This is a genomic window from Streptomyces sp. NPDC048361, from assembly GCF_040651795.1.
Lineage (GTDB): Bacteria > Actinomycetota > Actinomycetes > Streptomycetales > Streptomycetaceae > Streptomyces.
On the sequence record NZ_JBEZKW010000003.1, the window covers coordinates 57,672 to 113,555 of the forward strand.

The window sequence follows — 55,884 nt, forward strand, 5'->3', positions numbered from 1 at the left end:
TGGACATACGGATCGGGCGCGGATTGCGGCGGCGGGACCTGGCCCTGCTGGGCGGGTGCCGGGGGCATGCCCCCGGAGGGCGCGGCGCCACTGCCGCCGCCCTGCCCACGGTCACCGTCGTACGGCGCGTTCATGGTTACCCCACCTCATCGTCCCCGGCCGACGGCCACGACATAGCTCAATGGTCCACTTTCTCACCCGGGCCGGGTGAGGCCCCGCTTTCCGGACCGGTGTCCGGTGTCGGGTCACTCGGCTGCCCGGGATTGGCGTCCGCCGAACCGTTCGCAGTGCCGGGGCCGCCGTCGCCCTCGGGCTCCTCGCGCGCCGTGGAGCGCTTGCGATGGGTGTACATCCTGATGCCCGCGAGCACCAGGAGCAGGACACCGCCGGCGATGACCAGCATCACCGTCGGAGTGATCTCGGAGACCTGGACGGTGAACTCCATCGGGTCACCGTACGGGGTGCCGTCCTCGGTGTAGAGCCGCGCCGTCACCGGTACGGGGCCGTTGGCGTTGGCGATGGCGGTGAACTTCACCGACTGGCTGCGGTCGCCGTCCACCTTCACCGGCTGTTCGCCGATCGCGGCGCCGTCTTCGCCCAGCTGCAGTCGGGTGGGGCTCTTCGGCTGGATCCGCAGCACCAGGTGGCCGACGCCCTGCACCAGTTTGTTCTGCACGGTGACGGCGATCGTCGCGCTGCGGCCCGACATGGTCGCGGTCGACTTCTGGATCAGATGGACCTGGTTGGCGAGGCCGTCCAGATAGAGCTGGACCCCGGAACGGTACGTTTGCGCGCTCTCCGCTTCGCCGCGCCAGGACGCCGACATCTCCCGGTTGATGGCGTTGCCGAACGGCGTCACCACACGGTCGGGTGCGGCCAGGATCACCTTGAACCTCTCCAGGGTGCCCTGGGTGTCCTGCATGTCCTGGAAGGCGTCGGCCGGCAGCTCCTGCCGGCGCAGCGCGTCGGGGTACAGGCTCGTGCCGGGCACCCGCGTGGTGGCCCCCGGGTCGGGTTTGGCCGTGGCGGCGCCGGACAGGTCGAGCGGCTGGGTCCAGTGCTGCGGGTCGAGCGCGTGCAGCGCGGTGGCCATCGTCTGCGCCTGGCTGACGGTGGGCATGCGCTGGGGGGCGACCACGATGCTGCGTTGCTTCTCGGTGTCCTGGAGCGTGATCGCGAGGGTCTGCGCGAGGAAGTCCTGCACGGAGAGGGTCGAGGCGTCGGCCATCGACAGGTCACCCTGGAACGCGGTGGAGAGCCCGGCGTCGGCCACGATGGCGCTGGCGCCGCCGCCGATCGGTCTGACCGCCGTCGGCGCGTACGGCAGGGAAGCGTCCCTCAGGCTGTCGCTGCGGGCGATCACGTTGTGGGCGCCGGCCGAGGTGGCCACATCGACGATCGACGGGTCGACGGCGCCCTCCACGGGCCAGGCGTAGTCGACCGACGGCGTCACGTGCAGGATCGTGTCGATGGTCTTCTGCGCGACCTCGGTGGCGCTCTGGAGGTGGCCCAGCGAACCGGGGACGTCCCTGCCGTGGTGAGCGAGCGAGGCCAGATCGGGGTCGGCGAAGGGCAGGGCGACGACCTTCTCGCCCTGGACGGCGGCCTCGAGGGCGCTCAGCCACGCCTTCGCCACGTCCTGGCCGGTGCCGTTGACCAGGTTGTCCCCGACCTTGATCTTGTAGTTGCGGGTCATCGCGTCGACGGTGGCCAGCAGGTCGGGGTCGATGACCCATGTCACCGGCAGTTGCTTGCCGAGCGAGACCATCTGGTTCAGCCTGCCGCCGGGCCCGATGTCCCGAGCCAGGGAGTCGTCGGCGAAGACCGGCGTCTGCTGGGCATCCGACCCCGTCTGGGCGGTGAGGTGGGTCGAGGAGATCAGCGGCCACAAGAAAGTGAGCTGGCTCTTCTTCCCCTCGGTGGCGTCGGGCTGCCACGGCAGGAAAGTGTGCTCGATGCCGAGCACCCGGTCGGATTGCCGGCCGGAGGTCTGGCCGGACACGGAGACGCCGAGCGGGTACACCCCGTCCTCTCCGAGGCTCAGCTTGGAGACCGGCACGGAGAGGGTGAAGTCCTGGCTGATCCCGGCGTCCAACCGCGCGAACTTGACCGTGGGACCGTCACTGAGCTCCCCCGCGTCGACCCCCGGCACGTAGCCCTTGCGGCCGGCCGTCTCGTCGATCGCGCTGCGTCCGGAGAGCTTGGATCCCACCCGGAGCCCGACATGAGCGCCGGTGACGGCCTGCTTGCCGGTGTTGGTCACCGTCCCGGAGATCGTCAGCGTGTCGCTCTTGACGGGGGCCTGCGGGGCCATGGAGTCGAGCGAGACGTGCACGCTCTGTCCTGGTGCGGGGTCTGCGGCCGCATGCGCCGGCGCGGTGGCCGTTGCGGACAGGAGGCCGGCGAACAGCGGGGCGCCGACGAGCAGCGCCGCCGTGCGGCGCAGCCACCGGCGGGCAGGAGAGGGGAACGTCCCCTGAGAAACTGCCGCCTCGGCCACGCGCTCGCCCGTCCCTCGATGTCGTCGCTTTCGGTTGCTGCGTCCACGCATGGTAACGATGCGGACTGTGGCGAAGTGCCGCGGTCTGCTCCACATGATCGGAAGAGTGCCGTACGGCCGGGCGGGCGAGCCGGCCGGGGTCCGTCCCGCGCGCGCTGACCGGGTGCCGCCATAAACGGTGACGACCAGGTCGGCCGGGCCACGTACCCTTTTCTGTTGTGCCGAACGCCAATGAAGACAATCCCAGTGCACTGAGCCAGGTGCAGCGCCGCGCGGTGAGCGAACTGCTGCGAGTCGCCCCAGTCGCTGACGATCTCGCCGTCCGATTCGAGGAGGCGGGCTTCTCGCTCGCCCTGGTCGGTGGCTCGGTCCGGGACGCGCTGCTCGGACGGCTCGGCAACGACCTGGACTTCACCACCGATGCCCGCCCCGAGGACGTACTGAAGATCGTGCGGCCCTGGGCGGACGCGGTCTGGGAGGTCGGGATCGCCTTCGGCACGGTCGGCTGCCAGAAGGACGGCTATCTCATCGAGGTGACGACGTACCGCTCCGAGGCGTACGACCGGACCTCACGCAAGCCCGACGTGTCCTACGGCGACTCGATCGAGCAGGATCTCGTGCGCCGCGACTTCACCGTCAACGCCATGGCGGTGGCCCTGCCCGCGAAGGAATTCGTCGACCCGTACGGCGGTCTCGACGACCTGGCCGCACGAGTCCTGCGCACGCCCGGGACGCCTGAGGACTCCTTCTCCGACGATCCGCTGCGGATGATGCGCGCCGCGCGCTTCGCCGCTCAGCTGGACTTCGAGGTGGCTCCCGAGGTCGTCACGGCCATGACGGACATGTCGAGCCGCATCGAGATCGTCTCCGCGGAGCGGGTCCGTGACGAACTGAACAAGCTGCTGCTGTCCGCGCACCCGAAGAAGGGACTGCGCCTCCTCGTCGACACCGGGCTCGCCGACCACGTACTGCCGGAGCTGCCTGCCCTGCGACTGGAGAGTGACGAACACCACCGGCACAAGGACGTCTACGAGCACTCACTGATCGTCTTGGACCAGGCCATCGACCTGGAGCAGGACGGGCCGGATCTGGTACTGCGGCTGGCTGCGCTGCTGCACGACATCGGAAAGCCGAGAACACGACGGTTCGAGTCGGACGGACGGGTCTCCTTCCACCACCACGAAGTGGTCGGCGCGAAGATGACCAAGAAGCGGATGAGTGCGCTGAAGTACTCGAACGACATGATCAAGGACGTCTCGCAGCTCGTGGAGCTGCATTTGCGCTTCCACGGCTATGGCACAGGTGAATGGACCGACTCGGCGGTGCGGCGGTACGTCCGCGACGCGGGGCCACTCCTGGACCGGCTGCACAAGCTCACGCGCTCGGACTGCACCACACGCAACAAGCGCAAGGCGACCGCGCTGTCACGGGCCTACGACGGCCTGGAGGAGCGGATCGCGGAGCTTCAGCAGCAGGAGGAGCTGGACTCGATCCGTCCCGACCTCGACGGCAACCAGATCATGGAAATCCTGGGGGTCGGGCCCGGCCCGGCAATCGGGCAGGCGTACAAGCACCTGCTGGAACTGCGGCTGGAGAACGGCCCCATGGAGCACGGCGCGGCAGTCGCTGCGCTCAAGGAGTGGTGGGCGGCGCAGGCCTGACGTCATGTTTCACGTGAAACATGACGTGCGCGATGCCTGAGCGGGGACGGTGTTTCACGTGAAACACCGCCCCCGCTTGTCGGCGGCCGGCCTGCGGCCCACTCCCTAGGACACGCGCGCCAGCGAAAACCGCGTCATCAGCACAGCCACCCCCGCGTAGATCAGGGACACCGTGAGGACCAGGGGGACCGAGCGGCCGTCCGCGGGGAGCATGAGGGCGGCGACGGCGGCCGCACCGACGAACGCCATGTTGAACAAGACGTCATAGAGGGAGAAGATCCGGCCCCGGAACGCGTCATCCACCGTCGTCTGGATCACCGTGTCCGTGGTGATCTTCGCGCCTTGCGTGACAAGCCCCAGGACGAAGGCGGCGACGACCATCGGGGCGGGGGCGAAGGGCAGGCCGAGCGCCGGTTCGAGGACCGCCGCGGCGCCGGCGCACACCAGGATCCACCGGTAGGGGCCCAGCCGGGCCACCGCCCACGGGGTGACGAGGGCCGCCACGAAGAAGCCGGCTCCCGAGACGCCCACGGCGAGCCCGAGCAGAGCGAGCCCATCGGTCCCCCCGCCCGATCCGTCGGTCCAGGCGTAGCGGCAGAGCATCAGCAGCATCACCGTCAGCGCGCCGTAGCAGAACCGCATCAGCGTCATCGCGGTGAGTACCCGCGCGGCGGACCTGCGCTCGTTCAAGTGCCGTACGCCGTCGGCGAGTCCGCGTGCCGTGGAGCGGAGCACCGCGGAGAGCCCGGGCCGGACCATCGTGGGGTCGGGCCCGAGCAGCCCGGGCGGCAGACGCAGGGAGGCCAGGGACGCGCAGAGGTAGAGGACGGCGCCCAGAACAACGGTCGCGGCATCCGCGTCGATCACGAGACGCAGGGCGAAGGCGAGCCCGCCGCCGGCCGTGGCGGCCAGTGTTCCGGCAGTCGGGGAGAGCGAGTTGGCCATCACGAGCCGCTCGTCGTCGACCACCCGGGGCAAGGAGGCCGAGAGCCCGGCGAGCACAAAGCGGTTGACGGCCGTCACGGCGAGCGCCGAGGCGTAGAAGAGCCAGTCGGGAACGTGTCCGAGGACGAGCAGCGCGGTACAGCCGGCCAGCGCCGTCCGCAGGAGGTTCCCGTAGAGGAAGACCTGCCGGCGGCGCCATCGGTCGAGCAGCACGCCCGCGAAGGGCCCGACAAGCGAGTACGGAAGGAGCAGAACCGCCATGGCGGAGGCGATCGCCCCGGGCGAGGCCTGCTTCTCGGGGGAGAAGACGACGTACGTGGCGAGGGCGACCTGGTAGACGCCGTCCGCCGCTTGGGACAGCAGCCGCACCGCCAGCAGATGCCGGAAGTGCTTCAGGCGCAGGAGCACGCGTAGGTCACGTACGACGGGCATGGAAGCAAGCGTCACATACCCGAAGGTCCCTGTGCGCACCTGGCGCACAGGGACCCTTGGACAGTCCTCAGGGGTGTGAGCTCTAGCGCTCGACCTCGCCCTTGATGAACTTCTCGACGTTGGCGAAGGCCTCGTCGTCGAAGTACTGGACCGGCGGGGACTTCATGAAGTAGCTCGACGCCGAGAGGATCGGTCCGCCGATGCCGCGGTCCTTGGCGATCTTCGCGGCACGCAGGGCGTCGATGATGACACCCGCGGAGTTCGGGGAGTCCCAGACCTCGAGCTTGTACTCGAGGTTCAGCGGAACGTCGCCGAACGCGCGGCCCTCGAGGCGCACGTACGCCCACTTGCGGTCGTCCAGCCAGGCCACGTAGTCCGACGGACCGATGTGGACGTTCTTCTCGCCCATGTCGCGGTCGGGGATCTGCGAGGTGACGGCCTGCGTCTTGGAGATCTTCTTGGACTCCAGGCGGTCGCGCTCCAGCATGTTCTTGAAGTCCATGTTGCCGCCGACGTTGAGCTGCATGGTGCGCTCAAGACGGACACCGCGGTCCTCGAACAGCTTGGCCATCACGCGGTGCGTGATGGTGGCGCCGACCTGCGACTTGATGTCGTCGCCGACGATCGGGACGCCCGCCTCGGTGAACTTGTCCGCCCACTCCTTGGTACCGGCGATGAAGACCGGGAGAGCGTTGACGAACGCGACCTTGGCGTCGATGGCGCACTGCGCGTAGAACTTCGCGGCGTCCTCGGAGCCGACCGGCAGGTAGCAGACCAGAACGTCGACCTGCTTGTCCTTGAGGATCTGGACGACATCGACGGGAGCCTCGGGGGACTCCTCGATGGTCATGCGGTAGTACTTGCCGAGACCGTCCAGGGTGTGGCCGCGCTGGACCGTGACGCCCTTGTTGGGGACGTCGCAGATCTTGATGGTGTTGTTCTCGCTGGCGCCGATGGCGTCCGAGAGGTCGAGGCCGACCTTCTTGGCGTCGACGTCGAACGCGGCGACGAACTCCACGTCACCGACGTGGTAGTCGCCGAACTGGACGTGCATGAGACCCGGGACCTTGGCGGCCGGATCGGCGTCCTTGTAGTACTCGACGCCCTGCACCAGCGAGGCGGCGCAGTTGCCCACGCCGACGATGGCTACGCGAACCGAACCCATTCCGGTTGCTCCCTGTTCGATCTTTTCGAAGTCCTGCGTGCGCAGGCTCTTCAGTTGGCGGTGTCCTCGGACGGATCCGGCCGGGTGCTGTCCCGGTGCCGGGGCAGGCCGCCCGTCTCTCCTGATGTGTGGTCCTGCTGAGCGGAGCCGGTGGCGGGGCCGGATCGCTGATCCCTTCCCGCCCGCTCGCTCTCGATGAGCTCGTTCAGCCAGCGCACTTCGCGCTCCACGGACTCCATGCCGTGGCGCTGCAGCTCAAGCGTGTAGTCGTCCAGGCGCTCGCGCGTGCGGGCCAGGGAGGCGCGCATCTTCTCGAGACGCTCCTCCAGCCGGCTACGGCGCCCTTCCAGCACGCGCATCCGCACCTCTCGCTCCGTCTGGCCGAAGAAGGCGAAACGGGCGGCGAAGTGCTCGTCCTCCCAGGTGTCGGGGCCGGTGTGAGAGAGCAGCTCCTCGAAGTGCTCCTTACCTTCCGCCGTCAACCGGTAGACGATCTTGGCGCGGCGCCCTGCGAGTGAAGCGGCGAGCGCCTCCTCGGGCGCGCTGCCCGGCTCCTCGATCAACCAGCCGTTGGCGACCAGCGTCTTGAGGCAGGGGTAGAGGGTCCCGTAACTGAAGGCCCGGAAGATCCCCAGCGAGGTGTTGAGCCGTTTGCGCAGCTCATAACCGTGCATCGGGGCCTCGCGGAGCAGGCCGAGTACGGCGAATTCGAGGATGCCGGAGCGCCTGCTCATCCTTCGCCTCCTCGGCTGTCGGGGACCTTTATGCCGTGCTGATGTATCGACTCGATACATCAGCACGATAGGGGCGGCGCGGCAGCGGCGGCAAGAGGGGCCATGGTGAACGGCGTCACATCCTGGATTCACAGGTAGCAAGTTGCCTGATTTGGGGTGAACTTCGGCCCTAAGGAGGTTTTGACCGTGCGTAGTCTGTGCGCCATGCAGACCACTGTGTGCCGAGTGACGTCAGGGGGCGTCGGCGTGTTCAGCGCCATCGGCACACGGGATGCAGCGCGACGTTGTCCTTCGCGGGGCGGCCGGGCGCACCGGGGGGACAGGAACTCAGCTGCCGTTTTCAGGCGCTCTCGCCTGCCCGAGGAGTAGTCGTTCGATGAGCGAGCACCGTCGCAAACCGCCGCAGCCCCAAGGCGGTGGGCGTGCCGCGGCCCGGCGCGCCGCGCAGCAGCCCTCCGGCCGCAGGGGGGCAAGGCCGTCGGCCGGTTCCCCGGGCTCGTCGGCCCACTCGCCGTCCGGTTCGTACGGATCGACGTCCGCGCCTCGTGAGGAGGAGCCCGCCTACAGCGGCCGGGCGGAGGCCCGCAGGGCCCAGCGGGGCGGCCGACGGCGGGCCCCGGACGTGGCGGGTCCTCCCAGAGGACCGGGGCGCCGGACTGCTTCCGGCGGCCGGCCGGGCAAGAAGCGGTTCATCGACTATCCGCGCTTCGGCAAGCAGGGGTGGCGCCGCTGGGTTCCGTCCTGGAAACTCGTCAGCGCCTCCTGCGTGGGCTGTTTCGGTCTGCTCGTCGCCTTCATCGGCGCGGCCTACTACATGGTGGCCATCCCTGACGTGGCGCAGGCGGCGAAGGCTCAGAACAACGTCTACTTCTGGGCCGACGGGACGCAGATGGTCGCCACCGGCGGCGAGGTCAACCGCCAGATCATCCCGTATGAGCAGATCCCGCCGGCGATGCGGTACGCCGTCATCTCGGCGGAGAACAAGACCTTTGAGACCGACAGCGGTGTCGACCCACAGGGCATCGCCCGCGCCCTGCTGAACATGGCCAAGGGCGGTCAGACGCAGGGCGGTTCGACCATCACGCAGCAGTATGTGAAGAACGCTCAGCTCAACGACCAGTCGCAGACCATCACCCGCAAGTTCAAAGAGCTCTTCATCTCCATCAAGGTCGGTGCGACCCGGAAGAAGAGCGAAATCATGGCCGGGTACCTGAACACCGCCTACTACGGTCGCGGAGCCTACGGTCTGCAGGCCGCGGCCCGCACGTACTACGGCAAGGACGCCAAGGACCTCGACCCGAGCCAGTGCGCGTTTCTCGCCTCGCTCCTCAAGGGCGCGACCTACTTCGACCCGGCCGGCGCCCCCGAGATCGACCCGGTGGCCACCGCGCAGCAGAACACCAAGAACGCCACCGAACGCTGGACCTGGATCCTCGACCAAGAGGTCAAGGACAAGCACATGCCCCCGGTCGAGCGGGACAAGTACCGGATCTTCCCCATGCCCGACAAGCCGAAGAAGAGCGCCAACCTGAGCGGGCAGATCGGCTACCTCGTCTCCCTCGCCCAGGCGTCCGCGAAGAACAGCAACCCGGACATGAACCTGGCTCAGGGCGGCTACCAGATCTACACGACCTTCGACAAAAAGAAGGTCCAGGAGATGGAGAGCGTGGTCAAGAAGGTCCGGGACAAGAACATCGACCCCAAGAAGCGGCCGGACGTGGACACGTTCGTCCAGTTCGGCGCCGCTTCGGTCAATGTGAAGACCGGGGCCATCGTGGCCATCTACGGCGGTGACGACGCGACCAAGCACTTCACCAACAACGCGGACGAAACCGGCGCGCAGGTCGGCTCGACCTTCAAACCCTTCGTGCTCGCGGCCGGTATGGAGTACGGAAAGCGCGATCCGAACAAGCCTGCCTCGCAGGACGACTCGTCCCGCACGCCCGTCTCGCCGGACAGCATCTACAGCGGCAAGAACAGGCTGAAGATCAAGAACTATGACGGGACCGTCTGGAAGGACGAGAACGGCAAAGAATGGCTGCAGACCAACGACGGAAATGAGTCGTACAACCCGCCGAGCTACGCCATCGACCTGCGGTACGCGATGCAGGAGTCGGTGAACACCCCGTACGTCCAGCTCGGTATGGACGTCGGCACCGACAAGGTGAAGCAGGCCGCCATGGCGGCGGGACTGCGCGACAGCAAGACCAGCATGGCCTCCTCCAGCGTGCCGTCGTTCTCGATCGGTACGTCGTCGCCCAGCGCGATCCGGATGGCCGGCGCCTATGCCACCTTCGCCGCCAGCGGTACCCAGCGCGACCCGTACTCCGTGACCGAGGTGAAGAAGAACGGGCACCCGATCTTCACGCACGAGGACCAGGCGAAGAGTGCCTTCCCCGCGGCCGTGGCCAACAACGTAACGGACGTCCTGAAGACCGTGGTCGACAAGGGCACGGGAACCAACGCCAAGCTCGCCGGGCGCCAGGTGGCGGGCAAGACCGGCACCACCGACGGCAACCGGTCGGCGTGGTTCGTCGGCTACACCCCGCAGTATTCGACCGCCGTCGGCATGTACCGCCTCGACGACAACGAGACCAGTAAAAAGCGCGAGTTCCTGGAGATGTTCGGGACGGGTGGCCAGGAGAAGATCCACGGCGCCTCCTTCCCGTCGACCATCTGGCACGACTACATGCAGCAGGCGCTTGGCGACTCCCCCGCCGTGCCCTTCCCCGCCCCGGAGAAGATCGGCGACAAGGTCTACGGCGGCGGCATGTCGCCCAGCCCCACCCCGGTGCCGACCCCGAGCGTCGCACCCTCGCCCTCCCCGTCCATCAAGCCGTCCCACACCCCGTCGATGTCCCCGTCCCCGAGTCCCAGCAGCTCCTGCAGCAGGTGGGACTGGACCTGCAACGACAACACGGGTGGTACCGATCAAGGACCGACGAATGGCGGGACGGGCGGGGGCCCGAGTCCCACTCCTTCGCCCAGCAGATCCAAGCCGGGTGGCGGAACCGGTGGCGCTGGGCCCGGCGGATGGTTCGGAGGAACCAACGGCGGCTAGATCGGCCGACGGAGGAGCGGGGGTGGTGTTTCACGTGAAACACCACCCCCGTTTCACGTGAAACAGCAGCTGTGTTTCACGTGAAACACGGCTGCTCCCTGTATCCACAGCGGCGTACGGCAGGATGTCGGCATGACGAGCGAGACGAGCCCCCGTGCGTACAAGGACCGGCGCGGAGACTCCGCGGAACCGGTCGTGCGCCCCACGGAACAGGACGAGGTCGCCGCGGCGGGCAGCCAGCTGATCGGTGGCCCGCTCGGCCGATGGGCCAGGCCCGGTCACCGGTGGCTCACACCGGTGAGGATCGTGGTGCTCGTCGCGATCGGGATGTTCGCCCTCGGGATGGCTCAGAAGCTGCCCTGCTACGACTGGGCCTGGTTCCGGGGCGCCAATTCGCAGTACACGCACGCCTGCTACTCGGACATCCCGCACCTGTACTCGCTCCGTGGGTTCTCCGACCATCTGGTGCCGTACTTCGACCGGCTCAACGGCGACATGAACTACCTCGAATACCCGGTGCTGACCGGCCTGTTCATGGAGGTCGCCTCCTGGCTGACACCCGGCGGCGGCGACATGCAGCACCGCGAGCAGATGTACTGGATGGCGAACGCGGGGATGCTGATGGTCTGCACGGCCGTCATCGCTGTCTGTGTCGCACGCACCCACCGTCGTCGCCCCTGGGACGCCCTCCTGGTAGCCCTGGCCCCCGCATTCGCGCTCACGGCCACCATCAACTGGGACCTCTTCGCCGTTGCCCTCACTGCGGCCGCCCTGCTGATGTGGTCGCGCAGCCGGCCGCTCGCCTTCGGCATCCTGATCGGCCTGGCGACCGCCGCGAAGCTCTACCCCGTACTGATCCTCGGCCCGCTGCTCGTCCTGTGCTGGCGAGCCGGGAAATGGCGGGAGTTCGGCGCCGCGGCACTGGGAGCCGCCGGTGCCTGGCTGATCGTCAACCTGCCGGTGATGATGCTCGCGCCCGAGGGGTGGAAGAAGTTCTACACCTTCAGCCAGGAGCGGTCCGTCGACTTCGGGTCGTTCTGGCTGATCATTTCGCAGCGTACGGGCAAGGGCCTGGACACGGGCCTGGTGAACACGCTGGCTCTGCTCCTCATGGTGCTCGCCTGCGTCGGGATCACAGTGCTCACGCTCACCGCGCCACGCCGACCGCGCTTCGCGCAGCTGGCCTTCCTGGTCGTAGCCGCGTTCATCATCACCAACAAGGTCTACTCACCGCAGTACGTCTTGTGGCTGATCCCGCTGGCCGCGCTCGCCAGGCCACGCTGGCGGGACTTCCTCATCTGGCAGGCCGGCGAGGTGGCGTACTTCCTGGGTATCTGGCTGTACCTCGCCTACACGATGAGCGGGGAGAAGCATCAGGGCCTGCCGCCCGAGGGCTACCAACTGGCCATCGCAGCACACCTGTTGACCACGCTCTATCTCTGTGCCGTCGTGGTGCGCGACATCATGATGCCGGACCGGGACGTCGTACGGCGTGACGGCTCGGACGATCCGTCGGGTGGCGTCCTCGACCGGGCCGAGGACGTCTTCGTGCTGGGTCAGGCGGCGCATCCCCCACGCCACGCGGCCCTGCTCGACGCGGGGCCGCGGGTCGAGTGGGGCGTACGAACCCCCGCATCCTAGGGAGCCGTTGACAGGACTCGGGCCCCTGAGCGACGGCGGCTGTCGTCGCTCAGGGGCCCGAAGCGTGTCGTGCCCGGCGCAGGCCTAGCGCTCGACGAGACGGTCGAACTGCGTGGTCGTGTGGCGCAGATGGGCCACCAACTCGTCGCCCACGTGCGGCTCCTGCGAATCCGACGGCACGAAAAGGATCGACACCTGCATGTGCGGCGGCTCGGCGAACCAGCGCTGCTTGCCCGCCCAGACGAAGGGCGACAGGTTGCGGTTGACGGTGGCGAGTCCGGCGCGGGCGACGCCCTTGGCCCGCGGCATCACACCGTGCAGGGCCTTCGGGGCCTCAAGACCCACTCCGTGCGAGGTGCCGCCGGCGACGACGACGAGCCAGCCGTCGGAGGCCACCTTCTGCTGGCGGTAGCCGAACCGGTCGCCCTTGGTGACCCGGGTGACATCGAGGACGGAGCCCCGGTACTCGGTCGCCTCGTGATCACCGAGCCAGAGCCGCGTACCGATGCGCGCGCGGAACCGGGTCTGCGGGAACTGCTGCTGCAGCCGGGCCTGCTCCTCGGCGCGCAGGTGGCTGACGAACATGGTGTGCAGCGGAAGCCGGGCCGCGCGCAGGCGGTCCATCCACGAAATGACCTCCTCGACGGCGTCCGAACCGTCGGTCCGGTCGAGCGGGAGGTGCAGCGCGAAACCTTCGAGCCGTACGTCCTCGATGGCGGAGCGGAGCATGCCGAGCTCCTCCTCCTTCACACCGTGGCGCTTCATCGAGCTCATGCACTCAATGACCACGCGGGCGCCCACCAAGGCGTGCACGCCGTCCACCGACGAGACCGAACGGATGACCCGGTCGGGCAGCGGCACCGGCTCCTCACCGCGCCGGAACGGCGTCAGAACGAGCAGGTCACCGCTGAACCAGTCCTTGATCTTGGCAGCTTCGTAGGTGGTGCCGACCGCCAGGATGTCCGAGCCGTACCGGGACACCTCGTCCGCGAGCCGCTCATGGCCGAAGCCGTAGCCATTGCCCTTGCAGACCGGGACGATGCCCGGGAACTGATCGATCACGGACTTCTGGTGCGCCCGCCAGCGAGCGGAGTCGACGTACAGGGTGAGCGCCATGCCGTCCGGACCTTTCTGATGGCTGCGATGTGTCGCAGGTTCGAGGAACGAGGTTACGCAACCGGTCAGCGGCGCGACATATACATGTCCAGCGCCTTGTGGAGCAGTTTGTTGAGCGGGAAGTCCCACTCGCCGAGGTACTCGGCCGCCTCACCACCGGTGCCCACCTTGAACTGGATCAGACCGAAGAGGTGGTCGGTCTCGTCCAGGGAGTCGGAGATGCCGCGCAGGTCGTAGACGGTCGCACCCATCGCGTAGGCGTCGCGGAGCATCCGCCACTGCATCGCGTTCGAGGGGCGCACCTCGCGGCCGATGTTGTCGGACGCGCCGTAGGAGTACCAGACGTGCCCGCCGACGACGAGCATGGTGGCGGCCGAGAGGTTCACGCCGTTGTGGCGCGCGAAGTAGAGCCGCATCCGGTTGGGGTCCTCGGAGTTGAGAACCGTCCACATGCGCTGGAAGTACGACAGGGGACGCGGTCGGAAGTGGTCCCGCACCGCGGTGATCTCGTACAGGCGCTGCCACTCTGCGAGGTCTTCGTAGCCGCCCTGAACGACCTCGACGCCGGCCTTCTCGGCCTTCTTGATGTTGCGGCGCCACAGCTGGTTGAAGCCCTTGAGGACGTCGTCCAGGGAGCGATTGGCCAGCGGCACCTGAAAGACGTAACGCGGCTGGACGTCGCCGAAGCCGGCACCGCCGTCCTCACCCTGCTGCCAGCCCATCTTGCGCAGCCGGTCGGCGACTTCGAAGGCACGCGCCTCGATGTGGGTCGCCTCGACGTCGCGCAGGCGCTTCACATCGGGGTCCTGGATGCCGGACTTGATGGCCGCGGAGTCCCAGCGGCGGATGACGACGGGGGGCCCCATCTTCACCGAGAACGCGCCCTGCTGCTTGAGGTGGGCGAGCATCGGCTTCAGCCAGTCGTCCAGGTTGGGCGCGTACCAGTTGATCACCGGGCCCTCGGGCAGGTACGCCAAGTACCGCTTGACCTTGGGGAGCTGGCGGTAGAGAACGAGACCGGCACCCACGAGTTGGCCGCTCTTGTCGAACCACCCGAGGCTCTCCGAACGCCACTCCGTCTTGACGTCAGCCCACGCCGGGACCTGGCAGTGGCTCGCCGACGGCAGGCTCTGGATGTACGCCAGATGCTGCTCACGGCTGATGGTCCTCAGGGTCAGGCTCATGCGGGGCGCTCCTCGGCAGGTGTGTCCCCATGGGGTCAGGGGCTCCGGCTCTCGTGCCGAAGCCTACTGGGCCACAGGAGCGCGCCGGATGGCCGCACGGCACAGCGTCGTACGGCCATCCGTGGTGTCGGGTGCTGCGCGGCGGTCAGCCGACGACGCCGCCGAAGAGCCCGCCGTGGGCCATCCCGAGAAAGAAACCGACGGCTGAGGCGCCCAGGCCGAGGATCAGCAGGAACCGCTCGCGTGTCGTCACCGAGATGAACTGGCCGTACGCGCCCGTGATGATTCCGGCGAGACCGGCCCACGAGCTGACCAGGTGCAGGTTGTAGAACCAGGCCGTAGTGAAGGCCAGCACGCCCAGGACGACCGTGACGGCCATCAGCGTGTCCTGGAGCGGGTGGGGCTTGCCGTCGGTCGCGAAGAGGGAAACAGGGGAGTTCGGTCGTACTGCTTGTGCCATGAGGCACCTCCTGGCGGAAGGCGGCGACGAGTGACGCCGCACACACCGATGTGTACAGATTGCGTCCCCTGCCCACCGGATTTCAACCGGAAGCAGGTCAACAGGTACTCTGGACGGTCTGCACCGGTGTCAGCCGTGCCCGCATGCCCTCCCGCTCCTCGCGGAGGGGGATTGTCAGTGGGTGCGGATACCGTTGCTAACGCATCACGACCCTCCTGCCACGGAACGACCGTGGCCGCTGAGTCCAAAGGAGGTGGGTTCCACATGCGTCACTACGAGGTGATGGTCATCCTCGACCCCGATCTGGAGGAGCGCGCTGTCTCTCCCCTGATCGAGAACTTCCTCTCCGTCGTCCGCGAGGGCAACGGAAAGGTTGAGAAGGTCGACACCTGGGGCCGTCGTCGTCTCTCTTACGAGATCAAGAAGAAGCCCGAGGGCATCTACACGGTCATCGACCTCCAGGCCGAGCCTGCGGTCGTCAAGGAGCTCGACCGTCAGATGAACCTGAACGAGTCGGTCCTCCGGACCAAGGTCCTCCGCCCCGAGACCCACTGAGCTTTCGCTCAGCGGTAATCGGGTCCGAGTAGCAACACAGCAGCCAGCAGCAATCCCCGCCGAGAGGTTCATCCATGGCAGGCGAGACCGTCATCACGGTCGTCGGCAATCTCGTCGACGACCCCGAGCTGCGCTTCACCCCCTCCGGTGCGGCCGTCGCGAAGTTCCGTGTCGCGTCCACTCCCCGCACCTTCGACCGTCAGACCAATGAGTGGAAGGACGGCGAGAGCCTGTTCCTGACCTGCTCGGTTTGGCGTCAGGCGGCGGAGAACGTCGCGGAGTCGCTTCAGCGAGGCATGCGCGTCGTCGTGCAGGGCCGGTTGAGGCAGCGGTCCTATGAGGACCGCGAGGGCGTCAAGCGCACGGTCTACGAGCTGGACGTCGAGGAAGTCGGCCCCAGCCTCAAGAGCGCCACGGCCAAGGTCACCAAGACCACCGGTCGCGGCGGTCAGGGTGGATACGGCGGCGCCGGTCAGCAGCAGGGCGGCGGCGGTGGCTGGGGCGGAGCCCCCAGCGGTGGCCAGCAGGCCGGCGGCGGTGCTCCCGCCGACGACCCGTGGGCCTCCAGCGCGCCGGCCGGCGGCGGACAGCCGCAGCAGGGTGGCAGCAGCGGCGGCGGTGGCGGCTGGGGCGGAAGCTCCGGCGGCGGCTACTCGGACGAGCCGCCCTTCTAGGGCAGCTCAACCCCACTTCTTGATCACACAGGAGAAACACCATGGCGAAGCCGCCTGTGCGCAAGCCTAAGAAGAAGGTCTGCGCTTTCTGCAAGGACAAGACCGTCTACGTGGACTACAAGGACACGAACATGCTGCGGAAGTTCATTTCCGACCGCGGCAAGATCCGTGCCCGCCGCGTGACCGGCAACTGCACGCAGCACCAGCGTGACGTCGCCACGGCCGTCAAGAACAGCCGTGAGATGGCGCTGCTGCCCTACACGTCCACCGCGCGATAAGGGAAGGGTGACCGAAAAATGAAGATCATCCTCACCCACGAGGTCTCTGGCCTCGGCACTGCCGGCGACGTCGTTGACGTCAAGGACGGCTACGCTCGCAACTACCTGGTCCCGCGTGGTTTCGCGATCCGCTGGACCAAGGGTGGCGAGAAGGATGTCGCGCAGATCCGTCGTGCGCGCAAGATCCACGAGATCGCGACCATCGAGCAGGCCAACGAGGTCAAGGCCCGTCTCGAAGGTGTGAAGGTGCGTCTGGCTGTTCGCTCCGGCGACGCCGGCCGTCTCTTCGGCTCCGTCACCCAGGCTGACGTCGCTTCGGCGATCAAGTCGGCGGGTGGCCCGGACGTGGACAAGCGCCGCGTCGAGCTCGGTGCGCCGATCAAGACCCTTGGTGCTCACCAGGTGTCCGTGCGTCTGCACGCCGATGTTGTCGCGAAGCTTGGCGTCGAGGTCGTCGCCGCCTAAGCACCGCACAGCAGAATGGGCCGCACCCCTTGGGGTGCGGCCCATTCTCCGTTTCACGTGAAACAGAGAAGCGGCTCCATGCACGGGCGGGACACGTTTCACGTGAAACGACGCCATCCGTGGAGTGTTGGTGCGTACGCGGTGACGCGGACGCGGTGACGCGGGTCAGCGCGTCGCGCCGGTGACGAGCCAGCGACCGGAACGGGAGCGCCAGGCAAGGGTCAGCATCCGGACCACCATCATCAGGCCCATCGCCCACCACAAGGTGGTCAGGCCGCCGCCCAGCGTCGGAACGAGCAGGGCGACAGGAGCGAAGACGGCCAGGGTCACCAGCATCGCCCAGGCCAGATAGGGGCCGTCTCCCGCGCCCATCAGCACGCCGTCGAGTACGAAGACCACGCCGGCCACCGGCTGGATGACGGCGACCACCAGCAGAGCGGGAAGCAGGGTGTCCTGGACGGTGTGGTCACCGGTGAAGAGCGGAATGAACAGGGGGCGGGCGACCACAACGAGCAGCCCGAGTAGTACTCCGAAGGCGACACCCCACTCGACCATGCGCCGGCAGGCCTGCCGTGCTCCGTGGACGTCATCGGCCCCCAGATAGCGGCCGATGATCGCCTGTCCGGCGATGGCGATCGCATCGAGAGCGAAAGCCATCAGGCTCCAGAGGGACAGGATGATCTGGTGAGCGGCGATGTCGGCGTCGCCCAATCCGGCGGCGACGGCGGTGGCGATCATCAGGACGGCCCGCAGCGAGAGGGTACGGACGAGGAGCGGCACGCCTGCCCGCGCGCTGTTTTTAATGCCCGTTGCGTCGGGCAGCAGGGAGGCGCCGTGGCGCCGGGCGCCACGTACGACCACGGTGAGATAGACGGCCGCCATGCCGAATTGGGCGATGACGGTGCCCCACGCGGATCCGGCGATGCCGAGCCCGGCTCCATAGACGAGCCCGACATTGAGGCCGCCGTTGACGGCGAAGCCACCGATGGCGACGTAGAGAGGCGTCCTGGTGTTCTGCAGCCCACGCAGGATGCCGGTCGAAGCGAGCACGACGAGCATGGCGGGGATGCCGAGGGCGGATATACGGAGATAGGTGGAGGCGTACGGGGCCGCGGTGTCCGAGGCCCCGAAGAGTGCGACCAGCCAGGGAGCGGAGGGTAGGACGGCGACGACGACCAGGGCGCCCAGGAGCAGGGCGAGCCAGATGCCGTCCATGCCCTGACGTATCGCGGCCCGCAGATCGCCGGAGCCGACGCGTCGCGAGACGGCTGCGGTGGTGGCGTACGCGAGGAAGATGAAGACGCTCACGGCGGTGCTGAGCAGGGTCGCTGCAATACCCAAACCGGCCAGTTGCGGGGTGCCGAGGTGACCCACGATGGCGCTGTCGGCCATCACGAAGAGAGGCTCGGCGACGAGCGCGCCGAAGGCGGGAACAGCGAGGGCCACGATCTCGCGATCGTGTCGTCGTCGCATTGGACGCCGGTCGTTCTCCGGTGCCGCGGGAGCCTGTGTCATGCGGTCAATCTAATCTTCCACAGGTAATAGACGCAAGGCATCTCTGATCCTTACTTTACAGTACGGTGGGGGTTCGTGTTCAGGTCATCTGCTCTGATCTTGAGCCAGTCGAGAAAGTTTTTCTCCCCCACAGCCGGTGGACGGAGAACATGCAGGTCAGCATGGCGATGACGGGGTGGCTATGACTTTGTCCACAGTGCTGTCCCCCGGTCCGTGCACAGGTTCCGGAGACTTCTCCACAGCATCCGGTCGTTCGTCCACATGCCCTGTGGATAACCAGATTGGCTGACGCCGCTCGCGGGCCTAACGTGGTCCGGCACCCGACGCGCCGGAACCGGAGTCGGGCATCTCGATTTGTCAGTGTCGTGCCGTAGAAAGAGTGGCACGGCTAGGTCCGCGGAGCGGACGGGAGGAGGTGGCCCGGTGAGCATTCCCGAGCCGTTGGACGAGCCCTGGGCCGATACCGGTCCGAGCGACCGTCTGCCTGTTTCCCGCCAACGCGGCGACAGCGAGGGACGCGGCCGCGGGCGCGGCAGAGGCCGCGACGATCAGCACGACCGAGGCCAGGACGACTGGGACGGCGGCTCCTCCGGCTTCGAGCGCGTACCTCCGCAGGACATCGACGCCGAGCAGTCCGTCCTCGGCGGCATGCTGCTCTCCAAGGACGCCATCGCGGATGTCGTGGAGATCATCAAGGGTCACGACTTCTACAAGCCGGCCCACGAGACCGTCTACACGGCGATCCTCGATCTCTACGCCAAGGGCGAGCCTGCCGACCCCATCACCGTCGCCGCTGAGCTGGTCAAGCGAGGCGAGATCACCCGGGTCGGCGGTGCCTCCTATCTGCACACCCTGGTCCAGTCGGTGCCGACGGCGGCCAACGCCTCCTACTACGCGGAGATCGTCCACGAGCGGGCGGTGCTGCGCCGCCTCGTCGAGGCCGGCACCAAGATCACGCAGATGGGATACGCGGCGGACGGCGATGTCGACGACATCGTCAACTCCGCGCAGGCGGAGATCTACGCGGTCACCGAACAGCGCACCAGCGAGGACTATCTGCCGCTCGGCGACATCATGGAGGGCGCACTCGACGAGATTGAGGCGATCGGCTCGCGCAGTGGCGAGATGACCGGAGTGCCCACGGGATTCACCGACTTCGACTCGCTCACCAACGGGTTGCACCCCGGCCAGATGGTCGTCATCGCCGCTCGTCCCGCCATGGGTAAGTCGACCCTCGCGCTGGACTTCGCTCGCGCCTGTTCCATCAAGCACAACCTGCCGAGTGTGATCTTCTCGCTCGAAATGGGACGCAACGAGATCGCGATGCGTCTGCTGTCGGCCGAGGCCCGGGTCGCCCTCCACCACATGCGCTCCGGCACCATGACCGACGAGGACTGGACCCGCCTGGCCCGCCGCATGCCGGACGTTTCCCAGGCGCCGCTCTACATCGACGACTCACCGAACCTGTCGATGATGGAGATCCGCGCCAAGTGCCGCCGCCTCAAGCAGCGCAACGACCTCCGCCTGGTCGTCATCGACTATCTGCAGCTGATGCAGTCCGGCGGTTCGAAGCGCGCCGAGAGCCGGCAGCAGGAAGTCTCCGACATGTCGCGAAACCTGAAGCTCCTGGCCAAGGAGCTTCAGCTTCCGGTCATCGCGCTCTCGCAGCTGAACCGTGGCCCCGAGCAGCGCACGGACAAGAAGCCGATGGTCTCCGACCTCCGTGAATCCGGCTCCATCGAGCAGGACGCGGACATGGTCATCCTGCTGCACCGTGAGGACGCGTACGAGAAGGAGTCGCCCCGCGCGGGCGAGGCGGACCTGATCGTGGCCAAGCACCGTAACGGCCCCACGGCAACCATCACCGTCGCCTTCCAAGGCCACTACTCGCGCTTCGTGGACATGGCCCAGACCTGAGGCGGCCGCGGGAACCTGCAGCCGGGCAGCCTCAGGCAAGTGCGGGCTGCTGGAATTCCTGGCATCCCACCACGGCCGCACCGTGCTCGTGAACCCCCAGACTTCCTCGATGCCTCCGGGGTGAGGCGTTCGGGGCGTCCTGCCGGCAGGCGGATCGCATCCCGGCCGAGGTGACCGCTCGGCGTTAAGTGGAGGGCTTCTTGGCCTCATCGGTCCTTGAGGTACCTCAGGAGTCGATGCTTCCTGGGCCCCCTCCGGCACGCGTTATGACGACGGTAGATCTTGCTCGTCGTCGGCTGGTGCTTCTAGGGGGAGGCACTCAGTGAGGAGGGCGACGACGTCGCGCCAGGCGCGTTCCGCGTGCTGGGGATGGTGGCCGACGCCGGGGCGTACGGCCTGGTTGACCGGGGGGTGGTGGAAGGCGTGCTGGGCGCCGCCGTAGATCGTGAGGCGCCAGTCCACGCCTGCGCTCTGCATCTCCGCGGCGAACGCTTCCCTCTGCACAGGCGGCATGATGGGATCTTCCGACCCGACGCCGGCCCACACCGGGCAGGTGATGCGCGCGGCCTCGCCGGGGCGGCCCGTGGTGAGAGCGTTGACCGTGCCGATCGCGCGGAACTCGACTCCGTCTCGCCCGAGTTCCAGCAGGATGGCACCGCCCGTGCCGTAGCCGATGGCGGCGATCCGCTGCGTGTCCGTGCGGGGCTCGGTACACAGCACGTCGAGCGCCGCGTGGCCGATCTCCCGCATCCGGTCGGGATCCGCGAGCAGCGGCATCGCGTGCGCCATCATCTCCTCGGGATCGGTGAACCATCGGCCGCCATTGATGTCGAAGGCCAGCGCCACATAGCCGAGTTCGGCCAAAGCGTCGGCGCGGCTACGCTGAAAGTCGTTCAGTCCGGTGCCCTCGGGCCCGACCAGGACGGCAGGCCGGGGGCCGCTCCCGGCCGGGAGCGCCAGGTGTCCGACCATCGTCAGGCCGTCGGCCGGGTACTCCACCGTTCGCGTCGTCACTGTGATCGCCGTTGTCATAGGAGTGGACATACCTGTGGACGGTAGTGATGGGTGCGGCGAGGCGGGACCGTGTTCACGGGCGGCGGAAAGACGTATACGAAGTGTGTCGTCGAAATGAGTTCGACGAGAACGGGAAGCCCGGCTAGACCTTGTCGCATGACTGCTTCCCTCTCCGCCGCATCACCGTCCTCGTTCGAGGAGTTGCTGCCCACTACACGGCGTGCTCTGCTCCACCGCATCGCGGTCGCCCAGTCCGAGGGCAGGGCGCCCTCGCTCGTCGCGGCCGTGGCGAGGGACGGACAGATGGTCTGGTCCGGGGCGCGTTCGTGCGTCGACGGCCCCGGCTCGGATGCCGACGTCCAGTACCGCATCGGCTCCATCACCAAGACGTTCACCGCCGTGCTGGTGATGAGGCTGCGCGACGAGGGGCTGCTCGACCTGGCCGACCCCCTGGAGAAACACCTCCCCGGCACCCGGGCAGGCGGAGCGACAGTCGGGCAACTCCTGTCGCACACTGCCGGCTTGCCCGCTGAGACGCCCGCACCCTGGTGGGAGCGGACGCCAAGCAGTCTTCGGCCCGAGCTCGCCGATGTGCTGGGCGAGCAACCGCAACTGCACCCAACGGGCCGGCTGCACCACTACTCCAACCCGGGCTACACCTTGCTCGGTTCTCTGGTGGAGGCCGTGCGTGGCGTGTCCTGGGAGGAGGCGCTGGGTGCCGAGATCCTGGAGCCGTTGGGGCTCGATCGCACGGGTGCGCAGCCGGTGCATCCGCATGCAGGAGGCTGGGCCGTGCATCCGTGGGCCGATGTCCTGCTGCCCGAACCGTCCGAGGACCTGGGGCTGATGGCGCCCGCCGGTCAGCTGTGGTCCACGGCCCGAGACCTCTGCCGCTTCGCCGTCTTCCTGACCGAGGGAGACGAGCGGGTACTGAGCGCCGAGTCGGTGGCGGAGATGCGTACCCCTGCCGTGGCACCGGAGCCGACCGGCTGGGAGGGCGGGTACGGACTCGGCATACAGCTGACGTATGCCAAGGGACGTGAACTCGCCGGACACACCGGCTCGTTGCCTGGATTCGTTGCGGGTCTCTGGGTGAGTGCGGCAGACGGGGTGGCGGCCGTAGCGCTGGCCAACGCGACGTCAGGCCCGCTGTGCGGCACCCTGGCAGCCGAACTCGTAGGGATCGTGTCCGAGGCCGAGCCGCGCCTTCCGGAGCCCTGGCGCCCCCTCCCGGAGGTGGACGACCGTCTCCTGAGGCTCACCGGGCCCTGGTACTGGGGTACCCATGTCTACGGGCTTCGGCTCACCGCGGACCGGGGCGTGGCGCTGGAACCGCTGCGTGGCAATGGCCGGCCCTCGCGGTTTCGGGCCGCTGCCGATGGCACCTGGATCGGCCTTGATGGCTACCACCGAGGCGAGACGCTCCGAGTGGTCTTGCGTCCGGACGGTTCGGTGAGCCACCTCGACCTGGGGTCGTTCGTCTTCACTCGCGAGCCCTACGGTCCCGACGCGTTGGCGGTACCGGGCGGTGTGGATCCCGAGGGCTGGCGAGGAATCTGACGTTTCACGTGAAACCCGTTGGGCGTTTCACGTGAAACGCCCAACGGAGGCCCTGCCGCCCTTGTTTCACGTGAAACACGGCTTGGGTCCTGGGAGCTAGAGAGGCTTCTTGAACCCCACGTGGGAGGCCTCGAATCCCAAGCGTTCATAGAAGCGGTGGGCGTCGGTGCGGGTGGCATCCGAGGTGAGCTGAACCAGCTGGCATCCCTGTCGCTTCGACTCGTCGACGGCCCATTCGATGAGCTGGGTGCCGAGACCGCTGCCGCGCTCCGCGCCGTGTACCCGTACCCCTTCGATGATCGAGCGCGTGGCGCCGCGCCGGGAAAGGCCGGGGATGACGGTGAGCTGGAGTGTTCCGACGACCACACCGTTCCGGACGGCCACCACTACATGGTGGTTCGGGTCATCGACGAGCCGGTCGAACGCGACGCGGTAAGGCGTCAGGTCGTCGGGTGACTCGCGCTGGGCGCCCAGCGGATCATCCGCGAGCATCGCCACGATCGCCGGGATGTCCTCGGGCTTCGCGGGCCTGATGTCAAGATCGCTCATTGCCCGGAGGATACTCCGGGCCGATCAGGCGGCGATGTGGAGTTCCTCGACCGCGCGGACCAGCGGAGCCAGTTCGGCGTTCTTGGCGGCTTCGTCCAGGGCTTCGCGCAGGGCCCGGTCGTTGGTGGGGCGGGCCGCGGCGAGCAGCGTGAGACCGGCATCGGTGACGTCGGTGTAGATGCCGCGCCGGTCGGTGTCGCAGAGATAGCGGGTCAGGAGGCCGCGGTCCTCGAGCCGGGTGACGAGGCGGGTCGTGGCCGACTGGCTGAGGACGACGGCGTCGGCGACCTGCTTCATCTGGAGGTGGCCGCCTGGGCCGTTGTGCTGGCGGCTGAGGACGTCGAGCAGCGAATACTCGCGCACGCTGAGGTCGTGCCCCGTCTGCAGGGAGCGCTCGATGTGGGCATCGATCTTGCCGTGCAGCAAGGAGAGCGCGCACCAACCCTGGGAGAGGGCGGTGAGTGCTGGATCCATCGCGGTCATGCGTATGTCCTCCGTCCGGAGCGGCTTCTCCTCAGAATAGTCCACGAGTGCAATAGCCCGCGTTTGCAATTAGCCTGCGCTTGCAATTATTGTGGACGCTCGTAAGGGGCTTACGCAACCTCCTGGAAGGTCCTCTCATGCCACTCGCGCTCCTAGCCCTCGCCATCGGGGCCTTCGGTATCGGCACCACAGAGTTCGTGATCATGGGGTTGCTCCCCGAGGTCGCCGGTACCTTCGGGGTCACCATCCCCACCGCCGCCTTCCTGGTCAGCGGCTACGCGGTCGGTGTGATGCTCGGCGCTCCGCTGATGACCATCCTGGGCACGAAGATCTCGCGCAAGCGGATGCTGATGCTGCTGATGGGCCTCTTCATCGTCGGCAACGTGCTGTCGGCGGTCGCACCCGCCTTCGGATTGATGCTGGCCGGGCGGATCGTCGCCTCCCTCGCACACGGCGCCTTCTTCGGGATCGGCTCGGTCGTCGCGGCCGAACTGGTCGCGCCGGAGAAGAAGGCGGGAGCGATCGCCATGATGTTCACCGGTCTGACCGTCGCCAATGTCGTCGGTGTGCCGGCCGGCACGCTCATCGGCCAACAGGCAGGCTGGCGTGCGACCTTCTTCGTCGTCGCTGCGCTCGGGGTGTTGGGCCTTGTCGGGGTGGCCAAACTCGTCCCCGACATGCCGAAGGCCGAGGGCGTACGGCTGCGGCACGAGATCTCCGCGTTCCGAAACGTCCAGGTGCTGCTCGCCATGGCGATGACCGTGCTCGGCTTCGGCGGAGTGTTCGCCGCGATCACCTACATCACACCGATGATGACGGGAGTCGCCGGCTACGCCGACACCTCCGTCACCTGGTTGCTCGTCCTCTTCGGCCTCGGCATGGTCGCCGGGAACCTCATCGGCGGCCGGTTCGCGGACCGCGCTCTGATGCCGATGCTCTACGTATCCCTGTCCGGGCTTGCCGTGGTCCTCGCGCTGTTCACCGTGGCCGCCCACGACAAGCTCGCATCCGCCGTCATGGTCTTCCTCATCGGCGCACTGGGCTTCGCCACCGTGCCCCCGCTGCAGAAGCGGGTGCTCGACCAGGCCGCCGGTGCCCCCACGCTCGCGTCCGCCGTGAACATCGGCGCCTTTAACCTCGGCAACGCGCTGTCCGCGTGGCTCGGCGGCATTGTCATCGCGGCAGGCCTCGGCTACACCGCGCCCAACTGGGTCGGTGCGGCACTCGCGGCGTCCGCTGTCGTACTCGCCTTCGTCTCCAGCGCCCTGGAACGGCGTACGGACACGGGCAGCCATGTCACCGCAGGATCCGTACCCGAGTCGGCCCGGGTCACCGCCGCCCACCACTGAACCAACCACTCAGGCGTCCCCGTCCAGCGCGACGGGCGGCTGATCGGCGCCATCGGCGTGGGTGGCGGAGCCCCCGACCAGGACCACGGGTTTGCGAACACAGCCGTGGAGGCCCTGACCCGGCGTTGATCAGCTCATGCGCCCGTCCTCACGTGCCGTACGGGGCACGGCCTATGAGGGCGGGCGCTCAGCGGTACGCGGGCGCGGCGGGAGCTAGCCCGCCGCTACGGTCAGTGGTGCGAAGCGCCGCGTCCAGTCGCCGGGCAGAGCCGCGATACCGGACGCCATCACCGCGTTGAAGGCGATGGACTCCACACCGGACGCCTTCAGCCAGGCAAGCAGCTCCTCGTGGCGCACGTCCACATCCGTACGCAGCGGGCGGTCCGTGCCGGCCGCGAGCGAGGCGACGAGGGCCTTCGCCGTCTCCGTGTCACGAGCGATCAACGGGCCCACCACCTGTGTGCTCATATTGGGCCAGGCGGCCGCGAAGCCGGTCAGACCGGCCGAGTCCTCCGCGACCCGCAGTTGGTCGCTGAAGGCCGGCAGCCGGGCGATCATGTGCGTGCGGTCCTCGCCGAAGACCTCGGCGTCCAGCCGCAGGATCGCGGGCAGATCGTCGGCGGTCGCCGGGCGGGTAGCCACCGTCGGAGCCGGCCCGGATGCCCGGAAGTGGCCCGAGACCATCTCGGCACGGCCGACGGTCTCGAACCCCAGCTCCTCGTACAACGGGCGGCCGTACGGCGTTGCGTGCAGGGTGAGTGGGGTGCCCCGCAGTTCTCGCAGGACGTCCTGCATCAAACGGCGCCCGACGCCCTGCCGCGCGAAGCGCCGGGCCACCAGGACCATGCCGATGGCGGCCAGACCCGTTCCGTACGACGTGACGACGCAGGCGGTGAGGAGACCCTTGCCGTCCGGGGCGTCGACACCGTAGCCGGTGCCCGCCGAGAGGAGGAGCCCCCATTTACGCTCCTCGCGCGGCCAGCCCCGGTCTTCGGAGAGGTCGGCGCAGGCGACGAGGTCTTCGATGGTGAGACGGCGCACGGGCAGCTCGGCGAGCGGTGAGGGCATAAGGGTCAGGTTGTCGGACGCACCGGTACGGCGTCCACCACTTTCTGCGCCTCCGTCCGGTGCTTCCTGCCCCATCGGGTCAGCCCCCAGGGCTTGAGGACCGAGACGGCCGTCATGAAGAAATAGGCGCTGGAAGAGACGACAGGGGCGGCCACCAGACTGATGTCGGGGACGCCGGCGGCGACCGCGTTGTTGATCTCGGGCCGCAGCGAGAAAGCCGACAGGCAGAGCGTGACCAGCGTGAGCCAGAACTTGATCCAGACCCAGTGATGGCGAGCCACCCCCCACCGGGTGCCCAGCGACAGCACCATGCCGGTCCCCAAGGACGCCAGCGCGATGGGTACCACGAGCCAATCCCCGAACACCTTCATGGCCTGGTATGCGGCCTCGGTCATGGCGGGCGAGTGGGTCGTACAGGCCGTGATGCCGAGAGCGAGCAACCCGATGGTGAGGCCCAGCCAGCTCACCGAGACGGCGACGTGGGCCACCATCCAGCACCTGCGCGCGGGTCGGCGGAGGTGTTTCACGTGAAACGGCGCGCGGCGTGTGTGTCGGGGTGCGAGGAGAGGTGGGTGTTTCACGTGAAACAGGGTGCCGCCGAGAGGCCATGCGGGGCGTCCGACAGGGGAAGTAAGTCGACGTACTGGCCTCGGCGTACAGGGCGAGACTGCATCTCTTCGATCTCGACGGCATGCTCATACGGGGCTCTGCCGTGCCGGTCGAGATACCCGGCAGTTGAGGCTGCTCCAAGAGGTCGGTGGGTTGGAACGGGAGCTGTCGGCCGGTCTGATCGGACCACCTGAGTACGCGGCGCGTGTGCACTCCCTGTGATCCGGCCTCACCGAGGTCCATGTGACGAGCGCCTTCGAGAGCGCGCCCGGGCTCAGCGGGTTCCAGGAGGTCCGGCAGACGATCGGAGAGCGCGGCGACTACTGTGCCGTCATCTCACTCTCGCCGTCCTTCTTCGTGCGCTGAGGAGCCGGCTCCGTGCGCTGAACGGACGGGAGTCAGCCGAGATCGGGTGCGTGCATGGCGCGCACGCCCTCGATGTTGCCGTCCAGGTAGTGCCGGAGGGAGAGCGGGACGAGGTGCACCGAGGCGATCCCGACGCGTGTGAACGGGATACGCACGATCTCGTACTCCCCGCACGGCTCGTCGATCTCGGGACCGTGCCGCAGCGAAGGGTCCATGGAATCGAGGCGGCACACAAAGAAGTGCTGCACCTTCACCCCGGTAGCGCCCCCGTCGGCACCGATGTGTTCGACGGTGTCGACGAAGCACGGCACCACGTCGGTGATCTTCGCGCCGAGTTCCTCGTGCACCTCGCGGTGAAGGGCTTCGACCACAGTGGAGTCCTCGGGCTCGACGCCGCCGCCAGGAGTGAGCCAGTACGGATCCATGCCGGGCTTGGTGCGCTTGATCAGAATCAGGTCGTCGCCGTCGAGCAGAACGGCTCGTGCGGTGCGCTTGACCACTGGACGTACGGTCATGGGAGAAATGTGGCCCGAAGGGACCCCTGCGAAACTCCTCAGGGCCTACCCGCCGCCCGTCAGCCCCAGTCAGCCGCGGCACGAAGCAGCCAGTCCTGCGCCCGCGCGATGTGGGCGAGGCCGAGTGTGCCGGTGCGCGCCGCGAGGAAATAGGTCCGAAGGGGCGGCACCGGAGGGTCGTGGAGCGCCACTACTTCGCCCTGTTCCAAGGCGGTCTCGCACAGATAGCGCGGCAGTACCGCCAGCCCCGCTCCGGCCGCCACCGCGGCGAGAACCGCCCGCAGGTCGGGAGCGACCACCGTGCCCGCGGCCGCGGGCTTCGCGTCGAAGACGGAAGCCCAGTAGCGCGTCACCAGCGGCAGTGACTCATGAACCTCCACCACCGGGATGGGTTCCAGGACGTGAGGGCCGCCGTGGCGCACAGCGCCCGGCCCCAGCCGGGCCGCCCAGCGCACCCCGGCGACCAGCACATGTTCCTCGTCGCACAGAGGCGTGGAGGTCAGCAGCCCACCGCGCGGCCGGGCGGTGGCGATGGCCAGGTCATGATGGCCGGCGGCCAGTCCTTCCAGGGTCTCCTCGGCACTGCCGAAGGAGGCGCGCAGCGCGAGGCCCTGGGGGATGAGCGGGGTGAGCGCGGGCAGGGCGCGCAGGGCGGTGAACTCCGGTGGCCCGGCCAGGTGCAGGGACCGCGAGCCCGATTCCTCACTGAGGGACGGCTCGGTGAGTTCGACGAGCGCGTCCAGGTGCGGTGCGGCCCGTTGGGCCAGTTCGTCGCCGATCGTCGTGGGGGTCACACCGCGTGCCTGGCGCAGGAAGAGGGGACGGCCCAACTGCCGCTCCAGCGTCCGGATCTGGCCGGTCACCGCGGGCTGCGAGAGCCCTAGCAGGGCTGCGGCCCGGGTGAAGGACCCGGCCCGGTGCACGGTGACGAACGTACGCAGCAGGGCAAGGTCCATGCGGCGCCTCCCGTCCTGAACTGCCTCACGACGTCCCCGGCCGGGCACCACTATAAATATGCCGATAGGACCCTGTCGCTAGGGTGATTGGACACTGACGCAGAGTCAACTAGCCTTGTCCGGGTGGTTCTCAGCGCGCGAGAACCAGGACGGTCCGAGCCACGAGGGGGGAGGCTCGGACCGTCCGTCTTATGCGGCGAGCACCGCTGTGAATGACGCCTCGGTCCCTACGGGTGCTGCTTACCCGCCTCGCCCAGGGCGCGTTCCACGTCCGCGATCAGGTCCGGGGCATCCTCGGCGCCGACGGAGAAGCGGATGAAGCCCTCCCCCACCGCGTCGCCGCCCCAGCGGCCGCGGCGCTCCGCCGTGGAGCGCACGCTGCCGAAACTGGTGGCGTCGTCGACCAGGCGCAGCGCGTCGAGGAACCGCTCGGCGAAGCCGCGGTCGGGCAGGTCGAAGGAGACCACGCAGCCGAAGCGCCGCATCTGCGCGGAGGCCAGACGGTACGAGAGGTCCGAGGGCAGACCCGGGTAGCGCAGGCCCGTCACCTCGTCCCGCTGGGCCAGCGCCTCGGCGAGGGCGAGGGCGTTCGCAGCCTGCCGGTCGGCGCGCAGATGCAGGGTCGCGAGGGAGCGGTGGGCCAGCCAGGCCTCCATCGGCCCCGGGATCGCTCCGACGACCTTGCGCCACTTGCGTACACGGGCGGCGAGCTCGGGATCGCGGCACACCACGTAGCCGAGCAGGAGATCGCCGTGTCCGGTCAGACCCTTCGTGCCGCTGGCCACGGCGAAGTCCGCGCCGAGGTCGAGGGGGCGCTGTCCTAGCGGTGTGGCCAGGGTGTTGTCCACCGCCACCAAGGCGCCGGCGTCGTGTGCCGCACGCGCGAGCCGGCGTACGTCGCACACATCGAGACCGGGATTGGACGGTGTTTCGATCCACAGCAGCTTCGCGCCGCTCAGGTGGGCCAGTTGGGCATCGCCGGCGGTCGGGGCGGTGCGCACCTCGATGCCGTACGCCTCCAACTGCTCACGTACCAGGGGCAGGGCCTGGTAGCCGTCGTCCGGCAGGACCACGGTGTCGCCCGAGCGCGCGTGGGAGAGCAGGACGGCCGAGATCGCGGCCATTCCGGACGCGAAGATGATCGCCTCCGCGTTCTCATCGGGCGACTCGAGGTCGGCGATGGCCCGCTCCAGATGGGTCCAGGTCGGGTTGGTGTCGCGGCCGTAGGTGTAGGGCCCGGTGGCCTCACCGGGCAGATGGAAGTGGGCGGCGAACACCGGCCCCGGGAGGGTGGGTTCGTAGGCGACCGGGTCGGGGAGACCGGCGCGAACGGAACGAGTGCCGTCACCTGTCATGCCACATGCTCCATTTCACTGCGGGCGGCGTCGCGCCGGGAGAACCGAGGGGAAGGGCCGGGGCCCAGGAGGTCCGAGAGGAAGGGGAGGCCTGGGAGGGGGCCCTGGGGATGGGGAGGCACGGGAGTACCTGGAGTATCGGGATCCATGGAACCGCCGTGCCGCATGGGACGTTCCACAGGCGGGCTCGTGGAGCACCGGCGCGGTACGCGGGCCGACCGGGCCGCCCTCGTGCCGGCCTCCGATGGCCGCGCCACAGGGCGGTCACGGCTCTCAGCCCTCGTCGGGGAGGGCGATGTGCATCGCCCAGGACACGATCGAGATGATCAGGGCGCCGACGACGGCGGTCCAGAAGCCTTCGACGTGGAAGCTGAGGTTCAGCTTGTCGGCGAGCCAGGAAGTCAACAGCAGCATCAAGGCGTTGATCACCAGGGTGATCAACCCGAGCGTGAGAATGAACAAGGGGAAGGACAGCAGCTTCACCACGGGCTTGACGACGAAATTCACCACGCCGAAGACCAGCGCCACCAGAATCAGCGTGAGGGCCTTCTTGCCGGTGTTGTCGCCGGTCAGGGTGATGTTCTTCACCAACCAGATGGCTACTGCCAGGGCAGCCGCGTTGGCGATCGTCTTGACTACAAAATTCTTCATGGGTCCGATCGTGGCAGACGTGATCGGCACAAGTGCAGGGGCGGATGGCGATGAAAGATTTCCGGCTCGACGAGTTGGAGGCGGAGCGGGCCGCCAACGACGGTGCGTATCTGCAGTTCCTGCGGGAGCGGAACATGTCGGCGGGGCTGTACGCCCTCGATGCCGGCGCGCACGACTCGCAGTCCCCGCATGCCCAGGACGAGATCTACTTCGTGGCCAGCGGCCGGGCCTCGATCACCGTGGGTCTGGAGACGACGCAGGTCTCCCGCGGCAGCGTGGTCTATGTGCCGGCCGGAGTGGCCCACAAGTTCCACCACATCACCGAAGACCTGAGGGTTCTGGTGGTCTTCTCTCCGCCTGAGAGCTGAGGGCCGTCCCTGACTCTCCCTAGGGGTTCGGTCAGGGGAGTTCAAGGGCTGCGAGCACCCCGCGCGCCATGCTGTCGCCCCTAGCATCGACAGTGTCGAAAGCACGGAATGCGTGCACGGACGGAAAACTGACAGAAAGAGGTAAAGGCGATGGCGGCACGGGAGATTTTCGCGGGGATGCCCTGGTGGGTGAAGTGGGTCGCCGTGCCCGTCATCGCGCTGGTCGTGTTCGGCGGTCTGATCGCGAGTGTGGTCAGCTTCGTCTTCGGGGTGCTGTTCAAGCTCCTTGTCTTCGTCGCGCTGGTCGGCGGTCTGATCTACGTGGTGCGGAGGTTCATGTCCTCGTCCTCCTCGCGAGGCGACTGGTAGCGGAGCCCGCCACGCCGGCGCAGCCTCACGGCCCGCGTGGTGGACCCCGTCAGGGCGCGTGGCGGATTAGCCCGGGCGGGGGATTGACCTGGACAAACCGCCTTCAGCTACAACCTCGGCCATTAGAGTGGCGAGTCTCCGCCGCCCCCGGGAAGCACGGGTCCCGACCGCGCCCGACCACCGGCCCGACCGGCCCGTGCCGCCGCACCCCGAGGCGCGGCGGCCGCGCGGGGGCGGCCCCCGCGGGCGGGCGCGACGCCCGTCAGTACGCCTGGGGGTGACCTGTGGCCACGGCTTCGAACGCCGCCGTCCCTACCCTGATCGGCTCGGTCCAGCGAGCCCTGCGACTCCTTGAAGCAGTCGCATCGCACACCGACGGCGCGCCCGCCAAACAGCTGGCGCGCGAGGCGGGACTGCCGCTTCCCACCGCGTACCACCTGCTGCGGACCCTGACCCACGAGGGCTATCTGCGGCGTCAGAGCGGGGTGTTCGTCCTCGGTCCCGCGGCCGAGCTACTGGCGCATGGCGGGGCACTGCAGAATCGTCGCAGCAAGATCGCCGGCTCGCTCGCCCGATGGCGGGACACCATCGGGGTCCCCGTCTACTTCGCCGTTTACCGCGAGGGTGAGATCGAGATCGCCGGGGTTGCCGACACCCCCAACGCGCCCGCGGTCGAGGAGTGGGCCGACTTCCGTGAGACCGGCCACGCCCACGCGATCGGCCAGTGCCTGCTCAGCCAGCTCGATGACCGCGCGCGCGAGGACTATCTGGACCGGCACCCGGTCAAGGCGATCACGCCCTACACCGTGCGGGACCGCTGGGCCCTGACGGAGCGCCTGACGACTACGGAGCGTATGCAACCCGTGGTCGAACGGCAGGAGTACGCCCTGGGAACCGTCTGCGCCGCGATCCCCATCACGGCCGGTTCCAGCGCCGCGACCATGGCGATCTCCGTCCCCCTCCACCAGGAAGAACGCCTGCTGCCGGCGATCGAACAGCTCCGCAGCGAGGTCGGTGCCCTCTTCAGCTCCCTGATGCTCTCTATCAGTATCTGAAATATCACTCCTTGTGATCTGTTGGCACGTACAGCACGATGGCGTCAAGAAGGCACTGAGGGATCATTCCTGGCCGGTTTCAGCTAAAGCGGGGTACGTGACGATGCGTGAGTCGGTTCAGGCAGAAGTGATGATGAGCTTCGTCGTCTCCGAGGAGCTTTCCTTCCGGATCCCGGTGGAGCTGACGTACCAGGCGACGGACCCCTACGCCGTGCGCATGACCTTCCACCTGCCCGGCGACGCGCCCGTCACCTGGGCCTTCGGGCGCGAGCTGCTGCTCGACGGCGTCAACGCCCCGACCGGCGACGGCGATGTGCGGATCGAGCCCAGCGACCCCGATGGGCTCTCCGACGTCCACATCCGGCTGCAAGTAGGCGCGGACCGGGCCTTGTTCCGGGCCGGAGCGGCGCCACTGGTGGCCTTCCTCGACCGCACCGACAAGCTCGTACCCCTCGGTCAGGAGTGGACGCTCGGGGAGTTCGACGAGCACCTCGAGGACGCACTCGGACGCATCCTGGCGGAGGAGAACGCCGGCTGACCCGCTACTTCTTGCGGCGATGGCCGCCCGCGCCACGCCTGGCACCCAGCCGCGGCGCGGCGCGGCCGCCGGGGGCCGGCCGGTCGGCGGAGACCACCAGGGCGGCCAGCGCCGTGGTCAGCGGCACCGAGGCGACGAGGCCGATCGATCCGACCAGGGTGCGGACGACTTCCTCAGCCACCAGCTCACTGTTGGCCACCGTGCCCACGCTGCTCTGCGCGATCGAGAACAGCAGCAGCAGGGGCAGCGCGGCGCCCGCATAGGCGAGCACCAGTGTGTTGACCACCGAGGCGATGTGGTCGCGGCCGATGCGGATGCCCGCCCGGTACAGGCCCCGAGGGCCCATCGTCGGATTCGCCTCGTGCAGCTCCCACACCGCCGAGGTCTGGGTGACCGTCACATCGTCGAGCACACCGAGCGAGCCGATGATGACGCCGGCCAGCAGCAGGCCGGACATGTCGATGTTCGGATAGAGGCCGTGGATGAGACCGGTGTTGTCGTCGGTGTTGCCGGTGAGCGCGGCCCAGCCGATGAAGAGCGAGCCGAGCACCCCGATCAGCATCAGTGAGACGAGGGTGCCGAGGACGGCGACGGAGGTACGCGCGGACAGGCCGTGGCACATGTAGAGCGCGATCAGCATGATGGCGCTCGCGCCGACCACCGCCACAAGCAGCGGATTGGAGCCCTGCAACACCGCCGGAAGGATGAAAAGGGTCAGCACGGCGAACGAGACCACCAGCGCCACCAGCGCCATAACCCCGCGCAACCGCCCGACGAGCACCACCGCGAGCGCGAAGATCCCCGCGAGCAGCGCCATGGGCAAGCGCCGGTTCACATCGGTCACCGAATACTGCAGGTCATGGGGGGCGTCGGGGGCGTACGCGACGATCACGCCCTGGCCCGCGTGCAGTTGGCGGGGCGAGTCGGGCTGGACGATCTCGGTGAAGGTGCGGCCCTTCTCCTTGCCCGAGGTGACCTCGACGGTGGCCTTGCCGCACCACTTCTGCGGAGCTGCCCGCGCTTGCCGGCTCTCGGCGGTGGAGGTGTCACCGTTCGAAGGAGCTTGACCGGCGTTGACCGACTTGCAGTCCACCTTGTCCACTTTGGTGACCTTGGCTTGCTGAGTCTGCCGGTCGAAGCCGACCCCGGTCCGCTGATGCGGCGGGGCGCCGCCGGGCCAGAGCACCACGAGCCCCACAAGTACCGCTGTGGAGAAGGGAATCAGCACCGCGGCGATGACCTTGCGGAGATGCTTCGACACGGGTGCGGCGGGCCCGTGACTGTGCGAGTGGCCATGTCCGTGGCCGGATCCGCCGGATGGGTGCGGAGGGTGCGGTTCTGGTGAGGTCACCGCCCGATCATCGCAAGAACAGAGGGGGCCCTCTGTTCAGCGCGCCAGTGAGGACGCTAGCGTGGTGACACCTTTGCACACGCGGGAGCTCGGAGCACCGGGCTGAGAGGGCGCTGAATACCGTACGAACCGTACGGAAGACGCTGCGCCGACCGCCGAACCTGTTACCGGGTAATGCCGGCGTAGGGAGTAGGTCTCATGACCGTTCAGGACACACGCACGCCTGCCTCCAGCAATGAGGAGAGCGGGAAGTCCATCGGCTGGCACAAGGGGTACGTCGAGGGATCGCGCCCCGACCTCAAGGTGCCGGTCCGCCAGGTGCACCTCACCAACGGCAAGGCCGTGACGCTGTACGACACGTCGGGGCCGTACACCGATCCCGCCATCGAGACCGATGTCCGCCGCGGTCTCGCCCCGCTCCGCGAGAACTGGATCATCGGACGCGGGGACACCGAGGAGTACGCCGGACGCCCGGTCCGCCCCGAGGACGACGGCATCAAGCACACCTCGCCGCGCGGGGGGCTCAAGAACCTCGATGCGGTCTTCCCCGGGCGTCCGCGCCAGCCCCGCCGCGGCCGAGGCGGGCAGGCCGTCAGCCAGCTCGCGTACGCGCGGCGCGGCGAGATCACCCCGGAGATGGAGTACGTCGCGATCCGCGAGAACGTCTCCCCCGAGGTCGTCCGGGAGGAGATCGCCGCGGGCCGCGCGGTGCTGCCCGCCAACATCAACCACCCCGAGATCGAGCCGATGATCATCGGCAAGCGTTTCCTGGTGAAGGTCAACGCCAACATCGGGAACTCCGCGGTCACCTCCTCCATTGAGGAAGAGGTCGACAAGATGACCTGGGCCACCAAGTGGGGCGCCGACACGGTCATGGACCTCTCCACGGGACGCAACATCCACACCACCCGCGAGTGGGTCCTGCGCAACTCGCCCGTCCCGATCGGCACCGTGCCGCTGTACCAGGCCCTGGAGAAGGTCGACGGCCGCGCCGAGGACCTGACCTGGGACATCTACAAGGACACCGTCATCGAGCAGGCCGAGCAGGGCGTCGACTACATGACGGTCCACGCGGGTGTCCTGCTGCGCTACGTGCCGCTGACCGCACGCCGCAAGACCGGCATCGTCTCGCGCGGCGGCTCGATCATGGCGGCCTGGTGCCTCGCGCACCACAAGGAGTCGTTCCTGTACGAGAACTTCGAGGAGCTCTGCGACATCCTCGCGTCCTACGACGTGACGTACTCGCTGGGCGACGGCCTGCGGCCCGGCTCCATCGCGGACGCCAACGACGAGGCGCAGTTCGCGGAGCTGCGCACGCTCGGGGAACTCAACACGATCGCCAAGCGTCACAACGTACAGACGATGATCGAGGGCCCGGGACACGTCCCGATGCACAAGATCAAGGAGAACATCGACCTCCAGCAGGAGATCTGCGAAGAGGCCCCGTTCTACACCCTTGGGCCGCTGACCACCGATGTGGCGCCCGCCTACGACCACATCACCTCCGGCATCGGCGCGGCGATGATCGCCTGGTGGGGCACCGCGATGCTCTGCTACGTCACGCCCAAGGAGCACCTCGGCCTGCCCAACCGCGATGACGTGAAGACCGGCGTCATCACCTACAAGATCGCCGCACACGCGGCGGACCTGGCCAAGGGACACCCGGGCGCGCAGGAGTGGGACGACGCGCTCTCGGACGCCCGGTTCGAGTTCCGCTGGGAGGACCAGTTCAACCTGGCCCTCGACCCGGACACCGCCCGGGAGTTCCACGATGAGACGCTGCCCGCGGAGCCGGCCAAGACCGCGCATTTCTGCTCGATGTGCGGCCCGAAGTTCTGCTCGATGAAGATCTCTCAGGACATCAGGCGCGAGCACGGCGGCGATCTGAAGTCGGACGAAATCGAAGCGGGGATGGCGGAGAAGTCCAAGGAGTTCGCGGACGCGGGCAACCGGGTCTACCTGCCGATCGCCGACTGAGGCGACGCGTGGCGTGCGCCGTCCCGGAAGCCGACGGCCTCCGGGACGGCGCGCCCGGCCTGATGTCCTTCCGACGTCCTGCCCGTGACCTCAGTCCGGCTGGTGTTCGGGGCCGCCGAAGTCGGGGCTGGTGAAGTCCGGGCTGGTGAAACTGGGGTGGGTGGACGGGGAGTCGCCCTCACCGGGGCTGTCGAAGCCCGGCCGGTCGTAGCCGAGGGAGGGGATCCGGCCCATCGGGCGGCGCGCCGGGGTGGCGGGGTCGACGCTCGGGTCGGCGAGCGCGTCGCGCAGAAACGGGTAGATGCCGCGCTCCAGCAGGGCATGGCGCCACGCCTCGCGTGCGCGGGAGAGCTCCTGGACGTGTTCGTCGGACGCGTCCGCCTCGCCGGCCTCGTCGATGGCCACCACCTGGGTCGCGCCGTTGCGCACGGCGGTGATCAGGAGCCCGACGGCGGCGGCGAGGATCGCGGCGGCGGTCAGCGCGCCGAAGAACCAGCCGGCCGTCACCATGGTGTCGGCGAAGGCGGGTACCGGCTTGAGCATCTTCAGGATGTAGCCGACCAACAGGAAGATCACGGCCGCGGTCCCGGCAAGGACGGGGGCCAGTACGGTGACGACGGCCCCGACCCCCGCGCCCGGGGGCTCCAGCGGCTCCCCGTCGGGGGCCGGCAGGGCCGAGTCGTGCGTGGTGGTGGCGACGGAGGCCTTCAGAGCTTGGCGTGCCTTGACGTAATGGTCGTACTCGGGGCTCGCCCGCTCGGTGACGAAGGTGCCGGCGGCCAGCACCATGGTGCGCAGCTGCACAGCGTTGAGACGGTCGCCGATGGTGGAGAGACCGGGTCGTTCATGCGCGGTGCGCAGCGCCTCGTCGAGGATCCGCTCGAACTCCTGGCGGTCCTCGGGAAGCAGGTGCGGAGCGCTGTTCATGTGCATCCCCCGATGCTCCGTAGGGCCGGGAAGCCCGCTTGATGAACGGGCAGTTGGGCGGAAACGGAGGAGAGCCTGCTCGGATAACCCGATGGTAGAGCCGCTACGGCACGGGGTGACAGGGTGTTTCCGGAAATGGCATACCCGGCGCTTTGCTGAACGCCTTCCCGGTCACCCTTCAGTCATGCAGCGGGAGTTGCCGGACCAGCAGCTTTCCGGCCATGGTCACGCCGCCGTCCATGGCGATGGCAAGTCCGTCGGCGTACAGGTGCGGGCCCTCGACCACCGGGCGGGAGTCCTCCTCGCCGTCCTCGGTGCCGACTTCGCCCAGCAGATACGGGATCGGGCTGTGACCGTGCACCACACGCTGCCCGCCGTATACCGCGAGCAGCTCGCGCGCTGCCTGCGGGCCGGAACCGTCGCGGAACGCGAAGCGTTTGGTGAGCTTGCGGAACAGGTCCCAGCACTCGTCGGCGTCGTTGCGGTTGAGAATGGCGTGGACGGTGTCGTTGACCGCCTCGATGGAGTCGCCGTAATCCAGATAGGCGGTCGTGTCGGAGTGCATCAGCAGGTGGTCGTCCTCCTGCTCGATCGCGTCGAGCCGGGACATCCACTGGAGGTGCACGTCCTGGAGCCGGTCCATATCGGCCTTCTGGCCGCCGTTGAGCAGCCAGGCGGCCTGGAACGTGGCGGTGCCGGCACCGGAGTTGACCGGGGTGTCGGCGAACCGTTTGGCGCCGATGAGCAGCAGCTCGTGGTTGCCCATGAGGGCCTTGCAGTAGCCGCCGGCGGCCGCGGCCTCGGCGGAGAGCCGCATGACCAGGTCGATGACGCCGATGCCGTCGGGGCCGCGGTCGGTGAAGTCGCCGAGGAACCACAGGCGCGCGGTGCCGGCGGCCCAGTTGCCGGATTCGTCGATGAGGCCCTGCTCGCGCAGGGCGGCCAGGAGTTCGTTGAGGTAGCCGTGGACGTCGCCGACGACGTACAGCGGGCCGGGGCCGTCGTTGGTCCGCGCCGGGGCGGGCTGCTCGACCACGGGCACCTGCACGGTGTCCCCCCGGTTGATGATCGGGAGGTCACGCGCGGTCGGCGTGTATCCCTCGGGCGGCTCGTCATCCGGATAGGCGATTGCGCCGGGCGCCGTGGCGGGCGCCTGGGGCGCGGGCGCCTCGGGCCGGTTCACCGGGGGTTCCGGGCGGAAGTCCGGTGCCGGAGGCTCTTGACGGAACTCCGGGGCCACCGGCATGGGGTGCGGTTCCGCGGCCGGCTCCATGGAGGAGAGCTCCGGGCCCGTCTCCGGGTGGAGTTCCGGGGCCGGCGGCTGCGGCCAGGATTCCTGTTCCCCGGGTGGTGGCACGGGGGTCTGTTGCGCGTACGGCGGCACCCGGAAGTCACGCAACGTCTCCGTCCGCACGGGTCCCTGACCGGCCCCCTGAGTCATCGACCCCTCCACCACCGTCGCGCCGCCGTACACCGTGGGATCCGCCAGGTCGGGCGGCGATCCGTGGTGTCGTGCGCCCATCATAGGAATGCGCCTCATGCTGTGTGACGCACCAGGGGTGGTCAATCCGGGTGCGAGCGGGGTTGGCGGGTGGTTATGTCCCCAATGTGGCGGTCCGATCCCGGCCGATCCTCGCCGTTCCGGCGATACCGGGCTCGGCGCCACCCGGCCGGGTGGTGTCACCCGGCCGGAGCCCTCTCAGTTCTGACCGGGCTGACCCGGCTGGCCGGACGGACCGGACTGGCCCGTCGCCGGCGAGCGCGGCGGGCTCACCGTGGTGCGCGGCGGACGGCGTTGGGAGGACGTCCGCACGATCAGCTCGGTCGGTATCACCTGCTCGATGGGCTGGCCGTTGTCGATTCCTTCGATCGCGTCGATGAGGAGCTGGACGACGGCCGTGCCGATGCGCCGTGGTTTGAGCGAGAGGGTGGTGATGGGCGGTTCGGTCGTGGCGTACACGGTGGATTCGCTGCAGCACACGAGGAGCAGGTCCTCCGGTACGCGCAGCCCGTAGCGCCGGGCGGCCGCGAGCAGGTCGGTGCCGTTGGGGTCGAAGAGTCCGTAGACGGCGTCCGGCCGGTCCGGGCGGGCGAGCAGCCGGTCGGCTGCGACGGCGCCCGCACAGGGGTCGTGGGCCGGGTAGGACTCGTAGACCGGATCCTGGCCGACCCGTCCGCACCAGGTCAGATAGGCCTCGGTGGACAGGCGGGTGTAGGTGTCGGTGGTGGTTCCGGTGAGCAGGCCGATCCGGCGGGCGCCGGCGGCGGCGAGATGGTCGAGCAGGTCCAGTACGGCGGCCTCGTGGTCGTTGTCCACCCACGCCGTGACGGGCAGGCTGCCCGCCGGGCGGCCGTCGGAGACGACGGGAAGGCCCTGGCGTACGAGTTCGCTGACCACGGGGTCCTGGTCGGAGGGGTCGATGACGACGGTGCCGTCGAGGGCGACGTTCGACCAGACGTCCGCCGGGCTGCGGCGTGAGGTGGCGGGAAGGATGACGAGGGCGTAGCCGCGGGCCAGCGCGGCGGAGGTCGCGGCTCTCGCCATTTCGGCGAAGTAGGCGAATTCGGTGAAGGTGAAAGGTTCATCCCCGTAGGTCGTCACGGTCAGGCCGATGAGGCCGGACTTGCCGGTACGGAGCGTGCGGGCCGCTGCGGATGGGCGGTAGCCCAGCCGGTCTGCGACCTCGCGGACGTGGCGGCGGGTGGCGTCGGGGAGCCGCCCCTTGCCGTTGAGCGCGTCTGAGACGGTCGTGATGGAGACACCGGCGGCGGCGGCCACATCTCGAATACCCGCCCGCCCCAGCCGGCGACCGGTCGACCGGCTCACCTGGTGCTTCCCTGCTGCTGTCATGGCGAGCCGATAGTAGGGCGATGACGGGCGGTTGGCCCGGGTGCATATGCACGCGTTGACAGGCACGTTTCTGCATGATCGAACATTGTCAATGGCCTTGCAATGCAAGGGGATTGGCGGGGTAAGCGTTGTGGTGACGCTTGTCGATCCCCGGGCAGCTGCCAACTGTCCGAGGTCTCGAAGAGGTCTCAACTCACCTTCACGGGTGATGCGCGCCAGGGCGCGGGCCACCGGCGCGCGCCAGGGGGAGGAGCGCTCCCCCTTCCTCGTACGCCCGCCGTGAACCGGTGCCCGTCCGCTATTCGCAGGGACGCCCAATCCTCATAAGGTGAGGAGTATTGGATGTGTACGGAGCTGTCCACGGCGGCGTGCACAGCATCTGTACGCGACGGTCGAGGAGGACCTGCGGTGAGCGAGACGACCCCCAAGCTGCGCGCCGAGCTGGACGGCATCCCCACCTACAAGCCCGGCAGGCCCGCGGCCGCATCCGAGGGGCCGGTCGCCTACAAGCTGTCCTCCAACGAGAACCCCTACCCGCCGCTGCCCGGCGTGATGGAGAGCGCCGTCGCGGCCGCGGGCGCCTTCAACCGCTACCCGGACATGGCGTGCACGGGGCTGATGAACGAGTTGGCCGAGCGGTTCGGGGTGCCGCATGCGCACCTGGCCACGGGCACGGGCTCGGTGGGGGTGGCCCAGTCGTTGGTGCAGTCCACCTCGGGCCCCGGCGACGAGGTCATCTACGCCTGGCGCTCCTTCGAGGCGTACCCGATCATCACCCGGATCAGTGGAGCGAAGCCGGTCCAGGTGCCGCTCACCCCGGGCGACGTGCACGACCTGGACGCGATGGCGGACGCGATCACCGACCGGACGCGGCTGATCTTCGTCTGCAACCCGAACAACCCGACCGGCACCGTGGTCCGCCGGGCCGAGCTGGAACGATTCCTCGACCGGGTGCCGTCCGACGTCCTCGTGGTGCTCGACGAGGCGTACCGGGAGTTCATCCGCGACGCCGAGGTCCCGGACGGCATCGAGATCTACCGGGACCGCCCCAACGTGGCCGTCCTGCGCACCTTCTCCAAGGCGTACGGGCTCGCGGGGCTGCGGGTCGGCTTCGCGGTGGCCCACGAGCCGGTCGCCGCGGCGCTGCGCAAGACGGCCGTGCCCTTCGGCGTCAGCCAGCTCGCCCAGGACGCCGCGGTCGCCTCGCTGCGTGCCGAGGACGAACTGATGGGCCGTGTCGGCTCGTTGGTGTGCGAGCGGAACCGGGTGTACGAGGGCCTGGGGCAGCAGGGCTGGACCGTGCCCGAGACGCAGGCGAACTTCGTTTGGCTGCGCCTCGGGGAGCGCACGGTCGACTTCGCGACGGCGTGTGAGGCCGCGGGCGTCGTGGTCCGGCCGTTCGCCGGCGAAGGCGTGCGCGTCACGATCGGTGAGAGCGAGGCCAACGACCTGTTCCTCAAGGTCGCGGAGGGCTTCCGCAAGAAGGCCTGACGTCTCGGGGCCCCCTTGAACAGAAGGCGCCGACGCATTCCGAGGGTGCCGACTCGTTCAGGGGGGGCGCCGGTCTGATCAGAGGGCGTCGACCCGGATCGGGTCGCCGGAGCGGACCGTGGCGAGTTGCCGGGGGTCGCCGTCGATCCGGCCGAGAATATTGCAGGGGCTCGCGAGCCGGCATTCGTCACCGCGCGAGATGGGGGTGGGGCCGTACGGCAACGCGAGCGCGTCGCCGTCGGTCCAGAACGCCACCGTGCCCGGCTCCACGACCTGGCGCGCGTCCGGTTCCTGGGCCAGGGAGACCGGGGTGTCGAAATAGACCTCCTCGCCCCAGGTGTGGGCGGTGGAGGTGATCGGGAGTGCCCCCGCGAGCGCCGTGCTCGTGGGGGTTTCCTCGAGTGTCGCGGTGAGGCTGCCCGCGGGCCATGAGATGCGTATCCGCAGCTGATTCTCCATGGCGCCGAATTCAACAAGATGTTGAAAGCCTTGGGAAGGGGGTGTCCACGCCCGATGGCCTCGGCCGCCTCTCCCCGGCGTTTCCCCGCTATCTCGCGGCGGCGTACATGTGGCGCACGCCCTAGGGGACCCCCCTGGAGGACTCGACAGCTCGTACGACATAATGCTTGTGAATGTGAACGCGTTCACAAGCGGGTCCCGCTTCCTCCCATAATCGGGGGGATTAAAGGGGCAAGCCTGCGGCTGTGACCACGGCGATGTAAGGAGAGTGCCGACGTGGACCTGGCTCTGGCGCCGGAGACCCTGGCGCGATGGCAGTTCGGCATCACCACCGTCTACCACTTCCTCTTCGTCCCCCTGACGATCTCGCTCGCCGCGCTCGTCGCCGGCCTGGAGACCGCTTGGGTGCGAACGGGTAAGGACAAGTACCTCAAGGCGACCAAGTTCTGGGGCAAGCTCTTCCTGATCAACATCGCGATGGGTGTGGTCACCGGGATCGTCCAGGAATTCCAGTTCGGCATGAACTGGTCTGACTACTCGCGGTTCGTCGGCGACATCTTCGGTGCCCCGCTCGCCTTCGAGGCGCTCATCGCCTTCTTCTTCGAGTCCACCTTCATCGGGCTGTGGATCTTCGGCTGGGACAAGCTGCCGAAAAAGATCCACTGCGCCTGCATCTGGATGGTCTCCATCGGCACCATCCTGTCCGCCTACTTCATCCTGGCGGCCAACTCCTGGATGCAGCACCCGGTCGGCTTCAGGCTCAACAAGGTCACCGGGCGCGCGGAACTCACCGACTTCTGGAAGGTCCTGACCCAGGACACCACCCTGGTCGTTGTCTTCCACACCCTGACCGCCGCCTTGCTCACCGGTGGCGCGTTCATGGTCGGCGTCGCCGCCCTCCATCTGCGCCGCAAGAAGCACATCCCCGTGATGCGCACCTCGCTGCGGCTGGGCCTGGTCACGCTGGTGATCGGGGGACTGCTCACGGCCGTCAGCGGCGACTCGCTCGGCAAGGTCATGTTCAAGCAACAGCCCATGAAGATGGCCGCCGCCGAGGCCCTGTGGGACGGCCAGAAGCCCGCGCCGTTCTCGATATTCGCCGTCGGTGACGTGGCCAAGGGTCACAACGACGTCGAGATCTCGGTGCCCGGAGTCCTGTCCTTCCTCGCCGACAACAACTTCTCCTCCTACGTCCCCGGCATCAACGACGTGAACAAGGCCGAGCGGCAGAAGTTCGGGCCCGGCGACTACCGGCCCAATATCCCGGTCACGTTCTGGGGCTTCCGCTGGATGATCGGCTTCGGCATGACGTCCTTCGTCATCGGACTCGTCGGGCTCTGGCTCACCCGCAAGAAGTTCATGCTGGCGCCGGGGATGAGGACCGGTGAGGACGAAGTGCCCCACCTGGTGCTCTTCAAGAGCCAGGCACTCGGCACCCGCCTGACCAAGTGGTACTGGTTCTTCGCGGTATGGACTCTCGGCTTCCCGCTGATCGCCAACTCGTGGGGCTGGATCTTCACGGAGATGGGCCGTCAGCCCTGGGTCGTGTATGGCGTCCTGCGCACCCGGGACGCGGTCTCCCCCAGCGTCTCGCAGGGCGAGGTCCTCACCTCGATGATCGTCTTCACGCTGCTCTACGCCGTGCTCGCGGTGGTCGAGGTCAGACTGCTCGTGAAGTACGTGAAGGCCGGGCCGCCCGAGCTCACCGAGGCCGACCTCAACCCGCCCACCAAGATCGGCGGGGACGACCGCGACCCCGACCGGCCGATGGCCTTCTCGTACTGAGGCTGAGGAGATCGAGGCATGGAACTTCACGACGTCTGGTTCGTACTCATCGCCGTTCTGTGGATCGGCTACTTCTTCCTGGAGGGATTCGACTTCGGGATCGGCATCCTGACGAAGCTGCTGGCCAGGGACCGGACCGAGAAGCGCGTCCTGATCAACACCATCGGCCCCGTCTGGGACGGCAACGAGGTGTGGCTGCTCACGGCGGGCGGCGCGACCTTCGCCGCCTTCCCCGAGTGGTACGCGACGCTCTTCTCGGGTCTCTACCTGCCGCTGCTGATCATTCTGGTCTGTCTGATCGTCCGCGGTGTCGCCTTCGAGTACCGGGCTAAGCGGCCCGAGGAGAAGTGGCAGCGCAACTGGGAGCAGGCCATCTTCTGGACCTCGCTCATTCCGGCGTTCCTCTGGGGCGTCGCATTCGCCAACATCGTGCACGGCGTGAAGATCGACGCGCACATGGAGTACGTGGGCGGCTTCTGGGATCTGCTCAACCCGTACGCGATCCTCGGCGGCCTCGTCACGCTCTCCCTCTTCACCTTCCACGGTGCGGTGTTCGCCTCGCTCAAGACGCTCGGGGACATCCGTCAGCGCGCCCGTGCGCTCGCGCTCAAGCTGGGTGTGGCCGCGGCCGTCCTCGCGCTCGGTTTCCTGATCTGGACCCAGGCCGCGGACGGGGACACGAAGAGTCTGGTCGCGATGGCCATCGCGGTGCTGGCGCTGGTGGGGGCGATCGTTGCCATCAAGGCGGGGCGTGAGGGATGGTCCTTCGCCCTGTCGGGCCTCACGATCGCCGCCGCGGTGGCAATGTTCTTCCTGACGCTCTTCCCGAACGTCATGCCGTCCTCGCTGAACAGTGCATGGAACCTCACGGTCACCAACGCATCGTCGAGCCCGTACACCCTCAAGATCATGACGTGGTGTGCGGGGGTCGCGACCCCGATCGTGCTGCTCTACCAGGGCTGGACGTACTGGGTGTTCCGCAAGCGGATCGGCACGAAGAACATCGCCGAAGCGCACTGAGCCCGCGGCCTCACGGTCCGCCGGAGGCCCTCACGGCCCCTGGGGGTGTGTTTCACGTGAAACACACCCCCAGGGAGCCCACCCCACTCCGACCCTTTCCGTTGGGGGATGTTTCACGTGAAACCGATCGACCCGCGCCTGCTGCGGTACGCCCGCGCCACCCGCTTCTTCCTTGCCGCGGTGGTGGCCCTCGGGCTGGTCGGGGCGGGGCTGATCATCGCCCAGGCCATGCTCATCGCCGAGGTCGTCGTGGGGGCGTTCCAGCACGGTGAGGGTGTGACCGGGCTGAGGACGCCGCTGCTGTTCCTCGTGGCCGTCGCGGCCGGGCGGGGTCTGGTCTCGTGGCTCACTGACCTCGCCGCTCACCGTGCGAGCGCCGCGGTCAAGTCGGAGCTGCGGGGCCGTCTCCTGGAGCGGGCGGCGGGGCTCGGTCCGGAGTGGCTGAGCGGCCAGCGCACGGGCTCCCTGGTGGCGCTCGCCACGCGCGGCGTCGACGCACTCGACGACTACTTCGCGCGCTATCTGCCGCAGTTGGGCCTCGCCGTCGTGGTGCCGGTGGCGGTGCTGGCGCGGATTGTCACCGAGGACTGGGTGTCCGCGGCCACCATCGTGGTCACGCTGCCGCTCATCCCGTTGTTCATGATGCTGATCGGCTGGGCCACCCAGTCGCAGATGGACCGGCAGTGGCGACTGCTGTCCCGGCTCTCTGGTCACTTCCTCGATGTCGTGGCCGGGCTTCCGACGCTCAAGGTGTTCGGCCGGGCCAAGGCGCAGGCCGAGTCGATCAGGACGATCACGTCCGACTACCGCAAGGCGACGCTGAAAACCCTGCGGATCGCCTTCATCTCCTCGTTCGCCCTCGAGCTGCTCGCGACGATCTCGGTGGCGCTGGTCGCGGTCGGCATCGGCATGCGCCTGGTCCACGGCGACCTCGACCTCTCCACCGGTCTGGTGATCCTGATCCTGGCCCCGGAGGCCTATCTGCCGTTGCGCCAGGTCGGCGCGCAGTACCACGCGGCGGCAGAAGGGCTGTCGGCGGCGGAGGAGATCTTCGAGGTCCTGGAGACCCCGCTGCCCGAGGGAGGGAAGGTGACGCTCCCCGCGGGGCCCGTCCGGATCCAGGTGGACGCCGTCACCGTGCGCCACCCCGGACGTACAGAACCTTCCCTGGCCGACGCCTCCCTGGTCGTCGAGCCGGGCGAGACGGTTGCTCTGACCGGCCCGAGCGGTGTCGGCAAGTCCACCCTTCTCAACGCGCTGCTCGGCTTCGTGACGCCGCAGGACGGCGGACGGATCCTGGTGTCCGGTACGGATCTCGCGACGCTCTCCCTCGCGCAGTGGCGCGAACGGATCGCCTGGGTGCCGCAGCGGCCCCACCTCTTCGCGGGGACGATCGCGGAGAACGTCCGCCTGGCCCGGCCCGACGCGGACGACACGGCCGTACTTGACGCCCTGCGCGACGCGGGCGCGCACCACTTCGTGGCCGCGTTGCCGGACGGTGTGGCCACCGCCCTTGGCGAGGGCGGCGCCGGCCTCTCGGCAGGACAGCGCCAGCGCCTCGCCCTCGCCCGTGCCTTCCTTGCCGACCGGCCGGTGCTGCTGCTGGACGAGCCGACGGCCGCGCTGGACGGCGAGACCGAGGCCGGCATCGTCGACGCGGTCCGCAGGCTGGCGGCGGGCCGTACGGTCCTGCTCGTCGTGCACCGCCCCGCGCTGCTCGCGGTCGCGGACCGCGTGGTCGAGCTGCGGGCCGCCGAAACAACACCGCGCGTACCGGTGCAGGGGACAGCCGGGGCAACCCCAACCCGCGTTCGGACGGCCTCCGTTGAGGCCCTCACCGATCCAGGCACCGTCACGGCGAGCCCCGTGCCCGGCCGCAATCCGCTGGCCCGGGTGCGTGCCGCGGCGCGTGGAGTGCGCGGCCGCATCGCGCTCGCCCTGCTCCTCGGCGCGTTGGCGCTCGGTTCCGCCGTCGGCCTCATGGCCACCTCCGGATGGCTCATCTCGCGCGCCGCGCAACAGCCGCCGGTGCTCTATCTGATGGTGGCCGTCACCGCGACCCGCGCCTTCGGAATCGGGCGCGCGGTGTTCCGCTACGCCGAACGTCTCGTCTCCCACGACGCGGTCCTGAGGATGCTCTCCGAGCTGCGGGTCGCGGTGTACCGGCGCCTTGAGCGGATCGCGCCGGCGGGCTTGCGTGAGACGCGTCGAGGAGACCTGCTCGCGCGTCTGGTCGCCGACGTCGACGAGCTCCAGGACTACTGGCTGCGCTGGGCGCTCCCGGCCGGGGTCGCCGTCGTCGTGTCGGTCCTGAGCGCCGGGTTCACCGCATGGCTGCTGCCCGAGGCCGGTGCCGTGCTCGCCGTGGGCCTGTTCGTGGCCGGGGTCGTGGTCCCGTGCGTCAGCGGCGCGCTGGCACGGCGGGCCGAGCGGCAGCTGGCTCCGACCCGGGGGCTGCTCGCCACCCGAGTGGCCGATCTGCTCACGGGAACCGGCGAGCTGACGGTGGCCGGGGCCATCGGGCGCCGCACCCGCGATGTGAGGGACGCGGATGCGGCGCTGACCCGTATCGCCTCGCGGGGCGCCGCCGCCTCCGCGCTCGGCGTCGGGCTCTCCGCACTGGTCTGTGGCGTCACCGTGGCGGGCGCCGCGCTGGCCGGCGTACAGGCCGTCGCGGCCGGACGGCTCGACGGGGTGTTGCTGGCCGTGGTGGTGCTGGTTCCGCTGGCCGCCTTCGAGGGAGTGACCGGGCTGCCGTCGGCCGTCCAGTCGCGCCAGCGGGTCCGGCGCAGCGCCGAGCGCGTCTACGAGGTGCTCGACACGCCCGCCCCCGTGCAGGAACCGGAGGCGCCCGCCGCCGTGCCCGCGACGCCGTTTCCGCTGGAGCTGCGCGGCATTCACGCACGATACGCGGGCCAGGAGCGGGACGCGCTGCACGATTTCGGGCTGCGCCTCACCCCGGGCATGCGGGTGGCCGTCGTCGGGGCGTCGGGATCCGGCAAGACCACCCTCGCCCAAGTACTGCTGCGCTTCCTCGACCCCACCCAGGGCACCTACGCGGTCGGCGGGAGCGACGCGACCCAGCTGGACGGTGACGACGTGCGGCGCATCGTGGGGCTCTGCGCCCAGGACGCGCACTTGTTCGACAGCTCGGTGCGGGAGAACCTGCGGCTCGCCCGCACCAACGCCACCGATGACGATCTGCGTGTCGCTCTGGGCCGGGCCCGCCTCCTCGACTGGGTCGACGCCCTGCCCGACGGTCTCGACACCCTCGTCGGCGAACACGGCGCCCGGCTGTCCGGCGGACAGCGCCAGCGGCTCGCCCTGGCCCGCGCCCTCCTCGCGGACTTCCCGGTGCTCGTCCTGGACGAGCCCGCGGAACACCTGGACCTGGCGACCGCCGACGCCCTCACCAGGGACCTGCTCGATCTCACCGAAGGACGCACGACGGTACTGATCACGCACCGGCTGCGCGGCCTGGAAGCCGTCGACGAAGTGCTCGTACTCGACGAGGGCAGGACCGTGCAGCGCGGCGCGTACGAGGAGCTCGCGCTGGTCGACGGGCCCCTGTGCCGCATGCTGGAGCGAGAGCGCGAGACCGAGGCCAGGCAGGACCCGACTTTCCTCGCCAAATAGGACTAACTACTCTCAAGGCATGTCAGTGCCGCGAGACCCGAAGAGACCGCCGGGCCAGCAGGACGTCGAGGGCCTGGACCGCGGGGACCAGGATCCGCTCGAAGCAGCGACCCGGGCCACCCGCAGCCTGCAGGGGCTGTCCACCGAGCTCACCGCGCGGGTCCCTCAGCTCCTTGAGGCGATGCGCTCGGTGGGGACCGGCCTTGAGCTGCACTCCACCCTCGACCGGATCTGTGAAACCGCGGCCGAACTCGCCGACGCGCGGTACGCGGCGATCGGAGTCGTCGACGAAGAGGGCCGGGGACTCTCCGACTTCGTGACGTATGGCGTCAGTGACGTCGAGGCCCGGGCGATCGGACACCGGCCCGACGGGCACCGCGGGCTTCTCGGCTGGCTGATCCACCACCCCGAACCACTGAGACTGGCCGAGATCTCCGCCGACCCCCGCTCGGCGGGCCTTCCGCCCAACCACCCGCCGATGCGGACCTTCCTCGGCGTCCCCATCCGGGTGCAGGGCGAGATCTTCGGCAACCTCTATCTGACGGAGAAGCACAGCGGCGGCGCATTCAACGACTACGACCTGCACATGGTGCGCGTCCTCGCCACGGAGGCCGGGATCGCCATCGGCAACGCCCGGCTCTACGAGGCGGCGCGCCAGCGCGAGCGGTGGATCGACGGCTCGGTCGCCGTCACCACGGCCCTGCTCTCGGGCGGGGACGCGGACGACGCCCTGGAGGTCGTCGCCGAACAGGCCCGCCATCTGGCCGACTCCGACGCCGGAATCGTGCTGCTTCCCGCCAGGGAGGGTGGCCTTGAAATCGTCGCGGTCTCCGCCGACAACCCGAGGGTGTCGCTCGGCATGGTGGTCCCGCCGGAGAGTCCGGTCGTCTCGAGCCTGCTCGACGGCGAGGCGGTCTTCGTCGATGAGGCGGCTTCGGACCCCCGAATGATCACCAAGCTGTCGGAGCGCTATGGGCCGAGCATGCTGCTGCCGTTGCAGAGCGGCGGCCGGGTCCTGGGCGCTCTCGCCACGCCTCGGGTGCTCGGCGGGCGCCCCTTCACCGAGGCCGAGCGGACACTGGCCAGCCAATTCGCCTCGCAGGCCGCGCTCGCCCTGATGATGGCGGAGGCCCAGCGCGACCGTGAGCGGCTCGCGGTCTACGAGGACCGTGACCGCATCGCCCGCGATCTGCACGACCTGGTCATCCAACGGCTGTTCGCCACCGGAATGATGCTGGAGGGCGCCCAGCGCAAGTCGATCGTGCCCGAGGTGCAGGGCGGCATCGGCAAGGCGGTCGATGAACTCGACGTCACCATCCAGGAGATCCGCACCGCGATCTTCGCGCTCCAGCAGGGGCCGGCCGAGGCGCCGTCCGGGCTGCGTACCCGTGTGCTGCGGGAGATCAACATGGCGGCCGTACCGCTCGGCTTCAAACCGGCCCACCGCTTCCTCGGGGCGGTCGACACCCTCGTGGGCGAGCTCACTGGCAAGAACCTCATCGCAGCGCTGCGCGAAGCTCTCTCGAACGCCTTCCGGCACGCCGAGGCATCCCGGATCGAGGTCGCCGTCGACGCCACGGCCCAACTGCCGGACGGCAGCCCCGGGGTGCGCCTCACGGTCGCGGACGACGGGGTCGGCATCCCTCCGGGCGGCCGCCGCAGCGGTCTGCGCAACCTCCAGCGGCGGGCCGAGGCGCTCGGCGGTTCGAGTTCCTATGGCCCCGGGATCGGGGACGACGGGGGCGGCACGACGGTCCTGTGGGAGGCACCGCTGTGACGGACGGCGCGTGGCGTTTCACGTGAAACACACTCCCGCACCGCTCTCTGAGATCGACCCGGTTACGCGGATACCCGGTTACGCGGATACCCGGTTACCCGGTTACGCGGTTACGCGGTTACGCGGTTACGCGGTTACGCGAGAAACTCTCACACCGCTCTGACGGTCGACACGGTCACGTGAAACACCCCGCACCGCTCTGACGGCCCATACGGTCATGTGAAGCGCCACGCGGTCCGGTCCTCAGCTGTTGTTTCACGTGAAACACCCGCGGCCCGGCGTTGATTCGGGCGATCGGCGGGGCAGGGCTCCCGGCCCGCGCTGCTCCGTCCCATCGCCGCGCAGGCCTCGGACTCGCGCTGAACCTGCCTATGCGGAAGTCCCGGTCTCCGGCCGCTCAGAGAGCCTTGAGGATCTGCTCGATGACGACCGCGACGCCGTCCTCATTGTTGGCGGTGGTGCGTCCGGAAGCGGTGGCGAGGACGTCGGGGTGGGCGTTGCCCATCGCGTAGGACGTGCCGGCCCAGCTCAGCATCTCCATGTCGTTCGGCATGTCGCCGAAGGCCACCACCTCGGTGGGTGAGATGCCTCGCTCGGCGCAGCACAGAGCCAAGGTGGAGGCCTTGGAGACACCGGCGCCGCTGATCTCCAGAAGCGCGGTCGGACTGGACCGGGTGACCTCGGCGCGGGCTCCGACCGCGGTGCGGGCCAGCGCGAGGAAGTCGTCAGGGGCCAGTTCGGGGTGGAAGGCGAGCACCTTGAGCACCGGCTGGCCGGGTACGTCGGCGTCCTCGGCCAGGAGCTTCTCGACGGGGGCGATGCTCGCCGCCGGGTCCATGTGCAGGGGCGGGTAGGCGAGTTCGTGGTGGAAGCCGCTGGTGCGTTCGACCGCGAAGGACGTGCCGGGCACGGCCGCGCGCAGCAGCGCGACGACATCGCGGGCGGCGCGCCCCTCCAGAGGTCGCACCTTCACGAACCGGGGCCCGTCGCTGTCGCCGTGCAGATCGACGACGGCCGCGCCGTTGCCGCAGATGGCCAGGCCATGGCCGTGCACATGGGCACTGACGACATCCATCCAGCGGGCCGGGCGGCCCGTGACGAAGAAGACCTCGATGCCCGCCTCCTCGGCGGCGGCCAGCGCCGCGACCGTACGGTCCGACACGGACTTGTCGTCACGCAGCAGGGTGCCGTCCAGGTCGGTCGCGATGAGCCGCGGCGTGGTCGGGATGGGGCGGATGGCCGGGGCGGGATCCGTAGCAGAGGTCACCGGGCCATTGTCCCGTATGTCGGTGCACGTGCGTGCGAGTGGGCGCACAGATGAGTGCGCTGACCGGTGCGTCCGGGGCACAGGGGGGCGTACGCGACGGTGGTGGTGCTTCGGGCCGCCTGGGGGCGAGGGTGCTCCCGAGCGCAGGACGCATCTGCCACCGGGCCCGGGGAAGGCTGGCGAGATGGGACAGATCCGGGTCGGAACCTGCTCGTGGACGGACAAGGCGCTGGTGTCCAGCGGCTGGTACCCCCGGGGCCGCCGTGGCGCGGAGGGCAGACTGCGGCACTACGCCGAACAGTTCCCGGTGGCCGAGGTGGACTCCACGTACTACGGGCTGCCCAGCACCCGCAACAGCTTGCTGTGGGCCGACCGCACCCCAGAGGGCTTCCGGTTCGACGTGAAGGCGTTCTCCCTGCTCACCGGGCATCCGACGCGGCCGGAAGCGCTGCCCGCCGACCTGCGTCCGGCCCTCGCGCGGCAGCGGACAGGCAGTGATGACGGACTGCTCGACGAGGTGTGGAACCGGTTCAGTGGCGCCCTTGAACCCTTGCGTGCGTCCGGTCGCCTGGGCACGCTTGTCTTTCAGTTCCCGCCCCGGCTCGCACCGGGAAAGCCCGCTGTGCAGTTCCTGCGTCGATGCCGTGAACGTGCCGCGGGATGGCCGATGGCCGTGGAGTTCCGGCACCCCGACTGGTGGCGACCCGGCTACATCGATGCGACGACCGCCCTCCTCACGGAGTTGGGCACAGCCGCCGTGGCCGTGGACATGGTCCAGACGCTCCCCACCTCCGTGCCCCCGGTTGTCAGGGTCACCACCCCGGAGCTCGCCCTGGTGCGCTTCCACGGTCGCAACAGCGCCTGGGGCACCGGCAGCAAGGAGGAGCGGTTCCGTCACGGGTACACACACGATGAGCTGGCGGAGTGGGCACCGCGCATCCGCACGATGGCCGAGCAGGCCCAAGAGGTCCACGTCCTGTTCAACAACTGCTGCGGTGACGCCGCCGTCCGCGCCGCCCAGTCGATGCGGCACCTGCTCGGCTCTCGTAGGGTCGTCCCATGCGACTGAGCACTGTGATTCTGCCGATCGACCGCTGGCACGACGGAGGCCGTGACACATGGACGCGCGCCGAGGAGCTCGGCTTCCACACGGCGTACACCTACGACCATCTGTCCTGGCGGACTTTCCGGGACGGTCCGTGGTTCGGCGCGGTCCCCACGCTCACCGCCGCCGCTGCCGCCACCACCCGGCTGCGGCTCGGCACGCTCGTCACCTCGCCGAACTTCCGTCATCCGGTGACGCTCGCCAAGGATCTGCTCACCCTCGACGACGTCTCCGGCGGCCGGCTCACCCTCGGGATCGGCGCGGGCGGCAACGGCTTCGACGCCACTGTGCTGGGGCAGGAGGCGTGGACGCCGCGTGAACGGGCCGACCGCTTCGGCGAGTTCGTGCCGCTGCTCGACCGGCTCCTCACCGAGGAGGCGGTGACTTACGAGGGCACCTTCTACTCGGCGATCGAGGCGCGCAACATCCCCGGCTGTGTCCAGCGGCCCCGAATCCCCTTCGCCGTGGCCGCGACCGGCCCGCGCGGGTTGAAGCTGGCCGCGAAGCACGGGCAGGCGTGGGTGACCACGGGCGACCCGAAGCTGTTCGAGACCGGGACGCCGGAGCAGTCCGTCGAGGCGATCGGCGGCCAGCTCAAGAAGCTGGGCGCGGCCTGCGAGGAGATCGGCCGGGACGCCGGGGAGCTGGACAAGATCCTGCTCACCGGTTTCACCCCACAGCCCAGGCGTCACCTGGAATCCCTCGACGCGTTCGTGGATTTCGCAGGACGCCACTTCGAACTCGGCATCACTGAGATCGTCCTGCACACGCCGGTCCCGGACTCCGGCTTCGCCGCCGACCAGCAGATTTTCGAGCGGATCGCGACCGAGGGTCTCGCACAACTCGGCGGCCGGGGAAGGCGCTAGTTCTTCCTGCTCCGGACGCGCGCGCTCATCCAGGGGATGAGCGCGCCCATCGGGACCAGTTCCTTGTAGGTCTCGTCGCCGGGGAGGGGTACGACCAGCCACCAGCCCGGCGGGAAGACGCGGCCCTTGACGTGGGCGAGCCCGCCGTAGAGAGAGCGCAGGAAAGCCGGTACGTGGTCGCGCGGAACATCGTCGAATTGCACCCCGTCGACGGTGATGTGAGCGTCGTCCTCCGGATACACCCGTACCGTCACGGACGGGGACCCGCCGAGTTCGACGTATGCCTCGTGCGGCAGGGATCCGTCCGGGTCGAGGACGGTGAACGCGCCGGCCGAGGTACGCCGTGAAGTCCGGTCGGCGCCGATGTCGTGAGTGACCTCGACCTCCAGCCGATGCTCGTCGGCGATCACGCGAATCGCGCCGACCACGGATTCGGTGGTGGGCAGATGCGGATGGATCATGACGCCGATCATGCCAAGCGAGGGCTCAGCCCGGTAGCCGTAGGTACTCCGGCGGCACGGCATCGGTGAGCCAGACCCCGTTGGCGCTGATGTGGAAGACGTGGCCGGCCCGGTGCATGGCCCCGGCGTCCACACTCAGCACCACGGGACGGCCGCGGCGGGCACCGACTCGGCCGGCGGTCTCCCGGTCGGGCGAGAGGTGGACGTGGTGGCGGTCCATCGGGCGCAGGCCTTCGGTACGGATCGCGTCGAGGGCGCGGGCGACGGTGCCGTGGTAGAGGTACGCGGGCGGTTCGTCGGCCGGCAGGTCCAGGTCGACGGCGACGGTATGGCCCTGGCTGGCCCGGATCCGGCCGCCCTCCACGGCGAAACGCCGCTTGTCGTTGGTGGCGACCACATGGTCGAGCTCGGTGCGGGTGACGGGGAAGCGATGCGCGGCGGCTGCTCGCAGCAGCACGTCGATCTCAACCCAGCCGTTCGGATCGAGCACGATGCCGATCCGTTCGGGCTGATGGCGCAGGTGTTTCGACAGGTACTTGGACACCTTCACGGTGCGTCTGTCGTCCGGGAGCGGTCGCGCGCCGTCGCGCGGCGGCTCCTGCGGGTGCGGGGTGTGTGTCATGGCGCAAGGGTGCCGGGCGCCACCCGGGCACGGCATCCCTATGTCCGTGCCGGTGTGCCCTGCCAGGGGTTGAGCTGGTGTGCCGCCCACGCCGGTGTGCCTCGTCAGGGCTTGAGCTGCTGCGCCGCCCACCGCGCCCACTCCTCGTGCATGACGCTCAGTCGTTTTCCGTACTCGAGGGCGAGGCGGCCGTGCACCGAGATCGCATCGTCGTCCCAGTCGATGGACGCCTCCGCCTGCTGGAGACCGGCGAGTTGGCGAGCCGAGCGCTCGGCCTCGGTGAGCAGATACGTTTGCGCCTCAACGGGGGTGAGCTCGCCGAGGAAGAAGACCCGGAGCAAGGAATCGCTCCGGCGGGTGCGGACCGGCTCGACCTCGGTGAGCCAGTGGCGCAGCTCGCCTCGGCCCGCCGGCGTGATCGCGTACTCCTTGCGCCCGCGCGGGCCCTCGGCGGAGACCTCGACCAGCCCGGCGTCGGCGAGTTTGCCGAGCTCTCCATAGACCTGGCTCTGCGTCGCCGACCAGACGTGGGCGAGCGAGGTCTCGAACAGTTTCATCAGGTCGTAACCGCTGGCCGGGCGGTCGGACAGCAGGCCCAGGACTGCGTGGCGGAGGCTCATGCACAGCACTTTACATTCCACTCTTGACACGTCAATCGCGGAACCTCTACATTCGACATGTCGAAGTTGGAATGTGGAGCCGGGTGGGGACGCCCGGAGCAGAGGGGGACTCCCATGAACTACCTGCGCGGTTTCATCCCGTGGATCGTTTTCGCCGCCGTCGGCAGCGCGCATTGGCAGTGGGGCGCGCTCGCCGCCCTCGTCACGGCCGCCTACCTCTTCACCATGGACCGCAGGCGCGGGGTGCCTGCCGACTCCCTGATCCTGGAGCAGTCCACGATTGCCTTCTTCGCCGTCCTGAGCGTCATAGCGTTCGCCGCCACGGACAGCGGGCTGCGTGAGTACGGCGGCGCGCTGGCCACCGGCTGGCTGGCGCTGACCGCCTGGGCCACGCTCGCCGTGCGCAAGCCCTTCACCACCGGGATCGCCAAGCGGCAGGCGCCGCGTGAAGTGTGGACCAACCCGGTGTTCCTGCGGATCAACGTGGTGCTGACCTCTGTCTGGGCCCTCGCCTTCACGCTGACCGCCATAGCGCTCGCCGTCATCGACGCGGAGTCGTTG

The 55,884-nt window shown here is 68.8% G+C and carries 51 protein-coding genes, 1 pseudogene and 1 riboswitch (2 of these 53 running past the window's edge); of the genes and pseudogenes, 25 read left to right on the plus strand and 27 right to left on the minus strand.

What is annotated here, in order from left to right; genetic code table 11:
- Together murJ and AB0D31_RS02630 are read right to left on the minus strand one after the other, a co-directional pair.
- Window positions 1–134: the 5' end (the start) of a murein biosynthesis integral membrane protein MurJ gene (gene murJ / locus AB0D31_RS02625; RefSeq protein ID WP_362715959.1), read on the minus strand. 2,032 nt of this gene lie to the left of the window's left edge; the window shows 134 of its 2,166 coding nt (coding positions 1–134); the start codon lies at window positions 132–134; the stop codon falls past the left edge of the window.
- 44 nt (window positions 135–178) lie between these two features.
- On the minus strand, window positions 179–2,500 hold the full coding sequence (locus AB0D31_RS02630) for a DUF6049 family protein (RefSeq protein WP_362715962.1): 2,322 nt from the start codon (window positions 2,498–2,500) through the stop codon (window positions 179–181).
- A gap of 218 nt (window positions 2,501–2,718) precedes the next feature.
- Between AB0D31_RS02630 and AB0D31_RS02635 the strand changes: the two genes are divergently transcribed.
- Window positions 2,719–4,161 (plus strand): CCA tRNA nucleotidyltransferase, encoded by a 1,443-nt coding sequence (locus tag AB0D31_RS02635; protein ID WP_362715964.1) that lies wholly within the window; start codon window positions 2,719–2,721, stop codon window positions 4,159–4,161.
- 105 nt (window positions 4,162–4,266) lie between these two features.
- On the opposite strand, the gene AB0D31_RS02640 is transcribed toward AB0D31_RS02635, so the two are convergent.
- The 3 genes from AB0D31_RS02640 to AB0D31_RS02650 all read right to left on the minus strand — a co-directional run bounded on the left by AB0D31_RS02640 (window position 4,267) and on the right by AB0D31_RS02650 (window position 7,437).
- Window positions 4,267–5,538 carry an MFS transporter gene (locus AB0D31_RS02640; protein WP_362715967.1) on the minus strand — a complete coding sequence of 424 codons (1,272 nt, stop codon included), beginning with the start codon at window positions 5,536–5,538 and terminating at the stop codon, window positions 4,267–4,269.
- An 82-nt stretch (window positions 5,539–5,620) separates the two neighbouring features.
- Window positions 5,621–6,703 (minus strand): inositol-3-phosphate synthase, encoded by a 1,083-nt coding sequence (locus tag AB0D31_RS02645; protein WP_362715970.1) that lies wholly within the window; start codon window positions 6,701–6,703, stop codon window positions 5,621–5,623.
- A gap of 50 nt (window positions 6,704–6,753) precedes the next feature.
- A complete protein-coding gene (locus AB0D31_RS02650) occupies window positions 6,754–7,437 on the minus strand; it encodes a helix-turn-helix transcriptional regulator (protein ID WP_267058324.1) in 684 nt (227 codons plus the stop codon).
- A gap of 376 nt (window positions 7,438–7,813) precedes the next feature.
- Between AB0D31_RS02650 and AB0D31_RS02655 the strand changes: the two genes are divergently transcribed.
- Together AB0D31_RS02655 and AB0D31_RS02660 are read left to right on the plus strand one after the other, a co-directional pair.
- Window positions 7,814–10,498, plus strand: coding sequence for a transglycosylase domain-containing protein (locus AB0D31_RS02655; RefSeq protein ID WP_362715973.1), 2,685 nt, complete (start codon window positions 7,814–7,816; stop codon window positions 10,496–10,498).
- Between the two features lie 132 nt (window positions 10,499–10,630).
- The gene (locus tag AB0D31_RS02660) at window positions 10,631–12,139 is read left to right on the plus strand and encodes a glycosyltransferase 87 family protein (protein WP_362715976.1); all 1,509 of its coding nucleotides are present in this window, start codon (window positions 10,631–10,633) and stop codon (window positions 12,137–12,139) included.
- An 84-nt stretch (window positions 12,140–12,223) separates the two neighbouring features.
- Here the strand turns inward: AB0D31_RS02660 and AB0D31_RS02665 are convergent, their stop codons facing one another.
- The 3 genes from AB0D31_RS02665 to AB0D31_RS02675 all read right to left on the minus strand — a co-directional run bounded on the left by AB0D31_RS02665 (window position 12,224) and on the right by AB0D31_RS02675 (window position 14,899).
- On the minus strand, window positions 12,224–13,255 hold the full coding sequence (locus AB0D31_RS02665; RefSeq protein ID WP_362715978.1) for an alanine racemase: 1,032 nt from the start codon (window positions 13,253–13,255) through the stop codon (window positions 12,224–12,226).
- Between the two features lie 65 nt (window positions 13,256–13,320).
- Window positions 13,321–14,439: a peptidoglycan bridge formation glycyltransferase FemA/FemB family protein gene (locus AB0D31_RS02670; protein ID WP_362715981.1), complete on the minus strand. Its 1,119-nt coding sequence runs from the start codon at window positions 14,437–14,439 to the stop codon at window positions 13,321–13,323.
- A 145-nt stretch (window positions 14,440–14,584) separates the two neighbouring features.
- Window positions 14,585–14,899: a hypothetical protein gene (locus AB0D31_RS02675; RefSeq protein WP_328311729.1), complete on the minus strand. Its 315-nt coding sequence runs from the start codon at window positions 14,897–14,899 to the stop codon at window positions 14,585–14,587.
- Window positions 14,900–15,163: 264 nt separating this feature from the next.
- On the opposite strand from AB0D31_RS02675, the gene rpsF reads away from it, so the two are divergent.
- The 4 genes from rpsF to rplI all read left to right on the plus strand — a co-directional run bounded on the left by rpsF (window position 15,164) and on the right by rplI (window position 16,871).
- Window positions 15,164–15,454: a 30S ribosomal protein S6 gene (gene rpsF, locus AB0D31_RS02680; protein WP_067162183.1), complete on the plus strand. Its 291-nt coding sequence runs from the start codon at window positions 15,164–15,166 to the stop codon at window positions 15,452–15,454.
- A gap of 74 nt (window positions 15,455–15,528) precedes the next feature.
- Complete coding sequence (locus AB0D31_RS02685; RefSeq protein WP_362715984.1) at window positions 15,529–16,128, plus strand: single-stranded DNA-binding protein; 600 nt, start codon at window positions 15,529–15,531, stop codon at window positions 16,126–16,128.
- 41 nt (window positions 16,129–16,169) lie between these two features.
- Complete coding sequence (gene rpsR / locus AB0D31_RS02690; protein ID WP_003956534.1) at window positions 16,170–16,406, plus strand: 30S ribosomal protein S18; 237 nt, start codon at window positions 16,170–16,172, stop codon at window positions 16,404–16,406.
- A gap of 18 nt (window positions 16,407–16,424) precedes the next feature.
- Window positions 16,425–16,871: a 50S ribosomal protein L9 gene (gene rplI, locus AB0D31_RS02695; protein ID WP_362715987.1), complete on the plus strand. Its 447-nt coding sequence runs from the start codon at window positions 16,425–16,427 to the stop codon at window positions 16,869–16,871.
- A gap of 165 nt (window positions 16,872–17,036) precedes the next feature.
- On the opposite strand, the gene AB0D31_RS02700 is transcribed toward rplI, so the two are convergent.
- Window positions 17,037–18,386: an MATE family efflux transporter gene (locus AB0D31_RS02700; protein ID WP_362715990.1), complete on the minus strand. Its 1,350-nt coding sequence runs from the start codon at window positions 18,384–18,386 to the stop codon at window positions 17,037–17,039.
- Window positions 18,387–18,809: 423 nt separating this feature from the next.
- Between AB0D31_RS02700 and dnaB the strand changes: the two genes are divergently transcribed.
- Window positions 18,810–20,303, plus strand: coding sequence for a replicative DNA helicase (gene dnaB, locus AB0D31_RS02705; RefSeq protein WP_267058334.1), 1,494 nt, complete (start codon window positions 18,810–18,812; stop codon window positions 20,301–20,303).
- 264 nt (window positions 20,304–20,567) lie between these two features.
- Here dnaB and AB0D31_RS02710 read toward each other — a convergent pair whose 3' ends face one another.
- The gene (locus tag AB0D31_RS02710; protein WP_362716267.1) at window positions 20,568–21,335 is read right to left on the minus strand and encodes a dienelactone hydrolase family protein; all 768 of its coding nucleotides are present in this window, start codon (window positions 21,333–21,335) and stop codon (window positions 20,568–20,570) included.
- A gap of 138 nt (window positions 21,336–21,473) precedes the next feature.
- On the opposite strand from AB0D31_RS02710, the gene AB0D31_RS02715 reads away from it, so the two are divergent.
- Window positions 21,474–22,877 (plus strand): serine hydrolase domain-containing protein, encoded by a 1,404-nt coding sequence (locus AB0D31_RS02715; protein ID WP_362715993.1) that lies wholly within the window; start codon window positions 21,474–21,476, stop codon window positions 22,875–22,877.
- Between the two features lie 96 nt (window positions 22,878–22,973).
- On the opposite strand, the gene AB0D31_RS02720 is transcribed toward AB0D31_RS02715, so the two are convergent.
- Complete coding sequence (locus tag AB0D31_RS02720) at window positions 22,974–23,426, minus strand: GNAT family N-acetyltransferase (protein WP_362715996.1); 453 nt, start codon at window positions 23,424–23,426, stop codon at window positions 22,974–22,976.
- A 24-nt stretch (window positions 23,427–23,450) separates the two neighbouring features.
- Window positions 23,451–23,909: a MarR family transcriptional regulator gene (locus AB0D31_RS02725; RefSeq protein WP_362715998.1), complete on the minus strand. Its 459-nt coding sequence runs from the start codon at window positions 23,907–23,909 to the stop codon at window positions 23,451–23,453.
- A gap of 137 nt (window positions 23,910–24,046) precedes the next feature.
- Here AB0D31_RS02725 and AB0D31_RS02730 point away from each other — a divergent pair, with 137 nt between their 5' ends.
- Window positions 24,047–25,258 (plus strand): MFS transporter, encoded by a 1,212-nt coding sequence (locus AB0D31_RS02730; protein WP_362716001.1) that lies wholly within the window; start codon window positions 24,047–24,049, stop codon window positions 25,256–25,258.
- A 12-nt stretch (window positions 25,259–25,270) separates the two neighbouring features.
- A pseudogene (locus tag AB0D31_RS02735) lies at window positions 25,271–25,387 on the plus strand (heme-binding protein); the annotation flags it as partial.
- 84 nt (window positions 25,388–25,471) lie between these two features.
- Here AB0D31_RS02735 and AB0D31_RS02740 read toward each other — a convergent pair.
- Window positions 25,472–26,326, minus strand: coding sequence for a GNAT family N-acetyltransferase (locus AB0D31_RS02740; protein WP_362716004.1), 855 nt, complete (start codon window positions 26,324–26,326; stop codon window positions 25,472–25,474).
- Window positions 26,327–26,331: 5 nt separating this feature from the next.
- A complete protein-coding gene (locus AB0D31_RS02745) occupies window positions 26,332–26,853 on the minus strand; it encodes a DUF2269 domain-containing protein (protein ID WP_362716007.1) in 522 nt (173 codons plus the stop codon).
- 325 nt (window positions 26,854–27,178) lie between these two features.
- Here AB0D31_RS02745 and AB0D31_RS02750 point away from each other — a divergent pair, with 325 nt between their 5' ends.
- Window positions 27,179–27,301 carry a hypothetical protein gene (locus tag AB0D31_RS02750; RefSeq protein WP_362716010.1) on the plus strand — a complete coding sequence of 41 codons (123 nt, stop codon included), beginning with the start codon at window positions 27,179–27,181 and terminating at the stop codon, window positions 27,299–27,301.
- A 32-nt stretch (window positions 27,302–27,333) separates the two neighbouring features.
- Here AB0D31_RS02750 and AB0D31_RS02755 read toward each other — a convergent pair whose 3' ends face one another.
- The 4 genes from AB0D31_RS02755 to AB0D31_RS02770 form a co-directional block, all read right to left on the minus strand.
- On the minus strand, window positions 27,334–27,816 hold the full coding sequence (locus AB0D31_RS02755; protein ID WP_362716013.1) for an NUDIX hydrolase: 483 nt from the start codon (window positions 27,814–27,816) through the stop codon (window positions 27,334–27,336).
- Between the two features lie 59 nt (window positions 27,817–27,875).
- Window positions 27,876–28,772 carry a LysR family transcriptional regulator gene (locus tag AB0D31_RS02760; RefSeq protein ID WP_362716016.1) on the minus strand — a complete coding sequence of 299 codons (897 nt, stop codon included), beginning with the start codon at window positions 28,770–28,772 and terminating at the stop codon, window positions 27,876–27,878.
- 227 nt (window positions 28,773–28,999) lie between these two features.
- Entirely contained in the window at window positions 29,000–30,127 is a 1,128-nt protein-coding gene (locus AB0D31_RS02765; protein WP_362716018.1) for a cystathionine gamma-lyase, read from the minus strand.
- Window positions 30,128–30,400: 273 nt separating this feature from the next.
- Entirely contained in the window at window positions 30,401–30,778 is a 378-nt protein-coding gene (locus AB0D31_RS02770) for a phage holin family protein (RefSeq protein WP_362716021.1), read from the minus strand.
- Between the two features lie 50 nt (window positions 30,779–30,828).
- Between AB0D31_RS02770 and AB0D31_RS02775 the strand changes: the two genes are divergently transcribed.
- The 4 genes from AB0D31_RS02775 (at window position 30,829) to AB0D31_RS02790 (ending at window position 33,108) form a co-directional block, all read left to right on the plus strand.
- Window positions 30,829–31,146, plus strand: a complete 318-nt coding sequence (locus AB0D31_RS02775; protein WP_350231509.1) for a cupin domain-containing protein — start codon at window positions 30,829–30,831, stop codon at window positions 31,144–31,146.
- A gap of 150 nt (window positions 31,147–31,296) precedes the next feature.
- Window positions 31,297–31,515, plus strand: coding sequence for a DUF5326 family protein (locus tag AB0D31_RS02780; RefSeq protein ID WP_362716023.1), 219 nt, complete (start codon window positions 31,297–31,299; stop codon window positions 31,513–31,515).
- Window positions 31,516–31,799: 284 nt separating this feature from the next.
- Entirely contained in the window at window positions 31,800–32,570 is a 771-nt protein-coding gene (locus AB0D31_RS02785) for an IclR family transcriptional regulator C-terminal domain-containing protein (protein WP_362716026.1), read from the plus strand.
- A 103-nt stretch (window positions 32,571–32,673) separates the two neighbouring features.
- The gene (locus AB0D31_RS02790; RefSeq protein ID WP_362716269.1) at window positions 32,674–33,108 is read left to right on the plus strand and encodes an SsgA family sporulation/cell division regulator; all 435 of its coding nucleotides are present in this window, start codon (window positions 32,674–32,676) and stop codon (window positions 33,106–33,108) included.
- A gap of 4 nt (window positions 33,109–33,112) precedes the next feature.
- Here the strand turns inward: AB0D31_RS02790 and AB0D31_RS02795 are convergent, their stop codons facing one another.
- A complete protein-coding gene (locus AB0D31_RS02795; RefSeq protein ID WP_362716028.1) occupies window positions 33,113–34,459 on the minus strand; it encodes a YibE/F family protein in 1,347 nt (448 codons plus the stop codon).
- Window positions 34,460–34,530: 71 nt separating this feature from the next.
- Window positions 34,531–34,665: riboswitch (TPP riboswitch) on the plus strand.
- Here AB0D31_RS02795 and thiC point away from each other — a divergent pair.
- A complete protein-coding gene (thiC, locus tag AB0D31_RS02800; protein ID WP_362716031.1) occupies window positions 34,658–36,436 on the plus strand; it encodes a phosphomethylpyrimidine synthase ThiC in 1,779 nt (592 codons plus the stop codon). Its footprint overlaps the riboswitch before it by 8 nt.
- 90 nt (window positions 36,437–36,526) lie before the next feature.
- Here the strand turns inward: thiC and AB0D31_RS02805 are convergent, their stop codons facing one another.
- The 3 genes from AB0D31_RS02805 to AB0D31_RS02815 all read right to left on the minus strand — a co-directional run bounded on the left by AB0D31_RS02805 (window position 36,527) and on the right by AB0D31_RS02815 (window position 40,214).
- Window positions 36,527–37,369 (minus strand): hypothetical protein, encoded by an 843-nt coding sequence (locus AB0D31_RS02805; RefSeq protein ID WP_362716034.1) that lies wholly within the window; start codon window positions 37,367–37,369, stop codon window positions 36,527–36,529.
- Between the two features lie 172 nt (window positions 37,370–37,541).
- Entirely contained in the window at window positions 37,542–38,804 is a 1,263-nt protein-coding gene (locus AB0D31_RS02810) for a metallophosphoesterase (protein ID WP_362716272.1), read from the minus strand.
- A 258-nt stretch (window positions 38,805–39,062) separates the two neighbouring features.
- The gene (locus tag AB0D31_RS02815) at window positions 39,063–40,214 is read right to left on the minus strand and encodes a LacI family DNA-binding transcriptional regulator (protein WP_362716036.1); all 1,152 of its coding nucleotides are present in this window, start codon (window positions 40,212–40,214) and stop codon (window positions 39,063–39,065) included.
- A gap of 408 nt (window positions 40,215–40,622) precedes the next feature.
- Between AB0D31_RS02815 and hisC the strand changes: the two genes are divergently transcribed.
- Window positions 40,623–41,705, plus strand: a complete 1,083-nt coding sequence (gene hisC / locus AB0D31_RS02820) for a histidinol-phosphate transaminase (RefSeq protein ID WP_362716039.1) — start codon at window positions 40,623–40,625, stop codon at window positions 41,703–41,705.
- Between the two features lie 78 nt (window positions 41,706–41,783).
- Here hisC and AB0D31_RS02825 read toward each other — a convergent pair whose 3' ends face one another.
- Window positions 41,784–42,164 (minus strand): cyclophilin-like fold protein, encoded by a 381-nt coding sequence (locus AB0D31_RS02825; protein ID WP_362716041.1) that lies wholly within the window; start codon window positions 42,162–42,164, stop codon window positions 41,784–41,786.
- 276 nt (window positions 42,165–42,440) lie between these two features.
- Here AB0D31_RS02825 and AB0D31_RS02830 point away from each other — a divergent pair, with 276 nt between their 5' ends.
- From AB0D31_RS02830 to AB0D31_RS02845, 4 genes are all read left to right on the plus strand, one after another.
- Entirely contained in the window at window positions 42,441–43,949 is a 1,509-nt protein-coding gene (locus AB0D31_RS02830; RefSeq protein WP_362716044.1) for a cytochrome ubiquinol oxidase subunit I, read from the plus strand.
- Window positions 43,950–43,967: 18 nt separating this feature from the next.
- A complete protein-coding gene (gene cydB / locus AB0D31_RS02835) occupies window positions 43,968–44,969 on the plus strand; it encodes a cytochrome d ubiquinol oxidase subunit II (RefSeq protein ID WP_362716047.1) in 1,002 nt (333 codons plus the stop codon).
- Between the two features lie 117 nt (window positions 44,970–45,086).
- Window positions 45,087–48,605: a thiol reductant ABC exporter subunit CydD gene (gene cydD, locus AB0D31_RS02840; RefSeq protein ID WP_362716050.1), complete on the plus strand. Its 3,519-nt coding sequence runs from the start codon at window positions 45,087–45,089 to the stop codon at window positions 48,603–48,605.
- A gap of 19 nt (window positions 48,606–48,624) precedes the next feature.
- Window positions 48,625–50,382, plus strand: a complete 1,758-nt coding sequence (locus AB0D31_RS02845) for a GAF domain-containing protein (RefSeq protein ID WP_362716053.1) — start codon at window positions 48,625–48,627, stop codon at window positions 50,380–50,382.
- 397 nt (window positions 50,383–50,779) lie between these two features.
- Here AB0D31_RS02845 and AB0D31_RS02850 read toward each other — a convergent pair whose 3' ends face one another.
- Window positions 50,780–51,649: a Cof-type HAD-IIB family hydrolase gene (locus tag AB0D31_RS02850; RefSeq protein ID WP_362716056.1), complete on the minus strand. Its 870-nt coding sequence runs from the start codon at window positions 51,647–51,649 to the stop codon at window positions 50,780–50,782.
- A gap of 184 nt (window positions 51,650–51,833) precedes the next feature.
- Between AB0D31_RS02850 and AB0D31_RS02855 the strand changes: the two genes are divergently transcribed.
- Together AB0D31_RS02855 and AB0D31_RS02860 are read left to right on the plus strand one after the other, a co-directional pair.
- A complete protein-coding gene (locus tag AB0D31_RS02855) occupies window positions 51,834–52,718 on the plus strand; it encodes a DUF72 domain-containing protein (protein ID WP_362716059.1) in 885 nt (294 codons plus the stop codon).
- Entirely contained in the window at window positions 52,709–53,620 is a 912-nt protein-coding gene (locus AB0D31_RS02860) for an LLM class flavin-dependent oxidoreductase (RefSeq protein ID WP_362716062.1), read from the plus strand. Before AB0D31_RS02855 ends, AB0D31_RS02860 begins: the two co-directional genes overlap by 10 nt.
- Here the strand turns inward: AB0D31_RS02860 and AB0D31_RS02865 are convergent.
- The 3 genes from AB0D31_RS02865 to AB0D31_RS02875 all read right to left on the minus strand — a co-directional run bounded on the left by AB0D31_RS02865 (window position 53,617) and on the right by AB0D31_RS02875 (window position 55,323).
- Entirely contained in the window at window positions 53,617–54,081 is a 465-nt protein-coding gene (locus tag AB0D31_RS02865; RefSeq protein WP_362716065.1) for a hypothetical protein, read from the minus strand. The genes AB0D31_RS02860 and AB0D31_RS02865 overlap by 4 nt on opposite strands.
- A 25-nt stretch (window positions 54,082–54,106) precedes the next feature.
- The gene (locus AB0D31_RS02870; RefSeq protein WP_362716068.1) at window positions 54,107–54,703 is read right to left on the minus strand and encodes an RNA 2'-phosphotransferase; all 597 of its coding nucleotides are present in this window, start codon (window positions 54,701–54,703) and stop codon (window positions 54,107–54,109) included.
- Between the two features lie 104 nt (window positions 54,704–54,807).
- Entirely contained in the window at window positions 54,808–55,323 is a 516-nt protein-coding gene (locus tag AB0D31_RS02875; protein WP_362716071.1) for a PadR family transcriptional regulator, read from the minus strand.
- 114 nt (window positions 55,324–55,437) lie between these two features.
- Here AB0D31_RS02875 and AB0D31_RS02880 point away from each other — a divergent pair, with 114 nt between their 5' ends.
- On the plus strand, window positions 55,438–55,884 hold the 5' portion of the coding sequence (locus AB0D31_RS02880; protein WP_362716074.1) for a hypothetical protein. Its footprint extends 111 nt past the window's final position; only the first 447 of its 558 coding nucleotides appear in the window; the start codon lies at window positions 55,438–55,440; its stop codon lies beyond the right edge, outside the window.

Bases quoted from the DNA above. Each gene is read 5' to 3' on its own strand.
- AB0D31_RS02665 (WP_362715978.1), bottom strand. From the start codon at position 13,255: ATGGCGCTCACCCTGTACGTCGACTCCGCTCGCTGGCGGGCGCACCAG.
- AB0D31_RS02755 (WP_362716013.1), bottom strand. From the start codon at position 27,816: ATGACCGTACGTCCAGTGGTCAAGCGCACCGCACGAGCCGTTCTGCTC.
- AB0D31_RS02675 (WP_328311729.1), bottom strand. From the start codon at position 14,899: ATGGCACAAGCAGTACGACCGAACTCCCCTGTTTCCCTCTTCGCGACC.
- AB0D31_RS02815 (WP_362716036.1), bottom strand. From the start codon at position 40,214: ATGACAGCAGCAGGGAAGCACCAGGTGAGCCGGTCGACCGGTCGCCGG.
- AB0D31_RS02685 (WP_362715984.1), top strand. From the start codon at position 15,529: ATGGCAGGCGAGACCGTCATCACGGTCGTCGGCAATCTCGTCGACGAC.
- AB0D31_RS02720 (WP_362715996.1), bottom strand. From the start codon at position 23,426: ATGAGCGATCTTGACATCAGGCCCGCGAAGCCCGAGGACATCCCGGCG.
- AB0D31_RS02845 (WP_362716053.1), top strand. From the start codon at position 48,625: ATGTCAGTGCCGCGAGACCCGAAGAGACCGCCGGGCCAGCAGGACGTC.
- AB0D31_RS02870 (WP_362716068.1), bottom strand. From the start codon at position 54,703: ATGACACACACCCCGCACCCGCAGGAGCCGCCGCGCGACGGCGCGCGA.
- AB0D31_RS02875 (WP_362716071.1), bottom strand. From the start codon at position 55,323: ATGAGCCTCCGCCACGCAGTCCTGGGCCTGCTGTCCGACCGCCCGGCC.
- AB0D31_RS02740 (WP_362716004.1), bottom strand. From the start codon at position 26,326: ATGCCCTCACCGCTCGCCGAGCTGCCCGTGCGCCGTCTCACCATCGAA.
- AB0D31_RS02805 (WP_362716034.1), bottom strand. From the start codon at position 37,369: ATGCACATGAACAGCGCTCCGCACCTGCTTCCCGAGGACCGCCAGGAG.
- AB0D31_RS02655 (WP_362715973.1), top strand. From the start codon at position 7,814: ATGAGCGAGCACCGTCGCAAACCGCCGCAGCCCCAAGGCGGTGGGCGT.
- AB0D31_RS02715 (WP_362715993.1), top strand. From the start codon at position 21,474: ATGACTGCTTCCCTCTCCGCCGCATCACCGTCCTCGTTCGAGGAGTTG.
- rplI (WP_362715987.1), top strand. From the start codon at position 16,425: ATGAAGATCATCCTCACCCACGAGGTCTCTGGCCTCGGCACTGCCGGC.
- AB0D31_RS02855 (WP_362716059.1), top strand. From the start codon at position 51,834: ATGGGACAGATCCGGGTCGGAACCTGCTCGTGGACGGACAAGGCGCTG.
- AB0D31_RS02645 (WP_362715970.1), bottom strand. From the start codon at position 6,703: ATGGGTTCGGTTCGCGTAGCCATCGTCGGCGTGGGCAACTGCGCCGCC.
- AB0D31_RS02790 (WP_362716269.1), top strand. From the start codon at position 32,674: ATGCGTGAGTCGGTTCAGGCAGAAGTGATGATGAGCTTCGTCGTCTCC.
- AB0D31_RS02775 (WP_350231509.1), top strand. From the start codon at position 30,829: ATGAAAGATTTCCGGCTCGACGAGTTGGAGGCGGAGCGGGCCGCCAAC.
- cydB (WP_362716047.1), top strand. From the start codon at position 43,968: ATGGAACTTCACGACGTCTGGTTCGTACTCATCGCCGTTCTGTGGATC.
- AB0D31_RS02640 (WP_362715967.1), bottom strand. From the start codon at position 5,538: ATGCCCGTCGTACGTGACCTACGCGTGCTCCTGCGCCTGAAGCACTTC.
- rpsF (WP_067162183.1), top strand. From the start codon at position 15,164: ATGCGTCACTACGAGGTGATGGTCATCCTCGACCCCGATCTGGAGGAG.
- rpsR (WP_003956534.1), top strand. From the start codon at position 16,170: ATGGCGAAGCCGCCTGTGCGCAAGCCTAAGAAGAAGGTCTGCGCTTTC.
- AB0D31_RS02810 (WP_362716272.1), bottom strand. From the start codon at position 38,804: ATGACTCAGGGGGCCGGTCAGGGACCCGTGCGGACGGAGACGTTGCGT.
- AB0D31_RS02860 (WP_362716062.1), top strand. From the start codon at position 52,709: ATGCGACTGAGCACTGTGATTCTGCCGATCGACCGCTGGCACGACGGA.
- AB0D31_RS02725 (WP_362715998.1), bottom strand. From the start codon at position 23,909: ATGACCGCGATGGATCCAGCACTCACCGCCCTCTCCCAGGGTTGGTGC.
- AB0D31_RS02730 (WP_362716001.1), top strand. From the start codon at position 24,047: ATGCCACTCGCGCTCCTAGCCCTCGCCATCGGGGCCTTCGGTATCGGC.
- AB0D31_RS02700 (WP_362715990.1), bottom strand. From the start codon at position 18,386: ATGACACAGGCTCCCGCGGCACCGGAGAACGACCGGCGTCCAATGCGA.
- AB0D31_RS02660 (WP_362715976.1), top strand. From the start codon at position 10,631: ATGACGAGCGAGACGAGCCCCCGTGCGTACAAGGACCGGCGCGGAGAC.
- AB0D31_RS02825 (WP_362716041.1), bottom strand. From the start codon at position 42,164: ATGGAGAATCAGCTGCGGATACGCATCTCATGGCCCGCGGGCAGCCTC.
- AB0D31_RS02710 (WP_362716267.1), bottom strand. From the start codon at position 21,335: ATGACAACGGCGATCACAGTGACGACGCGAACGGTGGAGTACCCGGCC.
- AB0D31_RS02765 (WP_362716018.1), bottom strand. From the start codon at position 30,127: ATGACAGGTGACGGCACTCGTTCCGTTCGCGCCGGTCTCCCCGACCCG.
- AB0D31_RS02670 (WP_362715981.1), bottom strand. From the start codon at position 14,439: ATGAGCCTGACCCTGAGGACCATCAGCCGTGAGCAGCATCTGGCGTAC.
- AB0D31_RS02865 (WP_362716065.1), bottom strand. From the start codon at position 54,081: ATGATCCATCCGCATCTGCCCACCACCGAATCCGTGGTCGGCGCGATT.
- AB0D31_RS02780 (WP_362716023.1), top strand. From the start codon at position 31,297: ATGGCGGCACGGGAGATTTTCGCGGGGATGCCCTGGTGGGTGAAGTGG.
- AB0D31_RS02650 (WP_267058324.1), bottom strand. From the start codon at position 7,437: ATGAGCAGGCGCTCCGGCATCCTCGAATTCGCCGTACTCGGCCTGCTC.
- AB0D31_RS02770 (WP_362716021.1), bottom strand. From the start codon at position 30,778: ATGAAGAATTTTGTAGTCAAGACGATCGCCAACGCGGCTGCCCTGGCA.
- thiC (WP_362716031.1), top strand. From the start codon at position 34,658: ATGACCGTTCAGGACACACGCACGCCTGCCTCCAGCAATGAGGAGAGC.
- AB0D31_RS02760 (WP_362716016.1), bottom strand. From the start codon at position 28,772: ATGGACCTTGCCCTGCTGCGTACGTTCGTCACCGTGCACCGGGCCGGG.